This window comes from Bartonella sp. AA2SXKL (assembly GCF_042197205.1).
In the GTDB taxonomy this organism is placed as follows: Bacteria; Pseudomonadota; Alphaproteobacteria; order Rhizobiales; family Rhizobiaceae; genus Bartonella.
In genome coordinates this window covers 57,672-115,342 of sequence record NZ_JBHIRN010000003.1, presented here as the reverse complement: position 1 = coordinate 115,342, position 57,671 = coordinate 57,672, and the positions used below count along the sequence as shown (strand labels likewise).

At 37.5% G+C, this 57,671-nt stretch carries 49 protein-coding genes and 1 tRNA gene (2 of these 50 cut by a window edge); 24 read left to right on the top strand and 26 right to left on the bottom strand.

The window, feature by feature from the left end:
* A protein-coding gene (locus tag ACFINS_RS03130) for an MBL fold metallo-hydrolase (RefSeq protein WP_375617610.1) crosses the window boundary here: on the bottom strand, window positions 1-453 show its 5' portion. Its footprint begins 198 nt before the window's first position; only the first 453 of its 651 coding nucleotides appear in the window; its start codon is at window positions 451-453; the stop codon falls past the left edge of the window.
* A gap of 144 nt (window positions 454-597) precedes the next feature.
* On the opposite strand from ACFINS_RS03130, the gene ACFINS_RS03125 reads away from it, so the two are divergent.
* Both ACFINS_RS03125 and ACFINS_RS03120 read left to right on the top strand, forming a co-directional pair.
* A complete protein-coding gene (locus tag ACFINS_RS03125) occupies window positions 598-1,302 on the top strand; it encodes a response regulator (RefSeq protein ID WP_375638076.1) in 705 nt (234 codons plus the stop codon).
* A gap of 8 nt (window positions 1,303-1,310) precedes the next feature.
* Window positions 1,311-2,651, top strand: coding sequence for an ATP-binding protein (locus ACFINS_RS03120; protein WP_375611185.1), 1,341 nt, complete (start codon window positions 1,311-1,313; stop codon window positions 2,649-2,651).
* 45 nt (window positions 2,652-2,696) lie between these two features.
* On the opposite strand, the gene ACFINS_RS03115 is transcribed toward ACFINS_RS03120, so the two are convergent.
* Entirely contained in the window at window positions 2,697-3,197 is a 501-nt protein-coding gene (locus ACFINS_RS03115; protein ID WP_273724125.1) for a YbjN domain-containing protein, read from the bottom strand.
* A 404-nt stretch (window positions 3,198-3,601) separates the two neighbouring features.
* Window positions 3,602-3,847 (bottom strand): accessory factor UbiK family protein, encoded by a 246-nt coding sequence (locus ACFINS_RS03110; RefSeq protein WP_273791228.1) that lies wholly within the window; start codon window positions 3,845-3,847, stop codon window positions 3,602-3,604.
* 305 nt (window positions 3,848-4,152) lie between these two features.
* Here ACFINS_RS03110 and lgt point away from each other — a divergent pair, with 305 nt between their 5' ends.
* The 4 genes from lgt (at window position 4,153) to ACFINS_RS03090 (ending at window position 8,386) form a co-directional block, all read left to right on the top strand.
* Window positions 4,153-5,031: a prolipoprotein diacylglyceryl transferase gene (lgt, locus tag ACFINS_RS03105; protein WP_375628181.1), complete on the top strand. Its 879-nt coding sequence runs from the start codon at window positions 4,153-4,155 to the stop codon at window positions 5,029-5,031.
* Window positions 5,006-6,085 (top strand): class I SAM-dependent methyltransferase, encoded by a 1,080-nt coding sequence (locus ACFINS_RS03100; RefSeq protein ID WP_375620698.1) that lies wholly within the window; start codon window positions 5,006-5,008, stop codon window positions 6,083-6,085. The genes lgt and ACFINS_RS03100 overlap by 26 nt, the downstream gene beginning before the upstream one ends.
* A 102-nt stretch (window positions 6,086-6,187) precedes the next feature.
* A complete protein-coding gene (gene pgeF / locus ACFINS_RS03095) occupies window positions 6,188-6,979 on the top strand; it encodes a peptidoglycan editing factor PgeF (protein ID WP_375705889.1) in 792 nt (263 codons plus the stop codon).
* Between the two features lie 474 nt (window positions 6,980-7,453).
* Window positions 7,454-8,386 (top strand): ribose-phosphate pyrophosphokinase, encoded by a 933-nt coding sequence (locus ACFINS_RS03090; RefSeq protein WP_375705888.1) that lies wholly within the window; start codon window positions 7,454-7,456, stop codon window positions 8,384-8,386.
* On the opposite strand, the gene ACFINS_RS03085 is transcribed toward ACFINS_RS03090, so the two are convergent.
* Window positions 8,383-9,882 carry a helicase HerA domain-containing protein gene (locus ACFINS_RS03085; protein ID WP_375705887.1) on the bottom strand — a complete coding sequence of 500 codons (1,500 nt, stop codon included), beginning with the start codon at window positions 9,880-9,882 and terminating at the stop codon, window positions 8,383-8,385. The genes ACFINS_RS03090 and ACFINS_RS03085 overlap by 4 nt on opposite strands.
* Window positions 9,883-10,174: 292 nt before the next feature.
* Here ACFINS_RS03085 and ACFINS_RS03080 point away from each other — a divergent pair, with 292 nt between their 5' ends.
* Together ACFINS_RS03080 and pth are read left to right on the top strand one after the other, a co-directional pair.
* Window positions 10,175-10,804, top strand: coding sequence for a 50S ribosomal protein L25/general stress protein Ctc (locus ACFINS_RS03080; protein WP_375611180.1), 630 nt, complete (start codon window positions 10,175-10,177; stop codon window positions 10,802-10,804).
* Window positions 10,805-10,879: 75 nt separating this feature from the next.
* Complete coding sequence (gene pth / locus ACFINS_RS03075; RefSeq protein WP_375631640.1) at window positions 10,880-11,461, top strand: aminoacyl-tRNA hydrolase; 582 nt, start codon at window positions 10,880-10,882, stop codon at window positions 11,459-11,461.
* A 221-nt stretch (window positions 11,462-11,682) separates the two neighbouring features.
* Here the strand turns inward: pth and ACFINS_RS03070 are convergent, their stop codons facing one another.
* Window positions 11,683-12,426, bottom strand: a complete 744-nt coding sequence (locus tag ACFINS_RS03070; protein WP_375638071.1) for a L,D-transpeptidase — start codon at window positions 12,424-12,426, stop codon at window positions 11,683-11,685.
* Window positions 12,427-12,691: 265 nt separating this feature from the next.
* Between ACFINS_RS03070 and ychF the strand changes: the two genes are divergently transcribed.
* Complete coding sequence (gene ychF, locus ACFINS_RS03065) at window positions 12,692-13,795, top strand: redox-regulated ATPase YchF (RefSeq protein WP_375611177.1); 1,104 nt, start codon at window positions 12,692-12,694, stop codon at window positions 13,793-13,795.
* Window positions 13,796-13,954: 159 nt separating this feature from the next.
* On the opposite strand, the gene ACFINS_RS03060 is transcribed toward ychF, so the two are convergent.
* The 4 genes from ACFINS_RS03060 to petA form a co-directional block, all read right to left on the bottom strand.
* Complete coding sequence (locus tag ACFINS_RS03060; RefSeq protein ID WP_375611176.1) at window positions 13,955-14,395, bottom strand: PRC-barrel domain-containing protein; 441 nt, start codon at window positions 14,393-14,395, stop codon at window positions 13,955-13,957.
* Window positions 14,396-14,505: 110 nt separating this feature from the next.
* On the bottom strand, window positions 14,506-15,402 hold the full coding sequence (locus ACFINS_RS03055) for a cytochrome c1 (RefSeq protein ID WP_375705886.1): 897 nt from the start codon (window positions 15,400-15,402) through the stop codon (window positions 14,506-14,508).
* A complete protein-coding gene (locus ACFINS_RS03050) occupies window positions 15,396-16,652 on the bottom strand; it encodes a cytochrome bc complex cytochrome b subunit (RefSeq protein ID WP_375705885.1) in 1,257 nt (418 codons plus the stop codon). Before ACFINS_RS03050 ends, ACFINS_RS03055 begins: the two co-directional genes overlap by 7 nt.
* A gap of 4 nt (window positions 16,653-16,656) precedes the next feature.
* Complete coding sequence (petA, locus tag ACFINS_RS03045) at window positions 16,657-17,205, bottom strand: ubiquinol-cytochrome c reductase iron-sulfur subunit (RefSeq protein WP_375620691.1); 549 nt, start codon at window positions 17,203-17,205, stop codon at window positions 16,657-16,659.
* A 725-nt stretch (window positions 17,206-17,930) separates the two neighbouring features.
* Here petA and ACFINS_RS03040 point away from each other — a divergent pair.
* A complete protein-coding gene (locus tag ACFINS_RS03040) occupies window positions 17,931-18,407 on the top strand; it encodes a tRNA (cytidine(34)-2'-O)-methyltransferase (RefSeq protein WP_375606355.1) in 477 nt (158 codons plus the stop codon).
* A gap of 485 nt (window positions 18,408-18,892) precedes the next feature.
* Here the strand turns inward: ACFINS_RS03040 and ACFINS_RS03035 are convergent, their stop codons facing one another.
* Window positions 18,893-20,146, bottom strand: a complete 1,254-nt coding sequence (locus ACFINS_RS03035) for a CCA tRNA nucleotidyltransferase (protein WP_375705884.1) — start codon at window positions 20,144-20,146, stop codon at window positions 18,893-18,895.
* A gap of 245 nt (window positions 20,147-20,391) precedes the next feature.
* Between ACFINS_RS03035 and ACFINS_RS03030 the strand changes: the two genes are divergently transcribed.
* The 5 genes from ACFINS_RS03030 (at window position 20,392) to ACFINS_RS03010 (ending at window position 28,707) form a co-directional block, all read left to right on the top strand.
* Complete coding sequence (locus ACFINS_RS03030; RefSeq protein WP_375612988.1) at window positions 20,392-21,423, top strand: AAA family ATPase; 1,032 nt, start codon at window positions 20,392-20,394, stop codon at window positions 21,421-21,423.
* The gene (locus tag ACFINS_RS03025; protein WP_375611170.1) at window positions 21,424-22,335 is read left to right on the top strand and encodes a DUF58 domain-containing protein; all 912 of its coding nucleotides are present in this window, start codon (window positions 21,424-21,426) and stop codon (window positions 22,333-22,335) included.
* Entirely contained in the window at window positions 22,332-25,130 is a 2,799-nt protein-coding gene (locus ACFINS_RS03020; RefSeq protein WP_375611169.1) for a DUF4159 domain-containing protein, read from the top strand. The genes ACFINS_RS03025 and ACFINS_RS03020 overlap by 4 nt, the downstream gene beginning before the upstream one ends.
* Window positions 25,127-27,223, top strand: coding sequence for a glutamine amidotransferase (locus ACFINS_RS03015; protein ID WP_375611168.1), 2,097 nt, complete (start codon window positions 25,127-25,129; stop codon window positions 27,221-27,223). Before ACFINS_RS03020 ends, ACFINS_RS03015 begins: the two co-directional genes overlap by 4 nt.
* 599 nt (window positions 27,224-27,822) lie before the next feature.
* A complete protein-coding gene (locus tag ACFINS_RS03010; protein ID WP_375611167.1) occupies window positions 27,823-28,707 on the top strand; it encodes a metallophosphoesterase family protein in 885 nt (294 codons plus the stop codon).
* A 1,376-nt stretch (window positions 28,708-30,083) separates the two neighbouring features.
* Here the strand turns inward: ACFINS_RS03010 and ACFINS_RS03005 are convergent.
* From ACFINS_RS03005 to ACFINS_RS02950, 12 genes are all read right to left on the bottom strand, one after another.
* Entirely contained in the window at window positions 30,084-30,908 is an 825-nt protein-coding gene (locus ACFINS_RS03005; protein WP_375611166.1) for an outer membrane protein, read from the bottom strand.
* A gap of 451 nt (window positions 30,909-31,359) precedes the next feature.
* On the bottom strand, window positions 31,360-34,284 hold the full coding sequence (locus ACFINS_RS03000) for a bifunctional [glutamine synthetase] adenylyltransferase/[glutamine synthetase]-adenylyl-L-tyrosine phosphorylase (RefSeq protein WP_375649373.1): 2,925 nt from the start codon (window positions 34,282-34,284) through the stop codon (window positions 31,360-31,362).
* Between the two features lie 90 nt (window positions 34,285-34,374).
* Window positions 34,375-35,757, bottom strand: coding sequence for an ATP-binding protein (locus ACFINS_RS02995; RefSeq protein ID WP_375620682.1), 1,383 nt, complete (start codon window positions 35,755-35,757; stop codon window positions 34,375-34,377).
* Window positions 35,754-36,440, bottom strand: a complete 687-nt coding sequence (locus tag ACFINS_RS02990) for a response regulator transcription factor (protein WP_273791552.1) — start codon at window positions 36,438-36,440, stop codon at window positions 35,754-35,756. The genes ACFINS_RS02995 and ACFINS_RS02990 overlap by 4 nt, the downstream gene beginning before the upstream one ends.
* Window positions 36,441-36,512: 72 nt before the next feature.
* Window positions 36,513-38,024, bottom strand: coding sequence for a Do family serine endopeptidase (locus ACFINS_RS02985; RefSeq protein ID WP_375611163.1), 1,512 nt, complete (start codon window positions 38,022-38,024; stop codon window positions 36,513-36,515).
* Between the two features lie 217 nt (window positions 38,025-38,241).
* Window positions 38,242-38,652, bottom strand: a complete 411-nt coding sequence (locus tag ACFINS_RS02980; protein ID WP_375622274.1) for a cytochrome c-type biogenesis protein CcmH — start codon at window positions 38,650-38,652, stop codon at window positions 38,242-38,244.
* A 1-nt stretch (window position 38,653) separates the two neighbouring features.
* On the bottom strand, window positions 38,654-40,633 hold the full coding sequence (locus ACFINS_RS02975; RefSeq protein ID WP_375611161.1) for a heme lyase CcmF/NrfE family subunit: 1,980 nt from the start codon (window positions 40,631-40,633) through the stop codon (window positions 38,654-38,656).
* A gap of 7 nt (window positions 40,634-40,640) precedes the next feature.
* Window positions 40,641-41,120: a cytochrome c maturation protein CcmE gene (gene ccmE / locus ACFINS_RS02970; protein WP_375611160.1), complete on the bottom strand. Its 480-nt coding sequence runs from the start codon at window positions 41,118-41,120 to the stop codon at window positions 40,641-40,643.
* 77 nt (window positions 41,121-41,197) lie between these two features.
* A complete protein-coding gene (locus tag ACFINS_RS02965) occupies window positions 41,198-41,968 on the bottom strand; it encodes a tetratricopeptide repeat protein (protein ID WP_375611159.1) in 771 nt (256 codons plus the stop codon).
* A 234-nt stretch (window positions 41,969-42,202) separates the two neighbouring features.
* The gene (locus ACFINS_RS02960; RefSeq protein ID WP_375611158.1) at window positions 42,203-43,621 is read right to left on the bottom strand and encodes an ATP-binding protein; all 1,419 of its coding nucleotides are present in this window, start codon (window positions 43,619-43,621) and stop codon (window positions 42,203-42,205) included.
* Window positions 43,621-44,286, bottom strand: a complete 666-nt coding sequence (locus ACFINS_RS02955) for a response regulator transcription factor (RefSeq protein WP_375649356.1) — start codon at window positions 44,284-44,286, stop codon at window positions 43,621-43,623. Before ACFINS_RS02955 ends, ACFINS_RS02960 begins: the two co-directional genes overlap by 1 nt.
* A 21-nt stretch (window positions 44,287-44,307) precedes the next feature.
* On the bottom strand, window positions 44,308-44,544 hold the full coding sequence (locus ACFINS_RS02950) for a hypothetical protein (RefSeq protein ID WP_375622279.1): 237 nt from the start codon (window positions 44,542-44,544) through the stop codon (window positions 44,308-44,310).
* Window positions 44,545-44,889: 345 nt separating this feature from the next.
* On the opposite strand from ACFINS_RS02950, the gene ACFINS_RS02945 reads away from it, so the two are divergent.
* The 4 genes from ACFINS_RS02945 (at window position 44,890) to ACFINS_RS02930 (ending at window position 49,507) form a co-directional block, all read left to right on the top strand.
* A complete protein-coding gene (locus ACFINS_RS02945; RefSeq protein ID WP_375700750.1) occupies window positions 44,890-47,040 on the top strand; it encodes a transglycosylase domain-containing protein in 2,151 nt (716 codons plus the stop codon).
* Window positions 47,041-47,057: 17 nt separating this feature from the next.
* Window positions 47,058-47,654: a DUF1214 domain-containing protein gene (locus ACFINS_RS02940; RefSeq protein ID WP_375649343.1), complete on the top strand. Its 597-nt coding sequence runs from the start codon at window positions 47,058-47,060 to the stop codon at window positions 47,652-47,654.
* Window positions 47,647-48,186 (top strand): hypothetical protein, encoded by a 540-nt coding sequence (locus ACFINS_RS02935; protein WP_375611154.1) that lies wholly within the window; start codon window positions 47,647-47,649, stop codon window positions 48,184-48,186. The genes ACFINS_RS02940 and ACFINS_RS02935 overlap by 8 nt, the downstream gene beginning before the upstream one ends.
* Window positions 48,187-48,721: 535 nt before the next feature.
* Window positions 48,722-49,507, top strand: a complete 786-nt coding sequence (locus tag ACFINS_RS02930; RefSeq protein ID WP_375611153.1) for a DUF1499 domain-containing protein — start codon at window positions 48,722-48,724, stop codon at window positions 49,505-49,507.
* Window positions 49,508-51,426: 1,919 nt separating this feature from the next.
* Here ACFINS_RS02930 and ACFINS_RS02925 read toward each other — a convergent pair.
* Window positions 51,427-51,819 (bottom strand): hypothetical protein, encoded by a 393-nt coding sequence (locus ACFINS_RS02925; RefSeq protein WP_375649338.1) that lies wholly within the window; start codon window positions 51,817-51,819, stop codon window positions 51,427-51,429.
* A complete protein-coding gene (locus ACFINS_RS02920) occupies window positions 51,782-52,024 on the bottom strand; it encodes a hypothetical protein (protein WP_375649333.1) in 243 nt (80 codons plus the stop codon). The genes ACFINS_RS02925 and ACFINS_RS02920 overlap by 38 nt, the downstream gene beginning before the upstream one ends.
* 254 nt (window positions 52,025-52,278) lie before the next feature.
* Here ACFINS_RS02920 and ACFINS_RS02915 point away from each other — a divergent pair, with 254 nt between their 5' ends.
* The 4 genes from ACFINS_RS02915 to ACFINS_RS02900 are packed head-to-tail and all read left to right on the top strand — an operon-like array spanning window position 52,279 to window position 55,726.
* A complete protein-coding gene (locus tag ACFINS_RS02915; protein WP_375611151.1) occupies window positions 52,279-52,458 on the top strand; it encodes a hypothetical protein in 180 nt (59 codons plus the stop codon).
* Window positions 52,403-53,947, top strand: coding sequence for a peptidase domain-containing ABC transporter (locus ACFINS_RS02910; protein WP_375611292.1), 1,545 nt, complete (start codon window positions 52,403-52,405; stop codon window positions 53,945-53,947). The genes ACFINS_RS02915 and ACFINS_RS02910 overlap by 56 nt, the downstream gene beginning before the upstream one ends.
* Complete coding sequence (locus ACFINS_RS02905; RefSeq protein ID WP_375649330.1) at window positions 53,937-55,262, top strand: HlyD family type I secretion periplasmic adaptor subunit; 1,326 nt, start codon at window positions 53,937-53,939, stop codon at window positions 55,260-55,262. Before ACFINS_RS02910 ends, ACFINS_RS02905 begins: the two co-directional genes overlap by 11 nt.
* Entirely contained in the window at window positions 55,262-55,726 is a 465-nt protein-coding gene (locus tag ACFINS_RS02900) for a toxin-activating lysine-acyltransferase (RefSeq protein WP_375645519.1), read from the top strand. The genes ACFINS_RS02905 and ACFINS_RS02900 overlap by 1 nt, the downstream gene beginning before the upstream one ends.
* A gap of 229 nt (window positions 55,727-55,955) precedes the next feature.
* Here ACFINS_RS02900 and ACFINS_RS02895 read toward each other — a convergent pair.
* Window positions 55,956-56,030: transfer RNA gene (locus ACFINS_RS02895), tRNA-Gln, on the bottom strand.
* Between the two features lie 872 nt (window positions 56,031-56,902).
* Here ACFINS_RS02895 and ACFINS_RS02890 point away from each other — a divergent pair.
* A complete protein-coding gene (locus ACFINS_RS02890; protein WP_375628283.1) occupies window positions 56,903-57,505 on the top strand; it encodes a superoxide dismutase in 603 nt (200 codons plus the stop codon).
* Window positions 57,506-57,587: 82 nt separating this feature from the next.
* On the opposite strand, the gene ACFINS_RS02885 is transcribed toward ACFINS_RS02890, so the two are convergent.
* A protein-coding gene (locus ACFINS_RS02885) for a S9 family peptidase (RefSeq protein ID WP_375649323.1) crosses the window boundary here: on the bottom strand, window positions 57,588-57,671 show its end. It continues 2,010 nt past the right edge of the window; the window shows 84 of its 2,094 coding nt (coding positions 2,011-2,094); its start codon lies off the right edge, out of view — the gene reads right to left on this strand; the stop codon is at window positions 57,588-57,590.

Genomic DNA, 57,671 nt, shown 5'->3' with positions numbered 1-57,671 from the left:
GAGGGCTAAGCGCTCTTTTTCATTGAAATAAATAACATGACCAGGGGAATGTCCTGGGGTGTGAAAAACCTTAAACACATGTCCAGCAAAATGAACGCACTCACCATCTTCTAACCATTGGTCAGGAATACAGATGCAAGCATCAGTGATGCCATAATTTTTTGCGCTTTCGCTCACGGCATCCATCACAGGCTTATCATCGCGATGTGAACCGATAATTTTTACATTAAGCGCTTCTTTCACTTGCATTGCTGCTCCTACATGATCAAAATGACCATGTGTTATCCAAATAGCCTCAACGATAACACCATTCTTTTCGATTACGTCTTGAATTCGTGGCCAATCACCACCAGGATCAACGAGAACCCCCGTTTTACATTCACTATCAAAAAGCAAAGTGCAATTTTGTTGGAATGTCGTAACTGGAATAATATGTATATTAAGACTACCCATAATATCCTTTTCAAAAATAACTTTTTTAAATTTATAAATAAAACTTTCTTTCCTTTAAGGTAAAGGTGCTGCTCGACAGCTTTATACAACTTATGTAAACTTGCATTTTGTGTAAACTAAATTTTTATCAAGGTTTTTTTAAGAATGAGCAATCACGTTCAAGTTTTGTGTGACGATGCCCCTCACCTTCTTGTGATTGATGACGATACACGTATTCGCAATCTTTTATTTCAGTTTCTCATTAAAAATGGATTTCGTGTTTCAGTTTCAGCTAATGCGAATGAAGCAAGACGACTGTTAGTAAGTTTAGATTTTGATCTTCTTATTGTTGATGTCATGATGCCTGGCGAAAACGGTATTGATCTCACTCATTCACTCCGCCAAACAAAAGATGTCCCTATCTTTATGTTAACAGCTTTATCAGAAATAGACAATCGTATCCGTGGATTAGAAGCAGGGGCAGATGATTATCTGGCTAAGCCGTTTGACCCTCGTGAACTTCTCCTTCGCATCAACGCCATTTTACGACGTGGTTTTCCCCCTCACCAACCTAAAATTGAGCAAATAGTTTTTGGTCCTTATATATTTTCAATTTCACGACGCGAACTCAAAAAAGGAGGAGAAATTATTAAATTAACAGATAAAGAACAAGAAATGATGGTCATGTTTGCCGAAAATGCAGGCGATACAATTCCGCGCCATAAATTCGCGACCGATGACAGCAATATAAGTGAACGTGCCATTGATGTGCAGATCAACCGCCTTCGTCGTAAGATCGAAAAAAACCCAGCACTGCCTATATGGCTCCAAACCGTGCGAGGAATAGGGTATAAACTCTCTATTGAATAGGCACAAGAATGATCAAACCTTTAAGATTTTTTCTTCGATGGTTAACGAAAAAAATGCCTAAACGGCTTTATGCTCGCTCTTTGATCATTATCATTGCTCCCATGGTGCTTCTGCAAACGGTGATTGCTTATGTCTTTATGGAACGCCATTGGCAAATGGTAACGGAGCGTCTTTCAACGGCTGTCGTGCATGATATTTCAGCCATTATTGATATTCTTGAAACATATCCCCAACAAGATAACTATGAAGATATCAAGCGTATTGCACAACAACGTATGGGATTAAATATTTCTATTCTATCTCCTACCTCCTTACCCCCTCCAGGACCTAAGCCATTTTTTGCAATTCTTGACTATTTTTTAAGTGAAGAAATCACCCGCCAAATTAACCGTCCCTTCTGGATCGATACCGTAGGAGATTCTGATCTTGTTGAAATCCGTATCCACCTTGGTCACAACATTTTACGCGTCTTTGCTCCACGCAGCCAAGCCTATGCTTCCAATACTGCTATTTTTTTAAGCTGGATGGTAGGAACAGCTCTTGTTTTATTGCTGATAGCAATTTACTTTTTACGCAATCAAATCAAACCGATTCAACAATTGGCTGAAGCAGCAGAAAGCTTTGGACGCGGTCGTCCTTTACCAAAAGGATTTCAACCACAAGGAGCTGATGAAGTCCGACGTGCAGGCATCGCTTTTTTACGCATGCGTGAACGTATTGAACGCCAAATTGAACAACGTACCATGATGCTCTCAGGAGTAAGTCATGATTTAAGAACCATTCTTACACGCTTTAAACTTCAGCTGGCATTAGTAAATACTGACTTTGATATTAAACCGCTTGAGCAAGATGTAAGTGACATGCAAAATATGTTAGAAGATTATCTTGCTTTTGCTCGTGGTGAAGGAAGTGAAAGTGTCAAGACTTTTGATTTAAATGCTCTTATGCAAAAATTCTCCACCGATGCTCGTCTTCACAAACGTCAATTTTCTTACACTATTGAAGGTCCTACAGAAATACAAGTACGTCCCCGTGCTTTTACACGCTTGGTCAGCAATCTTGTATCAAATGCATTTTGTTACGGCACGACCGTTAAACTAACCGCTAACTCTCAACAAGAATCTTTTATATTAATAATCGATGATAATGGACCTGGAATTCATAAAAATATGCGCACAGAAGTTTTTAAGCCATTCTTTCGACTTGATAAAGCGCGAAATCAAGATGCAAGTGGAACAGGACTTGGTCTTTCTATTGCTCAAGACATAGCACGCAGCCATGGTGGCAATATACAATTAGATGAGAGCCCACTCGGGGGAGTGCGCGCTATTCTTGATGTCCCCCTATGAGCAATATTTCCGCAAACCGTCTGTAAAAATAACAGACTGTATATTTTAGGCATTCCCTACAGTTTCAAACAAAGTGTACTGTAGTGCCTTGTAAGCACTTTCTCCCGACAAAGCAACCATCTGAAATGCAACATAATGGCTTTCACAGGCTTTAAGTGCATGTATCAACAATGTTTCAACCTGTATATGAGATGGATGCATCCCACCAGCCAAAAGAAGACCTTGTCGATAAATAACTGAATTATTCCTTTGCCAGTAATCAAAATGTCCCAACAACAACTTTTCATTAATTGCTAGCAATAAGCGCTGTATTTCAGCTGTTCGAGCATTTTTAATAGAGAGATCAAACGAACAAGCTAAATGAAGTGCTTCATGCTCTTCCATCCATGAAAAAGCAAGACGATAGTTTGCGCGTTTTCCTTCCACACAAACGCTAATTTCATCTTGTGCATCCCGCTCAAACGACCAATCATATTCACAGGCAATCTGTTCGATAAAGTCAACAGGGTGCTCTTTTCTTTCTGTGGCGCAAAATGCAAGCCTCATCACAATCCTCAATCATCTTAAAACATTGTCAACAGAATATAAACCGTCTCAACTGTAACAATATTTTGCTACAATCAGAACCTTTACACCAAACAAATACACATAAAAACATCGACAGTACACAAACACCCAGAACACAATCGCGCTGTTTAGGGCAACCTGATAGTCATAAAACGAATCATCAAGTCTTTTCAGTGTATTGATACAATTTCATAGCGCCAGCCCCCCTGATTCAAAAAAATGTACTTTACCCAAAAAAAAATCAAAAATAAACAAATGCTCCGCTCTAACAGACTCAAGATTAAGCATTTTTTAGTTTCACGCATCATATTGAAAAATTGGGGATATTTTTTTGAAGATTCTTTTTTTTAAACTATTTTACTTTTTTGTGTCTGCGTTTTTTTTTAATCATCTTTTTTTAAATCATCAAGGCGTCTTTTCAAATCAGCGTTATCAGCATGGATTTTCAGCACCATCTCCTTAAAAGTCTCAAACTCTTCGCGAGAAACAAGATCAAGTTTGTTTGCTATCTTTTCAGCCTGCACACGAAAAGCTGTTCCAGCTTCACGTCGTATGCCTTGCGCAACGTCAGCAGCATCCGTTGCTAATTTTGCTAATTCATCAAGAATACGATTTGATCCATTACGCATAACCTTTTTCCTTAAATTTTAATTATTGACGCACGCATTATAGCGTATTCTCATAACATTTAGATACTGTAATTTGTTCCTTTTACTCTATATTTTACATACTGTGCAGATTTTTCATAATGATTTTGTTTAAGATTTTTTAATATTCCTTTTATCACCATATTTTTTACCGCGATAAATCAGTGGAAATCTATCTCCCTTTCTGACTAGCCTCCCTACTGACTTGACCATTGTGTATTCATCTGTCATTTCTGACCATCAGAGTCACTTCATATTCATCTCGTATAATGTAAGATGCTTAACTCATGAACAATTTGTCTTGTCCAACCATTGCTTTTCCGTCTTTTCTTGATCCTGTTATTATCCAGCTAGGTCCCATAACACTTCATTGGTATGGACTTGGTTACGTGCTGGGTATTCTTTTTGCTTGGTGGTATGCGCAAAAATTATTAAAAAAAACATCTCTATGGTATAGAAACTATCCTCCTATGGATAAAGAAAAAATCGGAGATTTTGTTGTCTGGTCTGCCATAAGTGTTGTTGTCGGAGGGCGTTTAGGACAAGTTCTTGTATGGGATCCCATTTACTATTTTAACCATCCAAGTGCTATTATTGCCGTATGGGATGGGGGAATGTCCTTTCATGGCGGACTTATTGGTATTATCATTGCTATGATCTGGTTTGCCCGTAAAAATCGTATTAACATACGAGCCATGTTTGATATCATTGCTGCAGGTGCTCCTATTGGTATCGGCATTGTACGAATCTGCAACTTCATTAACCAAGAATTATGGGGTAATATTACTACACGTCCTTGGGCTGTTTGTTTTCCTCTCGATCCTTACTATTTACCGCGCCATCCAAGCCAGCTTTACGAAGCATTTATGGAAGGATTTCTTCTCTTCATCATCCTGTGTCTTCTTATTTTTGGGTTCAAAGCATTAAAACGTCCCGGTACTGTATCAGGAACATTTATTATAGGCTACGCAGTAACACGCAGCATTTCTGAAATTTACCGTGCGCCTCAAGAAGATCCAGAATGGTTTTCGACTCTTTTCCATTCTACTGGTTTTACCTATGGCATGGCTTTATCTCTTCCCATGCTTCTTGTAGGGTTTTATCTTCTTCTCCACGCCTTTAAATATAAACCGACAGAAAATGGCCAATCTCAAAGAAAAAATTAAAGAAATTATTGTCCTTAATGGACCAATCACTGTTAGCCAATATATGACGTTGGCACTCACCGATCCCCAATTTGGTTATTATCACACACAAACCCCTTTTGGACATGCTGGTGATTTCATTACAGCACCTGAAATAAGCCAATTATTTGGAGAGATGATTGGCATTTGGACTCTTGCAAGCTGGAAAGCTCAAGGGTGCCCTCACCCTTTTATTCTCGCTGAAATAGGTCCAGGACGAGGAACTTTGATGGATGACATTTTGCGAACTATCCAAAAGCTCTCTCAAACGGCATTTAATGCTGCTGAAATTTTTCTGATCGAAATAAGCAAAAAACTTGCAAAAGAACAAAAAAAGCGCCTTTTCTCTTATCAAAAACAAATCCATAGCATTGAAAATTTTAATCAAATTCCTTCAAATCCTCTCTTCCTCATTGCTAATGAATTTCTCGATACACTCCCTATCAACCAATATATTAAAGTCAATGGAGAATGGAAAGAGCGCCGCATTACAGTCAATCAAAATGGAGATTTCATCTTTATTGCTGCCCCGCATAAACTTCCCTCTTCTTGTCTACAAACCTATTGTTCTAAAGTGCCTGACGGAACAATTTTTGAACATGCCCCCTTACGGCATCAATTCATGCAACAAATCAGCCACCATTTAGTGCAAGTGACAGGTTCTGCTTTACTTATCGACTATGGTGCTTGTGAGCTTGCCTTTGGCGATACCTTGCAAGCACTCTCAAAACATAGATTTCGTGATGTTTTTGATGCCCCTGGTGAACATGATTTAACATCCCATGTTGATTTTTCTTTTTTAAAAAACATAGCTCTTGAACAGGGCTGTTTTGCTGAAATCTTAGAGCAAGGAGAATTTCTTTTTAAAATGGGGCTACTGGAGCGCGCAAACCAGCTTGGAGTTGGCAAAAGTGCTCCTTTGCAAGACAAAATCCGCCAAGACATCGAACGGCTCGCTAGTCCAGATCAGATGGGAAAATTATTTAAAGTTTTACATTTCAGTGATAAAAATATCTCCATACCTCCCCAATTTTAATGATCGGCGCTTTTGTCAATAAGCACATCATTATCTGAAATATTCATTGACAAATATGAACATCTCCATCCTCACTTTAAATAATCTCCATAAGGAACTTTTATGAAATCTATCCCTCATCCCATTCTTGCAAAAAATCTTTCTACTTTACACCCCCATGGAATAAAACATGGATTTTTTACACGTCAAGGTGGTGTTTCAAAAAATCTTTATCATAGTCTTAATGTTGGGAAAGGTTCAAATGATCAACTTGAATATATTGTACAGAATCGTCTTTTGATTGCCAATTATTTTTCTATTGAAGCGCAAAATTTAGTCACAGTTAATCAAATACACTCCTGTAACGTTGTCGTAGCTCATCAAGCAACTATCGGTGCACCTCCTCAAGCTGATGCTCTGGTTACAACCACCCCAGAACTCGTTATTGGGGTTCTTACAGCAGATTGCGGACCCATTCTGTTTGCTGATCCACAAGCTAGAGTCATCGCTGCAACTCATGCTGGCTGGCGTGGAAGCTTAAATGGAATTATCGAGAAAACAATTGCTGTTATGGAAAAACAAGGAGCCAAAAGACAATCAATAACAGCAGTCCTTGGACCTTGTATTGGCCCTTATCACTATGAAGTAACAAATGAATTTTACGACCAATTTATTGATTACCACAGCAAATACCAAAAATATTTTTTAAAAACAGACAAAATAAATCGCTTTTATTTTAATCTATGGGCATTTATTATAAACCAACTCAAAGAAGCAGGTGTTAATGCTTCTTGTGTAGAGCTTTGTACCTATCAAGATGAACAGCGTTTTTTCTCCTGTCGCCGTGCAATACACCGCAACGAACCCGATTACGGACGGCAAATTTCTGCTATTATGCTGAAAAACAAAAGATGAGCCCCTTTTATGCTTGAGAACAATACCAAAACTGCAAAACTAAACTTTTTACCCAAATGGAAAAATAAACCCCATTGTACTTTGCTTTTTTCACGAAATTATCTACCAGCCCATAAAATATGATAGCCTTCGCTATGATCATTTTCAATGTTTGGTTATAATGATTGAAGGCAAGATGATACTTCTTTTTATTACTCCCCTTCATTCATCTTAAATATGAAGCATTCCCCATATTGAAAGTATTTTTATAAAGTAATAACCAAAAAGCTTAATCAATATGTATTTCTTTGCCGCATGGAGAAAAAACTTTGCTCTAAAAGTAATAAACTTTTGGAAAAAGAGAAAACATACTGCATAGCTCTTTAATAATAATCGATAAAATTGTAAGGCTTTTGTAATTGTTCTCTTGCAATTTAATAAAAAGAAATTAAAAACCGTGTCGCATTCCCACCATGATGATTCAGAGGTTCTACTATGAAACTTTTCTGCGGAAATTCTAATCCACGCCTAGCTGAAGATGTTGCAAATTATTTGAACATCCCCTTAGGCAAAGCAACTGTAAAGCGCTTTGCTGATCAAGAAATTTTCGTAGAACTGCATGAAAATGTACGTGGACAAGATGTTTTTGTTTTGCAATCTACATCCTATCCTGCAAATGATCATTTGATGGAATTACTCATCATGATTGATGCCCTTCGTCGTTCTTCTGCGCGTCGTATTACAGCTGTTATCCCCTATTTTGGCTATGCCCGCCAAGATAGAAAACCAGGACCGCGGACTCCTATTTCTGCAAAACTTGTTGCCAACCTAATTACGGAAGCAGGGGCCCATCGTGTTTTAACATTGGACCTTCATGCAGGACAAATTCAAGGTTTTTTTGATATCCCTACAGATAATCTCTATGCTGTTCCTGTCATTTCTCGCGATGTCAAAGTGCATTATTCTCTTGAAAATGTTATCGTTGTTTCACCTGATGTGGGTGGTGTGGTTCGCGCTCGCGCGCTCGCCAAGCGCTTGAACAGTTTGCTCGCTATTGTGGATAAACGTCGCGAAAGCCCTGGTGAATCAGAAGTTATGAATATCATTGGAGATGTATCGGGAAAAGATTGCCTTCTGCTTGATGATATTGTTGATTCAGGTGGAACTTTATGCAATGCAGCAAGTGCTCTGCTTAAACATGGTGCCAATAGTGTCACGGCTTATATCACGCACGGTGTTCTTTCTGGTAATGCAATCGAACGAATTGCCAATTCAGAGATGAAAGAATTGGTTATTACAGATTCAATTATGCCAACACAAGCTATTAAGAAAACCCATAATATTCGTGTTTTGCCCATTGCCGACCTTATTGGAGAAGCAATAGCAAGGACAGCAGCAGAACAATCGGTTTCCAGCTTATTTGGTTAAAGTGGTTCCTTGGGGTCTCCCGGTGCTGTTTCAACACCAAGATCAGGAAATGCAACAATACGTTGACCACTAAAATGCGTATGAATAACAATAAGTCCACGCTCTTCAAAGTAGGTTAAAAGTCGGCGTGCACGGCTTAAAGAATGAGTTCCATAAAGACGTGCTAAAAATGCATCAGATGGACATGGCTTTCCCCCTAATGCGGCCTGTGCCACATTCAAGAAGACTCCTTGAACATCTTCTTCCAAACTTTCTGATATCTGCAAAATATGTTTCCAATGTTCACTGACAGCCGTTTGTTCATCAACAAAAGCCTGAGCAATAGCCAATTTACGCCGAAATTGTGAAAGATTAAAAGGAACCTTTGACATACCATGGATACGGCAACGAACTGAAAAATCTTGATAAAGCACCGCTGTTGAACGATAAAAAGCCTCAGAATCCTCAAGAATTTCCCGAATAATATGTTCTGCTTGGCCGTCACGCTCAACATCAGAAAGTTCAGGAAATAAACTCAGGTTTTCTTCCAACAGCTCTTGTTTTTTATGCACTACCTCCTCTAACATCTCGTGCATTGATTTTTCCCTCATCGGCTCTCGTGTTTGTTTAAATGGCGTTAAAATTTCCTCTGGTGAAGCAGTAAAAACGAGCTCTTGCACATCATCCCGCTCTGTTGGAAGTGGCATTAATTTAGGACTAGAAGAGCGTGCCAAAGTTTCAACAGAACCGATAATAATTGGTAAGGGACGTCGTGATAAAGCAGGGCCTAAAGCTATAAAATTTCCCCGTTCAAGATCTCTAAACATTTCCGCTTGGCGACGCTCCATTCCCAAAAGATCAGCAGCGCGCACCATATCAATATCTAAAAAAGTCCGCCCTATTAAAAAGTTTGAAGCTTCAGCAGCGACATTTTTGGCAAGCTTAGCCAAACGTTGTGTCGCAATAACACCAGCAAGACCACGTTTACGTCCTCGACACATAAGATTGGTCATAGCGCTCAAAGAAATTTTACGCGCTTCATCAGAAACTTCTCCTGCTGCAGTTGGAGCAAACAATTGCGCTTCATCGACAACGACAAGCATAGGATACCAATAATCACGTTCCACATCAAACAGTGCCCCAAGGAAAGCCCCTACAGCACGCATCTGTTGTTCAGTATCCAAACCTTCAAGATTAAATACCACTGAAACCCGATGTTGTCGAATGCGATGGGCAATACGAGTCAACTCTAATTCACTACGTTGAGCCTCTACAATAACATGACCAAATTTATCTGCCAAAGTTACAAAATCGCCTTCTGGATCAATTACACAATGCTGCACCCACTTAGCACTTTGCTCCAAAAGACGGCGTAAAAGATGTGATTTCCCTGAACCGGAATTACCTTGTACAAGAAGACGTGTCGCCAATAATTCTTCCAAATCAAGAAGTGCTGGCATCGATTTATGCAAAGCACGACTTTCTGACATCTCACCCAAGGCAATCTCAACCTTCATAACATCTCCAGTGTTTGATTTTGAACATATCAGTGCCAGCACATATTGGTTGATTCTCCATCCACACCGCAATTTGTAACATTTCCTCCTTTTTAACGGTAGAAATCATCGATTTTTCCCACAACTCTTGCATCTATGAATAGTTTGAACTATAGAACAAACTTCTGCGTAGACACCCTTGGAGGCAACGTAGAATGGAGTGATCGCTGTTGGTTAGCGCATATCTTCATATCCATGCAAAAACTATTACTGTTTTTGAAGGATCTCCAATCATGTAAAAAGGACTTAAATTATGAGTAAAAGCTACACTCTTAAGGCCGAAAAACGCGAGCGGGTTGGTAAGGGGTCCTCCCGTGAACTTCGCCGCAACGGTCTTATTCCTGCTGTCATTTATGGTGAAAAACAACCACCTTTGGCAATAACAGTTCCCTATAAAGAAATTTTCTACAAAATTCATGCTGGTGGCTTTCGCACCACCATTGCAACGATTATTCTTGACAAGCAAAAAATTATGGTTTTGCCAAAAGATTATCAATTAGATCCCGTGCGTGACTTTCCCCTCCATGTAGACTTTTTGCGCATTTCAGCAAAATCCGTTGTAGAAGTGAATATTCCTGTCCACTTCCTCAATGAAGATACGGCACCTGGACTTAAAAAGGGTGGTGTCCTCAATATTGTTCGGCACGAAATTGAATGTACAGCTCCAGCAAGTGCTATTCCTGAAGCTATTGAAATTGATCTCTCCAGCTACTCTATTGGTGATTCTATTCACATTTCAGCAGTGCAACTGCCAAAAGATGTGACTCCCATCATCCAAGATCGAGACTTTACCATTGCAACCATTGCAGCTCCTGCTGGCATGGATGTCAGCGATGAAACTTCTGAACAAGAAAATGATGAAGAAGACACACAAACTTCATAAAACTCAAAAGGCGGGAATTTTTCCGCCTTAATTTATGAGACATTACCCTTACTCATACTTTGACTGAAGATACACATGTGGCTTATTGCTGGTCTTGGCAATCCTGGTTTACAATATCAAAATAACCGCCATAATATCGGTTTTATGGCTGTTGATGCCATTTATCAGTCCTTCTCTTTTTCTCCATGGTCAAAGAAGTTTCAAGCAGAAATCTCCAATGGTTTCATAAATAATGAGAAAATTTTTCTTATAAAACCACAAACTTTCATGAATCTTTCTGGTCAAGCTATCGGTGAAGCTTTGCGATTTTATAAATTAGATTTAAAGAATTTGATCATCATTTATGATGAACTAGACCTGTCACCGGGGAAAGTTCGTATAAAAATTGGTGGAGGACATAATGGGCATAATGGCATTAAGTCTATTGATGCCCATTGTGGTACTGACTATTGTCGTATACGCATAGGAATTGGTCATCCTGGAAGCAAAGAACTTGTTCATCAACATGTCTTGGGGAATTTTACCAAATCTGATCAAGAATGGTTATCCCCTCTCTTAGAGACAATTGCAAAAAATATCGCTCTCCTTATAAAAGATGATAAATCCCTCTTTATGAATGAAGTTTCACAAACGATAAAACACAATCAGAACCATTAGCTTGCGTGCCCCTGTCGCGTGAAGAATATGAATAAGAACTCTTAAAAAAATCCTCTTATAAACTTTCTCAAAGGCAAAATCTGTTGGCAACGTGAGAAGCTAGAAAATAGAACAGAATACAAGCTTGTATACACCTTTGAAGAAGAAAGGCTTATATTCTCTTTTGAGAGAAAGAGAAGATTGAACAGCAAACACAGCTCTCTCCAATCTTCTCCCCTAAATTAAAAAAAATCATTTGGCTGAATGGTCGACTGTAGCGGATCGTAACCATTTGATTGTTGACTATAAACTGCAGGAATACTCCTATTGTTTTGCAATACCACAACACGCGAACCAATGGGAACACGATCATAAAGATCGATAATATCTTGATTAAGCAAACGGATACACCCACTTGAAATAGCACGCCCAATTGACCACGATTCGTGTGAGCCATGAATACGGAAAAGTGTATCTTTCCCATTTTTGAACAAATAAAGTGCCCGCGCACCTAATGGATTATCGGGCCCTGGTGGCATTCCTTTCCCAAGATGACCATAACGTTCTGGTTCTCGAGCCATCATAGCTGCAGTAGGAGCCCAATTTGGCCACCGACGCTTGCGCTGTATAACCCCCTCACCTTCAAATGCTAGGCCTTCTTTACCGACACCAATCCCATAACGCAAAGCTTTTCCATTTTCACCAATAAGGTAAAGAAAACACTCTTGCGTATCTATAACCAATGTTCCAGGCGCATAAGATGTATAATAAATCACCTCTTGTCGCCAATATTTTGGATCAATTGTCGCAAGATCAACAGCAGGTAACGAATAGGTCTCATTCGTTACAGGACCATACAAAGCCTGTATTTCTGGTGGAATGTATCGAACTTGTTGAAAAGGTACCGATGACATATCTGACTGACGTGTAGCACATCCAGCCAAAGCCAAAAGTGCTGCAATTAAAAAGGCACAACGAGATAACACTCTTCTATTTTCTCCGATTAATTATTTATGCAGATTTGCATACCATGAAAAACTTAGCACAATATTAACATTAATTCGAAGTTTTCTTATCCTTTTAACTAAGGAGAACAATAAGGTAAGAAGAACTAAGGTAAAAAAGTAGATACCTATTACTTTAGACTTTTTTCTCACTTATCGCAAGACCAGGACTATAACTCTTCTGAAAATATGCTATAAAAAGGAAGCTTTATCTTGACCATAAAATTAATAGAAAAGAAAGACTCTCATGGGCTTTAAATGCGGTATTGTCGGATTACCTAATGTCGGGAAATCAACTCTTTTTAATGCATTAACAAAAACAGCCACTGCACAGGCTGCCAATTATCCTTTTTGTACCATTGAACCCAATACCGGAGAAGTTGCTGTTCCAGATTTACGAATGGAAAAAATTGCATCAATCGCTGGTTCAAAAGAAATGATTCCTACACGCATTAACTTCGTCGATATTGCGGGGCTTGTGCGAGGAGCTTCAAAAGGCGAAGGTTTAGGAAACAAGTTTTTAGCCAATATTCGCGAAGTCGATGCGATTGTCCACGTTTTACGCTGTTTTCAAAATGAAGATATTACCCATGTAGAGGGACGTATTGATCCTGTTTGTGATGCGACAACGGTTGAAACCGAACTCATGCTTGCGGATCTTGAAAGTCTTGAGAGACGAATCATACAAATCCGTAAACGAGCAACCGGAAAAGACAAAGAAGCTCTCACAATTTTACCTATTATGGAAAAAGCATTAAACATACTGCAACAGGGAAACCCTGTCCGGTTATTACTCAAAGATATTTCTTCCGATGAACACCACATTCTTAAGAGTTTGAATCTTTTAACCTCCAAGCCTGTACTTTATGTTTGTAATGTAAGCGAAAATGACGCCGCTCGTGGAAATAGCTTTACCCAAACAGTTGAAAAAATGGCAACAGAGCAAAATGCGCAAAGCATTATCATTTCTGCTTCTATCGAAGCGGAAATTACACAACTGAGTGATGCTGAAGCATCAGAATATCTCAATGCGCTAGAACTCTTTGAACCGAGTCTCAATCGCCTCATTCGCGCTGGTTACCATTTACTTGATCTCATTACTTACTTCACCTGTGGGCCTAAGGAAACACGAGCATGGACAATTACGCGTGGTACAAAAGCTCCCCAAGCAGCTGGTGTTATTCATTCAGATTTTGAGCGCGGTTTCATTCGTGCCCAAACCATCAGCTATAATGACTATATTGCTCTGGGTGGAGAAAGCGGTGCAAAGGAAGCAGGAAAAGCCCGCGATGAAGGAAAGGAATACATTGTGCAAGATGGCGATATCATGTTATTTAAACATAATACTTAAATCTTCACTCTGTCTTAATAGTTTATCTTGAAAACTTTGATAATAGCTCCTTGGAATCTTGTCGCAAAAATTCTCAAGAGTTTTTAGAACAAAAAAACTGTTGCTAGCATATGATTGTGATAGCAACAGCTTGATCCATTAAAGAATAGAAATATAAAATTAGCGTGTCCAACGCCCTTCGTATTTAAATGTTGGAGCGTTCTTTAAAGAATCTTTTGTTGCATTTGTAATGAGTTTCCATTTACCATAATCATTTGTCATCTGGATTGTTTCTGGAGAAACGACCACATAACTCTCGCCTATGCCAAGAAAACCACCAACAGCAATAACAAATCCTGCAATATTATTTTCACGCAAAATAATATCTTTTACTTCACCAATATTTTCATCTTCTATATTATATACATTGGCGCCTATAAGACTGGAAGCAACAAAATCCGTTGCTAAAGGTGTCACATAACGCACAGACTTATCTATCCCCACCTGTACAATACCCGTCGAAGAGATCATTTCAGGTTTTGAAGGCACTTCAAAAGACTGAGCATAAGTACTAGAAACCATCAAAATTGACATAAGAGTAGTACATGCAATTTTTTTCATTTTAACATCTCCATTTTTACTTTGCTTTTACTTTATAAAACCTCAATGCATCATAAAAAGATTTGTTCCTTATGCTCTTTATACTCTATACTCTTTTGAGCCTTATCACTTTACCCTTTTCTCTTTATTTCGTCTTTTATTTCTTTCTCTAATTCTTCTTCTAAACGACACCAAATACGATTTTTTAAAATATAAACAAACCCTGCAAAAATGATTAAAAATAAAATAACACGAAAACCGGTTTTTTTACGAATTTCCATATGAGGATCGGCAGCCCACATCAAAAAAGCAGAAACATCGCGCGCATAATGTTCAATGATTTCTGGGGTTCCATCTTCATAAGTAACCATACCATCACTCAAAGGAGGAGCCATAGTTAAAGAATTACCGGCAATAAAATAAGGATTATACCAATAACCATCAGAAACTTTTACCTTCTTCGGCGCTTCCTGATATCCTGTTAAAAGAGCTGTAATATAATCTGGACCAGCCGTATCATAATGAGTCAAAACATCCGTAATTAAAGCAGGAAAAGGCAAAGATACCCCACGTGCACGTGCTATCAATGTCAAATCTGGAGGATAAGCACTATTCAAAATAAATCTTGCTTCTTCTTCATGTGAAAAGGGAGAAGGAAAATAATCCGTTGCAACCCCAGCACGTTTAAAAAATTTTCCTTCTCGATTAGGACCATTGCGCACTTCATATTGCCCCGCCAAAGCTTTGATCTGTTCTTGATCATACCCAAGATCTTTTAAATTGCGAAAAGCCACATATTTTAGCCCATGGCAGCTGGAACAAACTTGTCTATAAACCTTTAATCCGCGCCTCAATTGCGCCTTATCATAAAGCCCAAATGGACCTGAAAAACTCCATTCTTGTTTTTTAGGAACCTGTAAAGGAAAAGAAATAAATCCTTCTTCCTGATCAGAGGCACCACCCGCTAAACTCTGAGCAGAAAAACTCATAGCAACAATAACAACCAGCCCGACAAAAACATTTACCATAGTCTCTTTTTTTTCTGTTTTAAATCTTGCATAATTGAAGAAGGAAGAGAACAATTTTTTTCAAACGCTGGCAAAATCGGCAAAATAACCAAAAAAAATATAAAATAATAAACCGTAGCCAATTGTGTCCATAAAAGAATTTTGTCACTTATTTCTCTTGACCCCAACCAACCAAGAAAAACGACATCAATAACCAACGCCCAAAAGAAAATTTTATAAACAGGTCGATATCTTGCTGAACATATTTTAGAGCGGTCTAACCATGGCACAAAAATTAAAATGCAAATCGAACTGACGAATAAAACAAAGCCAACAAAGTTTGAAGAGAAAATACCAATATCAAAAGTTATAGCACGAAGCATCGCATAAAAAGGCAAAAAATACCATTCTGGAACTACACGAAGAGGTGCCTTTAAAGGATCTGCCACACTATAATTTTCAACCTGCCCCATATAATCGGGCATATAAAACAAAAACCAGGCAAAGAAGATGAGAAAAACAGTAATAGCAAAAATATCTTTGATCAGTGCATAAGGCGAAAATGGAACCGTTTCCTTATCTGACTGTATAGCAAGACCCGTTGGATTTCCTTGCCCAACACAATGGATTGCCCAAATATGAAGCCCCACAAAAAGAAGCAAAACAAATGATAAAACATAATGGAAAACATAAAAACGATTCAACGTTGGTTGTCCTACGACATAACCACCCAGAAGTGTCTCATGCAACCATGACCCCACTAAAGGAATCGTTTTGAAAAGCCCTGCAATCACTGAAGCGGCAGAAATAGACATCATCCCCCAAACAAGCACATAACCAAAAAATGCTATTGCCATCATGATGATATAAATAAAAATACCTGTAACCCATACCATTTCTCGCATATTTTTATAAGAACCATAATAAAGTCCGCGCGCCAAATGGATATAAACAGCAATAAAAAAAAATGAAGAGCCTACACTGTGCCATGGACGAAAAAGCCAACCAAACTGCCCTTCACGCCGAAATCGTTCACTGGTTTCAAAAGCCAAATGAATATCCGGAACATAATGCATAGCCAAGACAATACCAGTCAAGAGCTGTGATAAAAGCATAATGGTTAAAATACCGCCAAATGTGTAAAAGTAATTAAGATTACGCGGAACAGGAAAAATCACAAATGCATTATAAAAAAAACGAGGAAGAGGAAAACGCTTATCAAACCAACGGGCAAGAGCACTTTTAGGACAATAAGGAGGAAACCTTATCATGATTTTATCCTATTTTGAGCAAAGTATCAGAAAGAAATTGGTAAGGTGGAATAGTCAAATTATAGTTAGCTGGACCTGACCGCACTCTTCCAGCAGTATCATAAACAGACCCATGACAGGGGCACAACCATCCTCCAAATTTACCCGATTGCCCAAGTGTTACACAGCCTAGATGCGTACAAAGATTAATAACAATAAGCCAATTTTCACGTCCTTTACCTGCTGAACGCGCAAAATCTGTTGCTTCCTTTTCACCTTCAAGATTAGGATTGCGCGCTTGACGATCTTTTAGAAGTCTCAATTCAGTAGCGCGCGCATCAGCAATTTCTTTTGCCGTACGATTTCGAATAACAACAGGCTGTCCTCGCCACTTTACCGTTACTGACATCCCCTCTTCAATACCAGAAAGATCAACCTCAACAGAGGAAGATGCCAAAACAGCTTCATCTGGACGCAACTGACGGATAAAAGGCCACACAACCGCTCCCATTCCAACTGCTCCTGCAACAGCTGTTACCAAAAACAGAAAATCCCGCCTCGTTTGCTCACCCATGGCCTTAACTTAAAGAGACACTTTGCTAAAACATTCTTTTACCATACCCTCTCCCATTGTACAATGCTTGATCACTCCGTTACCTCAACCATAAAAACATCCCCGTAAAAAACTCCTGCCATTTGTATGGTTTATACAAAAAACTGTTTTATAATGATAATTCATCGTTTTACAGAGTGAATGAAATCCCTAAACACCGTAAGGTTTTTTCATTTCAAACCTATTCATATTAATCAATCAAAATTACTCCCCCGCCCGTGAAAATCAGACATAGCATGTAAATAAACACTTCTAAAGAAAGAAACATAGTCTTGTTATGACCATATCTCAGCAAACAAGTTGAGCTTATCGGTTATTTCTTTAACACATTTACAGCATCTCTCCCTCCCTCAATTCCAACTGGTTGCATGAGTATTTTTTTCGCTTCTGTTTTTGCATAAAAAGCATATTTTGTTGATTTTAATTAAAATGGATGATCCAACCTCATTAAATATCCCACTTTTCAACATAATGAGCCAATCCATTCATGGATCGCTCAATAAAATGAAGTCCCGAATAGGGAGCTTCTCTCTTATCCCAAACAGATCTGTATACATAACTTTTTCCCTGAAATTTAAAGGGTATAAAAATTAACCGTAAAAAACATGTATTTCTCAAAGCATATTTTTCGAATAAATTGTGGTATTTCTTTACAAAGTCGAAAGAAAAATCATATTACAGAGAACATGACACTTCATATAGCTCTTTTCCAACCTGATATTGCTGGTAATACTGGAACGATTTTACGTCTTAGCGCTTGCTTTGGTTTACATGTGCACATTATTGAACCTGCAGGCTTTAATCTGTCGGATCGTAATCTCAAACGCGCAGGATTGGATTATCTCGAATATGCGTCCTTAGAACGACACATTGATTGGCAACATTTTATAAGCTCCATGAAACACTTTAACCGCCGCCTGTTGCTTTTAAGTACAAAAGCAAAAACATGCTATACGCAGATATGCTATCAAAGAAATGATGTTTTACTTTTTGGTCGGGAATCAGCTGGAGTTCCCGATTATGTTCATGAAACGGCCGATTACACACTGAAAATTCCCATGCAACCACAGGCACGCTCTCTCAATCTCGCCATGAGCGTGGCTATAACAACAGGAGAAGCATTGCGCCAAATTGGTTATTATGAAAGAAAATGTATTTTATAAAAATATAAATTATCACGAAAAACAATAATACAACATATAAAGAACAGTTAGAGCGTATAATGCCTATCATTTTCAAACAATTAAGTGCTTGTAAAATAAACATTTCTTAGTACCCATCACATCCATTTCATATCACCTCATATCACCACCTATGAATGATTAAATACTCCTCATAGTAAAAATCCAGTGAACATCCCCCTCTTTATGGTCATACAAGGTGCAAACCGCTACCACTATTCTCTTTATTCGTTCTCATTTTCGAGAATCCTTATCTTTGAGATGATTCATAAGAGACATTTTTCCTCTCTGTAATCATTTTTCCTCACTTGTGACGTGTAAGGCAATAACTTTGATTGATGTAATATGAACAGGTTTGAAATAACCTTACAATATTGTGGACTCTTCTTTCACATGAATAATGATTATTATAAATTAATATGTTGACTTAAAAAATATAAAAAACAATGGGTTTATAAACAGAAATATTATAAATCAATTTTTTCTAATAGTGCATGACGATCCATTAAAAATCCGCTTTCAATCCATATCATTTCTAGCTCTTTAAGCTTTTTTCCTAAAAGTATACCTTTCGTAAAACCTTTTTTTATTAAATCGTTACCATTAATAGGAAAAGTTGGAATTTGCCATTTTTTGGCAAATTGATAAAGCTTGACATAACCCTCTGCTTTTTGCAAAGCATCACTTTTTTCCAGATGATCAAGATGTGATGCAGCGACAGACAACGATAATTGATCTAAAACTGGCTGTCGTCCATGAAAATAAATCAGTTTTTGCACAAAATGATCAGAACAGTTTTGGTTTATTATTTCTAACTCTGCCCATTCTTTTAATCGCGTTGTTTCCTTAAGAGAAAAACGCAAGCGCTGTGCCATTTCATGAAGACGCATGGGATCAGGAGGAAGAAGGCTTTCTAGCCGTAACAATGGATCAACTTTCCAACCAAGATCCTGTTCTGTCTTCACCAATGCGTGAATTGCATCAATACCCCATCGTTCTGTTTCAGGAAAAATGAGTGCCAAAATTCTGCTTTGTCGCATCCATAAAAGAGCACGCGTTGGATCAAACGCCGCAAGAAGCTTTTTCATTTCTGCCCAAATACGTTCAGAAGAAAGTTTTTTTAAACCGTGTTTTAAACGAACACATGCCTTCAATCCTTGCACATCAGGTCGCCCTGCTCCATACCACGCAAAAAAGCGAAAAAACCGTAAAATACGCAAATAATCTTCGCCAATACGATCTTCTGCAACCCCAATAAAACGAACTGTTCGGCTAGCAATATCACTCAAACCTCCCACATCATCATAAAGGTTGCCAGCAGCATCACAATAAAGCGCATTTATCGTAAAATCTCGCCGTTCAGCATCTTTTTTCCAATCACGACCAAATGCCACTTTTGCATGACGACCATCTGTTTCAATATCGCAGCGAAGCGTTGTAACCTCATAAGAACATGAATGAGCAACTACTGTTATTGTACCAAAAGCAATCCCTGTAGGAATAGCTTTAAATCCTGCTTCTTCTACACGTGCAATAACCTGTTGCGGCAAACAGGTTGTTGCAATATCAATATCACTAATAGGCTGCCCTAGCAGTTGATTGCGCACTGCTCCCCCTACAATACGCGCCTCTTCCCCCTCCACAGACAAAACACGAAGAAGTGTTTGGATATCACTTTGTTGTAACCACGCAACCTGTTTGAAGTTCTGTCTTATATTCACCCTTTAACCTTTCAAAAAAGTTGTCTTCATTGCTTTAAAAAACTCTCTTCATAAAACAAATTTTTTAAGACATCCCTTATAAAGCACGTCTATTCTTCCAAAGAAACTTTTCTCTTCTATACGAATATGAAAAAAAACGGCATATGATACTTCATTTCTTCTCATTTTCTGTTACAAACAATAAGATATCCATTATCATGCAGAGAAAATTACCATTTTTGCGACAAACGCCTTAAGGAAGAAATATGAGTCAACATGATCCATCATCCAATTCTATAAAAAAGGTCAATATCAATCATGAAGCTCAAGTCATTATTGATGATATTGATACGGCACACAAAGAATTGGATATTTTACAAAAAGAAATTGACAAAGTTATTTTTGGGCAAAATCAGGTAATCGAATATGCTTTAATCGCTATTTTTGCTGGTGGTCACGCCCTTCTTGTCGGTGCTCCAGGACTTGCAAAAACACGTCTTGTTGAAACATTGGGAACAGTCTTAGGGCTTGATGAAAAACGCATCCAATTCACTCCTGACTTAATGCCATCGGATATTATTGGTTCTGAAATTATGGATTCCGATAAAGACGGTAAACGTTCTTTTCGATACATTCAAGGTCCTATTTTTACGCAACTTCTCATGGCCGATGAAATCAATCGTGCTTCCCCACGGACACAGTCAGCCCTTTTACAAGCTATGCAAGAATATCATGTTACTGTTGCAGGTAACCGTTATGATTTGCCACAACCTTTTCATGTTCTTGCAACGCAAAATCCTCTCGAACAAGAAGGGACCTATCCACTTCCTGAAGCACAACTGGATCGCTTTTTGATGCAAATCGATATTGACTATCCTGACCTCACAACAGAGCGACGGATTATTTTAGAAACAACAAAAGAAAAAAAATCAAATGCAAAACCAATTTTATCCGGCAAAAAATTGCAAAAAATTCAAAATATCGTTCGCAAAATGCCTCTTTCAGAAAGTGTGATCGAAGCTATTTTAAAAATTGTCCGCTCATCTCGCCCTCATAAAGACAATAGCCTTGCTAATACTTATGTTTCTTGGGGACCTGGTCCACGGGCATCACAAGCCCTTTCACTTTGTGTTCGCGCCCGTGCTCTTTATTATGGACGCTTAGCCCCTTCACTTGATGATGTTGAAGCATTGGCCTATCCTGTATTACAACACCGCATGGCTCTTAATTTTTCTGCCCGTGCTGAAGATATAACCGTAAAAGATATTATTAATAACCTTGTGAAAGATGCTCTTTGAATGGCTCTTGGCAAAAAAGTTTTACAAAAGCCTCCATTGTCGCTGGCAAATGAACTGCATAAGGATACTGGCAAAATGCCATATTTCCTTTTACAAGCGCGTCATATCGCTAATACATTGATAACCGGATGGCATAGACAACGTAAAAGCGGTAATGGGGAAAACTTTTGGCAATTTCGTCCCTATATGGAAGGAGAATCCATTAGCCGCATTGACTGGCGTCGCTCAGCGCGTGATGAAAATACATATCTCCGTGAACATGAATGGCAAATGACACAAACCGTTTGGCTTTGTCCTGATCAGAGCGCATCAATGCATTACTGTTCGCGCTTTTCTAAAATCTCTAAAGGTAATCATGCCATTATTCTTACCCTTACCTTGGCATCCCTTCTTGCACGCAGTGGCGAACATATTGCTATTCCTAACTTAATGTCCCCCACAATGACATCCAATGTCGTAGAACGAATAGCCTTTGCTTTAGAAAATCATTCCGATGAAAATTTATTTCCGGATTTTTCAACGATTACACGCTTTTCACATGTCGTTATAATGAGTGATTTTCTCGATTATCCTGAAAAAATCATCCAACATTTAACCGTTTTAACTACAAAACAGGTGACAGCTCATTTAATTGAAATCTCTGATCCCGCAGAAGAAAGCTTTCCCTACACAGGTCACACAGAATTTTTGGATCCCGAAACGAAAGAGAAACATGTTTCCACTAAAGCAGAAGATCTTCGTAAGAGCTATTGTAAACTATATCACGCAAGGCGACAAGAATTGGTAAATTTTTGCGCACGCCAAGGATGGTCTTATCACGTTAGTACAACAGATCAACCTTTAACAGAGACCATTTTTCATCTTGCAAATACAATGAGCGACTCTCCATTGCAAAAAAGGAGGGCACTTTGAGTTTTGCTGCTCCCTTTCTGTTACTAGGGCTTTTGTTCCTACCGGTCATTTGGTGGCTGTTGCGGATAACTCCTCCATCTCCGCGTAAAGAGCTTTTTCCCCCTTTTCGCTTCTTACCCAAACCAACTCATCAACAAGAAACAGCAAAACATACACCTTGGTGGTTGCTCTTGTTGCGTTTAACCATAGCGGCACTTGTTATCATAGCTCTAGCACGCCCCACTTGGAATCAAAAACCAATAAGCTTTTCCGGATCTCAACCCCTTGCACTCATTATTGATAATGGTTGGGTTTCTGTAAAAGAATGGAAACAGCGCATCTCTATCGCTGAAATGCTCCTTGCACAGGCAGAAAAACAGCAAAAAAATATTTATCTTGTTGCAACGGCTGAAAATAATATCTCCAATATAGAGCCCCAACCAGCCAAGATTATAAAACAGCATTTAATGCATTTGCAACCGCGTCCTTGGCCTGTCAACCGTGTGCATGCCTTCAAAAAACTCAGCGAAAGAACCAAAGGAAAACCTCTTGATATTGCTTATTTAAGTGATGGATTACAAACAAATGAAGATGAGCAAGCTTTTGCTCTTCTTGAAGAATTAAAACCTAGAAACTTCTTGTGGTATTTGACTGATATTTCCGATTTAACCGGCATAACATCCATAGAAAATAATAATGGAAACATGGGCGCGCGTATTATCCGCTCAACAACACACAGTAATACTCCCGCTATACTCAGCCTTTACGATTCAAATAATCAACTTCTCGGTCAATTTACGAACAAGTTCTCTGAAGGAGAAACAACAGCACTTGTTCCTTTTAATGTACCACTTGAACTACGCAATGATATCGCTTGGATAAAAATAAACAATCAAAACCATGCTGCTGCAACCTTCTTGGTAGATAGCCATAACAGGATAAGCCGTGTTGCTCTTCTCTCACCCGATACCAATGAAATGGCACAGCCTTTACTTGCTCCATTTTATTACATTATCAAAGCCTTACAAGGTCATACACAGCTTATAACAGCCGGTGGAAGAGAACTTTCAACGGATATTGATCATTTGCTTAAACAAAATCCATCTGTTTTGATTATGGGTGACATTGTTAACATACCCCCAAAAGCAGAAAAAAAACTTTCTGATTTTGTGAATAAAGGGGGAACACTCATCCGCTTTGCAGGAGAAAAACTCAGTAGCGCAGAACATTACGATAACCTTCTTCCGATACCACTGCGCCCAGGTCAACGTTCCCTTGGAAGTATTATGTCTTGGACAAAACCACAAAAGCTTGCCCCTTTTGCAAAAAATAGCTTTTTCTTTGGTCTTCCCTTTCCAGGAGATGTTACTGTCTCGCGCCAAATCCTCGCAGAACCAACCCCAGATCTTTTTGAAAAAACGTGGCTTAGCCTTTCGGATGGAACTCCTCTTGTTACCGCAGCAAAACGTGGTAAAGGAACCCTCATTCTCATTCATGTTGCTCCTGACCCAACATGGTCTAACCTTCCTCTTTCTGGCTTTTTTGCACAAATGCTGCAAAAATTAATCACATTAGGTTCTAACGAAAACACAAACCTAACACACAGAGAAAAAAGAACAGTGATACAAAACCCTTGGCGAACTATAGCCATTGACGGACAATTACAAGTACCACCCTCTGATGTTGTTCCTTTGATCTTTGACTCTCAAAATCCACCCCATCCTTCCTACCATACTCCCCCAGGACTTTATGGTGCCAAAAACAATTTTTATGCACTCAATCTCTTAACTCATTCGTCGCACTTGATGAAACAATCATCATTGCCAACTTCTCTTAATAAAAGCCCTTTATCTTACGATACAAAAGAAAAAAATCTTATCGGTCCACTTTTAGGATTAGCCATCTTATTATTCGCCTTTGACAATTTTCTCATTTTATGGATGGGAGATATTTTTTCTTTCATGAAACGGCGTAATATGTTTCTCGTCCCCTTTATAAGTCTTATTGCCTTGTTTTCATATGATCCAACTCTTCATGCACAAACGAAAGAAAATCATCATGATAGTGTACAAGCTGCTGGCGCAACACATCTTGCCTATGTTATAACCAATAATCATGAAATTGATACAACGAGTAAAAGTGGTCTAGAAGCGTTAAGTCAATTTATCGCAGAGCGCACAATGCTTACCCTTGGCTCTGTTACAGCACTTGATCTCGATAAAGATGAACTCTCTTTTTATCCTCTTATTTACTGGCCAATTGATGTTAAGAGTCCTATACCAACCCCCAAAAGCCTTGAAAAAATAAATAACTTTATGAAACATGGGGGAACAATTTTATTTGACACGCGCGATCAGATAAAGAGCAATCTTAATCTTGAAGGAGACGCTACTCCAGAAACGCAAAGATTACGAGATATCTTAAAAGAGTTAAATATTCCATCCATTGAGCCAGCATCAACAGATCATGTTGTTGCACGTTCTTTTTATATTATGCCAGATTTTCCTGGTCTCTACCGTGGTTCACCTTTATGGGTTGAATCCTCATCAACAAACAAAAAAAATAAAAACTCTCTTGCCAACGGCGATAACGTAAGCTCCCTTCTCATCACCGCAAATAACTTTGCTGGGGCTTGGGCACTCGATGAAAAAGGGGCATGGAAATATCCCCTTGTTCCCAATGATCCAATGCAACGTCTATGGGCATTTCGTGCAGGTTTAAATATTGTCCTTTATGTGCTTACAGGAAACTATAAAGCGGATCAAGTGCATGTTCCAGCACTCTTGGAACGCTTTAAAAGAGAAAGAAGGCAATGATATCATTTTTCACTTTTCAGCCTTTTTTACCACTCTTTTGGATTCTGCTCTTAAGCGGAATATCGATTCTTTTTGTCGTTGTTGGTCTTGTTACGCAACGGCAAGGTTCTTTATTTCGTCTGATGGCATTAAGCGCCCTTATCCTTGCTTTGCTCAATCCAATGATCATAAAAGAACAGCGCGAACCACTGAAAAGCACAGTAGGCATTGTCATTGACCGCAGCAAAAGCCAATCATTTGGAACACGTACAAATGATAGTGATGAAGCGCGCAGGCAATTAGTCGAAACACTGGCGCATTATCCACAATTTGAACCACGCTTTATTGAAGCTGGGAAACTTGCTGATAATCAATATGCACCCTCAACGAATTTGTTTGAAGCTTTAACACAAGCATTATCTGATGTACCGTTCTCTCGTTATGCAGGAACCATTTTTATCACCGATGGACAAGTGCATGACATCCCTGACCTATCAGATCTTCATCATGAAGCACCTCTCAATGCCCTGATTACAGGATACTCAGATGAATTTGATCGCCAAATCAAGTTTATTTCTCCTCCACGCTTTGCCCTTGTCAACAAACCACAAACGCTCTCCATTTTGGTAGAAGATAAAGGCCCCGCCAAAAAAACAATATCAGAGAAAGCAAATATTACACTAAGCGTCAATGGACAAGACATTGGCCATTATTCTGTAACTCCTGGCGTGATTTTTCAAACTGAAATTACCCTTCCTCATGCTGAAAAAAATATTATCCAAGTTATAACTGATCCACACAAAGGTGAACTAAGCTTGGAAAACAACCGCGCCATAACAATTATTGAAGGAATCAGAGAAAATTTACGCGTTCTTCTTATTTCAGGTGCTCCTTATAATGGAGAACGGACATGGCGAGACCTTTTGAAAGGTGACTCCAATATTGATCTTGTTCACTTTACTATTTTGCGTCCCCCCACCAAAGCAGATAATACGCCCTCAAGCCAATTATCCTTAGTGGTCTTTCCCACAAGAAAACTCTTTGTTGAAGAAATTAATAACTTTGATCTCATCATCCTTGATGGCTACCAGCACTCTACTGTTCTCCCCTTAATCTATTATGATTATATCGCCCAATATGTACAAAAGGGGGGTGCATTGTTGATGGTAACAGGACCTGAATTTACCCAAAAAAACTCACTTGCGAAAACACCTTTAATAAGCATTCTACCGGCATTGCCCAATGGAACTATTATTGAAAAACCTTTTCGCCCCACATTAACCAAAGAAGGTGAGCGCCATCCTGTCACAAGGGGTCTTGCAACACTTAACCTTCCCGCTTCTCAATGGGGGCAATGGTTGCGACAAATTGCTATTCAAAACATAAATAACGGAATCGCCCTCATGAAAGGAGCGGATGAACAACCACTTTTACTTCTCTCCCATGTTGATAAAGGACGTGTGGGCATGTTGCTTTCTGATGAAAGTTGGCTTTGGGCACGAGGTTTCGAAGGCGGTGGTCCTTATGCTGCTCTTTATCGTCGTATTGCCCATTGGCTCATGAAAGAACCAGAACTTGAGGAAGAAAAATTAAGTGCGACCAGCAGCCATCATCATTTAACAATTCGCCGCCAAACTCTAAAAGACCATCCAGAACCCGCTGAAATAATCTTTCCCTCTGGAAAAAAAGAAAATATTACTCTGACCAAAGAGAAAGAAGGCCTTTTTACTGCAACTGTGACCACTGATGAGACAGGAATTTTTAACATTAAAAATGGCGGTTTAACAATACTTTCTTCTGTAGGGATGCTCGATAATCTTGAGTTGTTTGACTTGATTTCAACACAAGAAAAACTAGCCCCCATTATTAAGCACACTGGTGGCTACATCGGACGTTTACACCCTGAAGGAAAAGAAAACATTCATCTTCCTCCATTTAAGCTGATTCAATCAAAAACAAGTCCGTCCTCTTCCCCAGCACATTCAATTGTTCTGAAAGAAGCAACAGAAACCCGTTTAATCAATACCTTTTATTTTTCGATATTTTCTGGTTTTTTTGCACTGCTTGCTTGCCTTTTACTGTTGAGCAGCATGTGGTATTATGAAGGCCGTTAAAAAGTCTGAGATTTCGTATAATAGTTTTAAAATTCAGCTTATCTTTTTACGTATTTACTTGTCTTTTGTAATTAGATAACGTATTGATTTATAACTCAAAATACAGTGGAATTCTCCTTATTTCCAATATCCTCATATTAAAACAATAAAAAACATTCTCTTGCGTATTATTAGAAGGGATGCTGTATGGATAGAAACCATTGAAGAAAAGAGTGAAATACCTCTTATGAATCCTCTTAAAGCAAAGCAAGGATTTTCATAAAATTGGGGGAAAATAGTATGATGTTTTTTATTTGCACCTTGTATTAAGTGTAGAGATGGTAGTGTACAGTAAGCCCTATATAGTTCACAGAAGCTTTCCATTATAATATCGAGTACCATCGTGAAATTAGCTCAAACGCATTGAGAAATGTTTTTTTTTTACAAATATGTGAATCTACAACACAATGATATTTTATTAGGGATATTCTATTTGGAACATTCCGCTTGAGACATTCTTTTTTGCAAGCTAATTTTCATTTTACAATCTTTCTTGCCTTTAAGCACTAACTTATCTTATGTTTATTCTTTAAATCGTTTTTAATACTTTACGAGCTTTTATGTTTTATCTTGCCCATATATCGGATGTACATCTTTCCCCTCTCCCGCAACCTTCCCTTTTTGAACTTTCTGGGAAACGTCTTACCGGTTATCTGAACTGGCAAAAAAAACGTAAGAGTCAGATGGCAACAGATGTCCTAGAAACTTTAATAGATGCCTTGAACAAAACAAAACCTGATCACCTTGTGATCTCTGGTGATCTTGTAAATCTTGCTCTCGATAAAGAATTTGTACAAGCTCATCGTTGGCTACTTAACCTAGGAAAACCTCAAGATATTTCTTTGACATTTGGAAATCACGATGCCTATGTCCGGGGCGCTTTACAAAAAGCATGCACTCTCTTTAAACCTTGGATTACAGGTGACATCCCTCAAAAAAGTGCCTTTCCTTATATGCGCATTCGCAAAGATGTTGCCATCATAGCAGCTTCTTCAGCCATTGCGACATTGCCTTTTCAAGCTTCTGGCTATTTTGGTAAAATGCAAGCGCAAACTTTACCGCTCTTTTTAAAGGAAGCAGCACAGCGCAACCTTTTTCGTGTCGTCATGATTCACCACCCCCCCTTTCCAAAGGCAACGTCTTGGCATAAAAAACTACGGGATATAAAACGTTTTCTAGACATTATCAAATACCACGGTTGTGAGCTTATTCTTCACGGACATACTCATTTACCCACATTGAATTACATTGAAGGACCAATTAAAAAAATTCCTATTGTTGGTGTTCCTTCCGCATCACAAGCTTTTGGTGATAAAAAACCGCCCGCAGGCTTTAATTTATTTTCCATTGAACGCTTACAAAATCAATGGCATTGCCAATTACAACGTTATAGCATTATCAACCCCAAAAACGAGATTGCATGTACTGAAACAATTAATCTTTAAACACCTTCATAGTTGCCCAAACAACAAAAAATAAAAACATTTTTATTTCACATCCCTTTGGAAATCATAATTCTTATTTCCCTTTTTCTCCTTAAAAGATAAAGTTTCACCTTCTCTGTCAATAGATCAATTTTTCTCAGACAGTTCCATCTGCTGCCCCACTTATGTGACTAGCTTTTTACAAACTTATCGGTTTTCTTCCTTCCCGCTCTAAAGGACGAAAATTCTACCACATCTGATTTATAAATAATTCGGATTCTTGTCTCACGGGTTCCAGCTGCTAATTGCGCATGTGATTTACTTCACAAAGCTCTACACATAAACCCTGCTTTGAATTTCATCATCCACTCCTCCAAAAGCATCTAATGCCTAAAATCCTTATATTATTACAATGATGATATTTTATAGAATAATAGAGACGCTCATTCAGCTTCTATACCTGAAAATCAATGGCTAAAAAAGCCAAATAATAACTAAAGTATATAATTTAAATAACCCAACCTACTTGTGATTCATAAACAAATGATGTTGATTGATTTATCGTAAATAGATTTGAAATGATCCATTACTATTTCACTCGAAATTTATTATCGTACATTAAAAAATTAGGAAAATAATAGATTATATTTCGATAACAGACATAGGTAATAATGTTTTTTATGTCTCAATAAATTCCTAATTTTCTCTCTATTTTTTCCTATAAATCACTTTATAATACTCTTTATAATTATTTTATTATTGAATTATATTGCGGATGTAATTTTACGTTCTTTAGAATTTTTTTGCGAGCTTTTTGTTATTAAATAAAATATTTTACGATACCGCAAAACAGAAAAGTTGATTGTATGAAAAATCTTTCAAATAAAATAAAATGCCATTAGCTTGCCAATTCACATGTTGGTTTAAAAAAGCATCTTTTAAAGCACCCAAACCCATTTCCCGACGGTACCTATGAATGATGTAATGTTAAGTCCATTTAGCAACACCATCTTCACGTTTATGGAAAAGCAAGCTAGTATCAAAATCTCACACTTTGCCACCCCCTAATGTAGCGACAGCCTTTAGCACTTAAAATGGTTCATAAGAAGCATTTTTATTCTTTCTTTAATGTTTTTATCTCACGACGCCCCCTCTTTTTGACGTGCAAAAGACATGGTTTTGATCGGTTCAATATGGTATAGGTTTAAAATGAGAAAATCTTATGACACTTGGGTCTCTCACTCAACATGACAAAAAGTAATTTATGTTTACAAATCAAAGTATTGTTCGAATAAAATAGTAGCTCTTTTGAGTAAAGGATATTTACTAGAACATATCTGAAAAATAAAAGCCTCATTCGAAAATGAGACTTTTGAAGTGTTTAATTCTGCAAAAAATTAAAATTTATAAGCTACACCCACACGAAAATCATTTGTCTTGTAGCCCATTTCAAATTTATCCTGTATGAACTTCTTTTTGCCAAAATCTGAATAACGATATTCTGCACGTACAATAATATTATCAGTCATTGCAAAATCAATACCACCTCCAAGGGTATAACCAATCATGGTCTTTTTTTCATCATGCAACCAATCAGAAAAATCAACTTCTCCATTTTTGCTATCAGCTACTGCCGCAAAAATATTCTGAAGCTGCGTATAAGCAATCCCTCCAGAAATATAAGGCATCATACGCTCAATCGCAAAACCAACTCTCACCCGTGTAGCACCAGCCCATTTTTGTTTTAAAGTATGACGTACAGCTTTAATAGGTGTTGTCGAATCCTCCTCATGCAAATCTCTTGTTAGACTTGTTTTTTCTACAAGTTTTGGTGTTTCTTCAGTTGAACTTTTTTTCGGTAGATTGACATCTTTAGAATTCTTTTTACCAAACCACATAATATCTGTATCAATACCTATAATAAAACTATTATCGATATCAATATTGGAACCTGCATAAACTCCCCCGATAAAACCAGAAAGTTTAGGTAAATTCTCCTTTCCAATTGGATTCCATATCCCTGTCTCATGTTTTAAATAACTTGCAGTTGTTTTACCTGAAAAGTTACCAATCTGTCCTCCAAGATAAAATCCTGTCCAAGACAAAGCAGGTGCTGGAATAACAGGAACAGGTTGTTCAGGAATAACGATATCCGACGCCTGTACTACAGAAATTGAAATTAAAGAAAATATAGATGTTGAGGCTAAATACTTTGTAATCATAATTGCTCCCCTAAAAGCTAATGTGATACATAAATAATGATAAATCGTTTCACAATTTTTTGAAAAAATCTATAGCAAAAATGACACAGTTAAAAAATTAAAATTAGTTTTAAATAAAGCTTAAATATTATTTATAATTTCCAGAAGCTATTAATCTATAGTAGCTTTTATAGCTTCATATTGATCATTATTACCTAGAATTATATAAATAATTATAATGTCAATTTTTTGAAAAAATGAGATACCGCTCATAAAAAATATGATTCACTAAATTAATCACTCACCGCTTTTTGTATAAAGAATGATACCTAGAATGGAGAATTTTTTCATCACACTTGAAAAAACAGTAGAGAACTTCACTCTAACCCTCTCAAGCGTCTATGAAATGAAAGACAAAAATTAATATATAAAAATGGAATTAATAATTTTTATTTATTCTTATAGAATTATTTTAATATTTCATGATTTTTGTAAAAACTGAACAGACCAATTGCCCAGTTTCTGCAATTAATTTTTCCACACGAAGCAAATCAGGTTCCCCAACACTATTCAACAAAAGGTCACTTAATCCAGGTGGCATGTCATTGGGATCAAGAGAATCATTTAAGCAAAGCCGTATAATTTGACTCAAATTTGTATAAAGACGATAGGCATAATGTAAATCAGCAATACATGACTGATTAAGAAAACTGTTTGGTAAGTGATCTAAAATATCCGCTGTCGTCGCTCCAATTTGAAACTCAATGACATGCGTAATAAGAGAAAATTGAGCAATAAACTCCAAATCCATAATGCCACCAGACATCGTTTTTAAATCCCATTGATTTTTTGGCGGCTTTTCTTTTGCAATCAAGGCACGCATTTCACATACTTCTTTTGCAACTTCCTTCTTATCACGAGAAATAGCAATAATTGCACACACTTCATTTTCTAGCTTTTGTAAAAAATCAGGGTCTCCTGCAATGCCTCGAGCCCTTGTTAAAGCAAGATATTCCCATATCCATGCTTCTTGGCGATAATACTTTTTAAAAAATGGAAAAGAAACAGCAATAGGTCCTTTATTGCCTAATGGCCGTAACCTTAAATCAACGACATAAAGAATACCTTGGCTTGTAAGAGTGGATAAAGCAGAAACGAGGCGTTGTGCTAAACGCGTATAATATTGAGAGATATAAAGAGGCTTTTCTCCATCAGATATTTCTGCATCATCATCGTGTTCATAAAGCAAAACGAGGTCAACATCGGAATCTGCTGTTAATTCGCGACTTCCAAGCTTCCCCATACCCAATATGCCAACACGCCCCCCTTTAATACGACCATGAAGACGAGAAAATTCCTCTTGAACAGTAGCAAATGTTTTTGTAATCATAAGATCAGCAAGCGCAGTAAAAGCAAAACCCGCTCTTTCTCCTGTAATTGTACCGTTTAAAATTCGAATACCAATCAAAAAACGTTGTTCATCTGCAAAAATCCTTAAATGGTCAAGAATTTCCTCATAAGAAAGAACATTTTCAAGAAAATATTCAAGCCGTTTTTCTAAGTACGTTTTGGTCGGTAATTCTGAAAGAATATTCGGATCTAACATTCCATCAAAAACATGGGACCTGCGTGCAATAATTTCTGCAAGACGTGGAGCAGCCCCCATAATAAGGACAAGCATATCCAAAAGAGAAGGATTAGACTGCAAAAGACTAAAAAGCTGAATTCCTGAAGGTAAGCCCTGTAAAAAACCATCAAAACGTAACATCGCCTCATCAGCTCGTTTTGTCCCACCAAAAGCTTTCAAAAGAGCTGGTGTTAATTCCGTTAATCTCTCGCGTGCTTCGGCTGATTGCGTTGCTTTATAACGACCAAAATGGAGCGTGCGCATAATACGACAAATATCACTTGCTCTTTCGAAGCCTAAACGGCTTAACGTTATTAATGTCTCCGGATCATCTTCTTCACCGGTAAAAACTAAATTACCAATTTCTAAACCAAGTTCTTGCTCATTCTCAAACAGTGCAGCATAATGTTTTTCAACAATCTGAAGTGTTTTTAATAAATCACGGATAAAACTGCTCCTGTCTTGATAACCCATTAAATAGGCAACACTCGTGAATTGAGCAGTATCATTTGGAAGAAGATGTGTTTGTTCATCGAAAAGCATTTGAATACGATGTTCCACATTTCGAAGAAAAGCATAACTTTTTATAAGGCTATTTCTCGTTTTCTCACTGATCCAACCAAGCGTGTGAAGTTCTGCTAACATTGCAACTGTCTGACGTCCACGTAATTGAGGAAAACGTCCACCAGCAATGAGCTGCTGTGTCTGAACAAAAAACTCAATCTCACGAATACCACCACGACCTAACTTTATATTATGCCCATAAGCTGCAATTTGACCGTAATTTTTATGCGCATGAATTTGACGTTTGATCGAATGAATATCAGCAATAGCAGCATAATCTAAATATTTCCGCCACACATAGGGAAAAAGCTCTTTGAGAAAGTTAAAACCTGCCCTCTTATCACCAGCAACTGGACGTGCTTTAATCATGGCTGCTCGTTCCCAATTTTGCCCACGCCCTTCGTAATAACGCAATGCAGTCCTTACTGGTAAGGCCAAAGGGGTTGAACCTGGATCTGGACGAAGACGAAAATCAAGACGAAAAACATATCCTTCCGCAGTGCGTTCTTGAATGATACGGATTAATCGGCGTACCATTTTAGAAAATACGTCAACACTTTCAGAAAGATTACCAATATGAGGTGATGTTTCATCAATGAAAACAATAAGATCAATATCAGAAGAATAATTAAGTTCCCCTGCTCCTAACTTTCCCATCCCTAAAATAATTAAACCACAGTCTTTTTCTGGATTCTCACGGCTTAATAAATTGATCTTACCATGATCATGCGCTTCTCTTAATAGAAAACGTAGTGCTACACTTAATGCTGCTTCGCCCAAACGTGTCAACCAAGCACATGAAACTTCGTAAGTAAAAACACCACCCAAATCAGCTAAAGCAATAAGAACATGCGCTTCTCGTTTTTTGCGCCTTAAAGCAGCCATCAATGAAGTTTCATTTATAGCTTCATCTTTATCAATAGCTGTAATATCATCTATAATTTCGCTCAGCCTTGTTTCTATATCAACATTTAATAAAGCACTAAGATATGATGGGTTGGCAATTAAAACCTCACGCAAAAAAGGAGATAAGGTCATAACCGAACTGATAAAATCAATCTGCGTTCCACTCTCTGAAATGATGGAAACAAGCGATTCTAAACCTTCTTTCCTTGCTTGTTCTTCCATGTCTTTTAACCATTGGGAACCACTTTTATCGAGAGGACATAAAGGGAGAAGCTGTGTTTTTAAAAAAGCTTGTTTCATCTCTGCTCCCTTGAAAAGCATTTTGCTTTCCTTTCTATTGCTTTATACTTTTAAAATAGTTGTTACGTATGAAAGTGAAGAAAAATATCTTTAAGGAAATAACAAAACAGCCCTAAGCCCTGGATTTGCATTTTCAAGTAACAATTCACCCCCGTGAAGCTTCATAACCGCTTTTGCTATACTTAAACCAATCCCAAACCCAGGTTGTGTGCGGCTTTCTTCAAGACGAACAAATCGCTCTGTCACTTTTTCACGTTTATCCTCTGCTATTCCTGGTCCATTATCGCTCACAACAACTAATAAATGTTCATCACGATATTCCATTGATAAGCAAACCTTCGCTTGCCTTCCACCTTTAGGCGCATATTTAATTGCATTATCTATAAGATTAAAAATTGATTGCGCAACAAGCTCACGATTCAATTTTAGCTCTTTATCAAATATATCTCCCAACTGAAGTAAAACACCTGACTCTTCAGCAAAAGGTTCGTAAAGCTCAACAGCATCCTCAAGGATTAGTTTCATATTAATCATTTCAAGATGTTCAATTGCACTGCTGGCCTCAATACGTGAAATCATTAAAATCGCATTGAACGTACAAATAAGTTGATCTGATTCTGCAATAACCCTATCAAGGACCTGACGATATTCAAGCTTTGTCTTATTTCCTGAAAGCGCTTCTTCAGCGCGATTTCTAAGACGCGTTAACGGCGTTTTCAGATCATGAGCAATATTATCTGATACTTGACGTAAACCAATATTTAATTCTTCAATGCGGTCTAACATAACATTAAGATTGGTTGACAATCGATCAAACTCATCCCCTACTCCAGAAACAGGTAAACGCCCACTGAAATCACCATCCATCAAGCGCTGTGATGCAGCCGTTACATGATCAATCCTTTGTAAAGCTCTCCTGCCAACAAAAAACCATATGAGTAAAGCGCCTCCAACCATTGCAGCAAGTGCAATGATCACAGCTTTGCGAATAACAACAGCAAAACGTTCTGGCTCATCCAAATCACGTCCTATAAGAATCTTCATAGCATTAGGTAAATCAACAATAACCGCCAAAGCGCGATGTTCACTTGTTTTGCCATGTTCTCCAAAACGGGAATACAAAAAAGAGGTAGAAATAAAACCACTCTGATTCAAAAGACCTAATTCAATACGTGCTACATTTCCTGCTAAAATACGCCCCATAGAATCTGTAACAAGATAAAGAAATGCTCCTGGTTGTCTTGAACGATAATCAATAGTGCGCATTAATAAGGATAATCCCCCATAATTATAAGCATTTTCAATATACTTTAATTCTTCATGTAAAGCCTGTTCAGTTTGCTCTGTTAACAATGAAGCAGAAAATGCCGTCATATAAATAGAAAGTCCTGTTGCCACCAATCCAAACAATAAAATGTAAAGTGCTGAAAGCCTTAGCGCCGTCGTGCGCATTATATTAATCAAACGATTCATGCTTTGTTATCTGGTACTTTCAGCATATATCCAGCTCCACGCACTGTATGGAGAAGGGGAACATCAAAATCTTTTTCAATTTTGGCTCTCAAACGAGAGATATGGACATCAATGACATTCGTTTGTGGATCAAAATGGTAATTCCAAACGTTTTCCAAAAGCATAGTGCGTGTAACAACCTGCCCCGCATAACGCATCAAATATTCAAGTAAACGAAACTCTCGTGGTTGCAATAGAATGTTTCTATCACCTCGTTTTACCGTATGTGCTAACCGATCAAGCTCAAGATTACCTACACAGTAAACAGTTTCTGCTTCTTTAGGATTTTTCCGCCGTTGTAAAACTTCAACACGCGCAAGAAGTTCAGAAAAAGCATAAGGCTTTGTCAAATAATCATCTCCCCCTGCACGCAGCCCCGTTACACGATCATTAACTTGCCCTAAAGCAGACAGAATAAGAACCGGTGTTTCATTGCCTTTAGCGCGCAATTCAGCAATAATAGAAAGACCATCACGATGCAAAAGCATTCGGTCAACAACCATAACGTCATAATTTTCCGTGGTTGCTAAAGCGTATCCCGTATCTCCATCATAAGCAACATCAACAGAATGCCCTACTTCCAAAAATGCTTTTTCGAGATAATGCCCCGTCTCATGATCATCTTCAATAACGAGTATCTTCATAAAACGTATCTCCATTATTTTATTATGTTGTAGGACAAATGTTTAATAAACATTTGTCCTACAACTAAAGCCTTATTTTTTGAAAATTGGAAGAGCAACAAAACGATTTTGATCATTTGTTCGCACTTGTAAGAGTATAGCCTTTCGTCCTAACTGCTGAGCATTTTTGATTGTGTTAATAATATCAGAGACTCGTTTAACTGGTTTATTATTTACTGTCACAATGATATCACCAGGGCGTATCCCTTTATCTGCAGCATCTGAATCGGTATCGACATCCGTTACGACAACCCCTACACCATCATCAGAAGGCATAACAATCAAACCATAATCTTCCAATGTTTCATCTAAATCACTCTGTCCATTTGAATATTTTGAAGTCTCTTTCTTACTTTCATCTTCAGACATTGAAGCGAGTTTAACCTTTATACTCTCCTCCTTACCTGATCTCCAAATCCCTATGGTTACCATTTCTCCTGGTTTAATATTTGCAATACGTTTCGCCAGCTCACGCGCATCAGCAACTTTTTCATTATTCACTGAAATAATTACATCACCCGCTTTAATACCAGCCTTTTCTGCCGGTCCTTTTAACGGATCAGTAACCAAAGCACCTTTGGCTTCTTTCAATCCTATTGAATCGGAAATCTCCTTTGTTACCGGCTGAATCTGAACACCTAACCAACCACGTTGAACTGAACCTTTTTCAATAAGTTGTTGTACAACCTGTTTTACAGTCGCTGCTGGAATAGCAAAAGCAATCCCAACATTTCCTCCAGAAGGAGAAAAAATTGCTGTATTAACCCCAACAACCTTTCCATTAAGATCAAACGTTGGACCACCAGAGTTCCCTCTATTAACAGCAGCATCAATCTGAATAAAATCATCGTACACACCAGTGCCAATATCACGTCCACGTGCAGAAACAATACCTGCTGTCACAGTTCCACCAAGACCAAATGGATTCCCAATGGCAACAACCCAATCCCCAACACGAAGCTTTGAATCATCACCAAAATCAACATAAGAAAATTTTCTTTTATCATTCACTTTTAATACGGCAAGGTCGGTTTTTGGGTCTTTCCCAATGAGCTTTGCGTTCAATTCTGTACCATCATCAAGAACAACAGTATAACTTGTTCCGTCAGAAATCACATGATCATTGGTCACAATGTAACCATCAGATGAAATAAAAAAACCCGATCCAAAAGCAACAGGACGGAGTCTCTGCGATTGGTGCGGAAATTTATTTTTAGGTTTATCAAAATCATAAAACTCTTTAAAAAATCTTTTTAAAGGATGCTGATCTGGTAATTGATCAAGTCCTGGACCACTAAAAAAGTTGCTAAAGAACCTATCTTCTTTCTTTTTATTGCTCTTTACTTGTACTGCCACAACGGCTGGTTTCACTTGAGCAACAATATCGGCAAATCCCTGTTGTTGCATTAACGAAGTAAATACAGAACTTGCATGAGCCTTTGTCATCCACAAGCTTGATGTACATCCACTAAAAAACAGTGCACTTTCCAATATCGCAGAAAAACTCACTGCGACAAATGTTTTAAAGAAAGCCTTTTTAACCATTTATTCTATGCTCCTATTCAATCATACCTTTATTTCAATTCCGATCACTTATAAAATACCAGACCTTACCATTTTCTGTCTAAATTATTAAAGTTTTGTAAGGTTTCAGTATTCCCTAATATAATTACAATAAGATTGTCTGCTCATTGCAGATGATCTGATTTTTTCTTTTATGTAACATTTTTTTTAATGCAATGACATTTTTGACTGTTCTTTTTCATTCACATAACGCATGATTATTCCGTTTGAAGTGGAAAAATATGATACTTATGCCAATGATAATAATGATCAAAGGCGAGAACCATAAAAACCAAGTTATCTTATTCAATGGTGGTTTCAAGAGAATAAATTCACCATATCGCTCAACAAGAAAGTCAGTGACTTGCTGATTACTATAGCCCATTTTTAGCCTTTCCCGAATTAAAAGCCGTAAATCACGTGCTAAAGCAGCATCTGAATCATCAATTGATTGATTTTGACAAACCGGACAACGTAAATGCGATGAAATATGGCGTGCTCGCGCTTCAAGAATCTTATCCTTTAAAATCTCATCCGGCTCTACTGCTATTGCTAATCGAAAAGGAAACGTTGCAATTAAAAAAAATACAATCCAAAGAATTTTTTTCATCTCAATGTCTTTTCCAAAAATTTAAAGCAAGCACTACCCTATTGTACATGCCAATGCGAAACCAATACCCCAGAAGAGAAAGACATCCCCCCATAGCCATCATGAATGCCCCTAACCAAATACATATTACATAAGGCTTCCACCATACGTGCACAACGAGACCCCGATTATCGATATGTCCCGGTATAATATATAGCTGCGATAAGCCACGATTTTTAAGACCAACTTCTGTTGTTGATGTATTTTGGCTTGAATAAAATCGCTTTGAGGCTGTTACATGACCCACAATGTTTTTATTTTCATATATTTTAAAATAAAATTCCATTGTCGAATAATTCGAACCAACACCATCATGCACTGCATCAAAATGAAGCGTTTTATCCGCTATCGTCACCCTATCCCCTACGTTCATGATTAAAATACGTTCTTGCCCAAAACTTGCCACGCAAACAATACCAAATAATGTAACGCCTAATCCCATATGTGCTATTGCTGCACCAAAAGTAGACCATGGCAATCCAAGAAATCTCTTAACGCGTACTGAAAAAGCTCTCTTGCCATATCCACTCTTTCCCCATAGATCCGCTAAACTGCCTAAAAAAACAAACGCTGAAAGCCCAATCCCTAAAACTGCAAAAATATCACGCACAGATGTCGCATAGAATATTATAAAACAGACGATACCAACCAATACAAAAACAAACCACAAGCGTTCAAAAACTGCAAGAAAATCACCGCGTTTCCATGCCATCATTGTCCCAAATGGAACAAACAACAACAGCAAAACCATTAGCGGTCCACAGGTAAGATTAAAAAAAGCAGCCCCTACAGAAATTTTTTGCCCTGTTAATATCTCAATAAAATAAGGATAAAGCGTACCAATCAATACTGTTGCTGTTATTGTTGTCAGTAACAAGTTATTTAAAACAATAAACCCTTCACGTGAAATTGGTTGAAAAAATCTTTCTGTTTTTAAAATAGGGGTACGCAAAGCAAAAAGAAGAAAAGCAGCTCCCGTAAAAAAAAATAAAAGAGCAAGAATTGCTTGCCCGCGTGCTGGATCAACAGCAAAACTATGAACAGAAACTAAAAGCCCAGAACGCACAAGAAAAGTTCCCATCAGAGAAAGGGAAAAAGTAAGCAGCGCTAAAAACAGAGTCCAACTTTTCAATATTTCTCGTTTTTCGAGAACAAGAGCAGAATGTAAAAGAGCCGTTCCTGAAAGCCACGGCATAAACGAAACATTTTCAACAGGATCCCAAAACCAATACCCCCCCCATCCTAGCTCATAATAAGCCCAATAAGAGCCAACCATAATACCCAATGTCAAAAAACACCAAGCAAGTAAAAGCCACGGACGAATCCCACGCGCCCAAATTCTATCAACATGTCCCATAATCAATGCCGCAACGGCAAAAGAAAAACAAAGTGAAAAACCGACATAACCTAAATAAAGTAGCGGTGGATGAATTGCTAATGCGATATCTTGTAAAAGAGGATTGAGACCATTTCCCTGCAATGCTGGTGGATTTACGCGTAAAAATGGATTGGATACAAAAAGAATAAATAAAAGAAAAGCAGTTGTAATCCAACTTTGGCAAATTAAAACAAGCGTCTTAAAATCTTCTGGCAAATGTTGGCTAAAAAAAGCCATCAATGCGCTAAAAAAAGCAAGACTTAAAACCCATAACAACATAGAGCCTTCGTGGTTGCCCCAAACACCTGTAATTTTATAGAGCATCGGTTTTTCTGAATGAGAATTCTCAACAACGTTCAAAACAGAAAAATCAGATACGACATAAGCATAAATTATCACTAAAAAAGATAAAAGCAGTAATGTAAAAGTAATATATGTTAGAGGAACAACTGTTTGCATTAACAAACGCTCTCTCCACCAAAAACCTAAAGCAGGTAAAAATGCCCCTAATAAGCTTACTGAAAATGCTGCAGCTAAAAAAATATGACCCAGTTCGACAAGCACAATCGAATTATTTCTCCATAATGTAATGTTTTTTCAAACGATCAGCTGTTTCTTTAGGCATATAAGTTTCATCATGTTTTGCTAAAATACGCATCCCTATAAAAAAGCCCTGTTTATCGAAATGCCCTTCTACGATCACCCCCTGACCTTCACGAAAAAGATCCGGTAAGGCACCATTGAAAACTACTTTTTCATGTTTTTTGTTATCCGTTACAAAAAAAACAACGCCTCTCTCTCCAACATATTGAACAGTTCCCTTTTCAACAAAGCCACCCAAACGCAAAGGGCGCTCCGTTAAAATATCTTCTCTTGTAATTTCAGAGGGCATTCTAAAAAAACTGACCGCATGACGCATTGCATACACTATGAGACTTGCTGCAATTGTCATAACCAAACAACATAATAATATGATCAGTAAGCGCTTTTTTTTTCGCTGCTCTAAAATAACCTTCCATGAGGCAGAATTCTTTAAAGATTGACTGTTCATAGACACTCTGCGAAAAAATTTTAAATACGTTATAATTAAGTATCAATATTTTATTTTTTAAGAGCTTTGCACATCTTCTACATAGGTGCAAGATTTCTTTTCTTTGTATGCTCACTCGATAAATCACGTAACTGAATCATCATTTTTTTAACACGTGATTGTCCTGAAAAATTTTCAGGCATTGTATCAAGAAAGCTTTGTAAAAATTGTACTGCCTGCGCAGTTTTTCCTGCTTGATGCAATGCATCGGCCAACAATAAACGTGGATAAAAATCTGTTGGCGCTAAATCTGCTGCTTTTTGAAAAGCATTTTGCGCTTCTTGCGTTATCACTCCCCCTTCATAACCAACCAATGCTAAACCGTATCCTACAAGCCTTGGAGCTGTTTCTCCATTCAAACGAAGTGCATCTAAATAAGTATTCACTGCTTCTTGAAAAAGGCTTTCTTCGAGATACCCTACCGCTAACGCATCTGCTAGCTTGCCATCATGAGGTGCACGGAAAAAAAGCACTTGTAAACGAATAAGCTTTTCTTGCTTACTAAGAGTTTGAGGATCCTTATCCATTAATTCGCTAAAAAAATAACTTTTCACTTCTGGATTGCCTGTCAGCCCATAAATATTCCATGTCATAAGGAGAACAAATAAGATACTTAAAGCCTTAAGAATATTTCTTTTTTTATAATGCATATAAAGCTTGTTAAACTCAATCATACGCTTATGGCTTCTGTAACCATCCACGGTTTGAACTTTCCATTCTTTTTTTATCTCATCGTCAAAACGGAGTGAAAGAAAAAGAACACTTGCCAGAAAAATCAGAAAAAATGCTGCAAAAATTAATAAGAGCATATCGTTTTTTTCCAATACGAACAGAGAATAACTCGCTTACATTTTATCCTCTTCATGAGAAAAGTGATGTGAATTAATAAAAATTCATTTTTTTATGGAGAATATTATAAAATCTATTATATACATCAATTAAACAAAGAAACTAAAAACAATGTTTCCCTACTCTTTGATGTATTATCTGAAAATACTGCTTTACAAACTTTATAGACATTTCTTGCTTAAGGAGAAAATATGTTATTCTCCCATCTTAGGTAATAAAACTTTTGCATACAACCCACCCAAATCAGAACGTGATAAAAAGAGATTGCCACCATATTCACTGACCATATCTGAAACAATTGCTAACCCTAAGCCTGACCCTAGTTTACTTTCATTAAACCGCCGCCCTCTTTTTAATGCTTCATCAATTTTGTCTTCTGTTAAACCAGGACCATCATCTTCTACAAAGATACTAAAATATTCTGTTTCTTCAGCATTTTCTTCTAAACAACAAGAGATCAAAACCTTTGCGCGAGACCACTGAGTAGCATTTTCAATCAAATTCCCTATAATTTCTTCTAAATCTTCCTTCTCTCCAGAAAAAACAATATCATCAACATCCATAATAAATTGAATTTGTTTTTCAGGATTAAGCTTTTTCATAACCCGTACCAAGCGTTCAAGCACACTGCGAACAGACGTATGATAGACAACACTATCGCATTGTGCTGCAATCCGCGCACGCTGAAGATAATGATTGATTTGAGCTTGCATTATTTGCGTTTGCTCTCTCAACAAACTAGCCTTTTCTCCGCGCATCTTATCTGTCTCATTCATAATCACGGATAGAGGCGTCTTCAATGAATGCGCGAGATTACCAACCTGTGTGCGAAATCGCTCGATAATACGCTGATTATTATTAATGAGAGCATTCATCTCTTGTACAAGCGGCATCACTTCGCTTACTAAATCCGTATTCACATAATGAACTCTTCCTTCGCGAATATCATTCAATGCACGTCGAATAAGCTTCAACGGTTGAAAACTAAAGAAAATAATAGCAATATTAATAAGAACACTCCCGATACCGAAACTCCAAAGAAAAATTTGCAAAGTTCGCTTAAATTCCTTTACCTGGGCATGAGCTTCATCGATATTCCCAACAAGCCGAAAACGTGCAATATGATTTTTATTATCAAGAACAACATCACTCTCAATCACTTGTAGCTTTTGACCATTGTTCCCCGTTATCCGATAAGAGCGAAAGAATTTATTGTCAAAAGGTATATCAACATCACTTGGTGTAAATATCTCGCCTGTTCCCAATGAGGGAGATGTCAATCTTCCTTTTAAATTATGGGATATCGCAACAACTTCCCAATACCATCCTGTTGTTGGATCAGAATAACGAATATCATCAATCCCAGCCCCTCCTATCAAAGTACCTTCCGATGACACCGTCACTGTTGCAATAAGACTGTAGAGTTGAGCAGAAAGGATACGCTCTAGGCTTTGTTCAGTCGAACGCTTATAAAATAAAATACTTACTGCAGAAATCGATAAAAGAGAAATAACAACCCATAATGTTGATAAGATCATAACACGTAAACTGAGAGATCGAGTAATTACAAAAAAGAACCTCCTATACCAATTATTCTCTTCAAAAACATTCATTAATCACCTCGCGTTCTCACGCGATATCCCATTCCTCGAATAGTTTCAATCAAATTCACTCCAAGCTTTTTCCGTAACCGACCTACAAAGACTTCCACCGTATTCGAATCCTTATCAAAATCCTGATCATAAAGATGTTCAGTAAGCTCTGTTCTTGAAATGACCCTGTCACAATGATGCATGAGATACGAAAGCAGTCTGAATTCATAAGATGTTAGTTTAATCAATTGACCATCCACAAAAACACGAGACGTCTTTGTATCCAACAAAACATTTCCGCAACATAATGCACTTGTCGCATGTCCCGTAGTGCGACGAATTAATGCTCGCAAGCGCGCCATCACCTCCTCCAAATGAAATGGCTTCACAACATAATCGTCAGCTCCAGCATCAATACCGCGCACCTTATCAGACCAACGGTCTCGCGCCGTTAGCATTAAAACAGGCATGGAGAGCCCTTCTTGACGCCACTTTTCAACAACACTAATACCATCAATCTGCGGTAAACCTATATCAAGTATCACCGCGTCGTAAGACTCTGTGCTCCCTAAAAAATAAGCCTCTTCACCATCGAAAGCACTATCGGAAACATATCCTGCACGTCTTACAGCTTCTGCTAATTGATGGTGAAGATTCCGATCATCTTCAACGATTAAGATACGCATCACAACACCATCTGCTAAAGACTAATCAGCAGGAACAAAAAACTCAACACGACGTAACTTTTCACCATTACGGGCTGGTACAACAACTACAATTGCACACATGTCCTTTCCATCCTGAACAACCGGTTTTGAACGGACGAGAACCCCGCTCTCTTGCGCGGCAGCCTTCTTACCTACTTCAGCACACCCAGAAGCTAGAACAGAATCTGCTTCTAAAAAAGCTGCTATTATTACGAATAAGAATTTTTTCTTCATCATAAATATTTCAATAACCCATCTCTTCTCTTCCTTGATAAAGGATAAAAGAAATAATGGTTTTTTTGGTCGATTAAAAAATCACAAATGGAAATAATTTATCCTCTATCTTACAGAATAACATATTAACATTACTCCAAATTTTTAAAAAATCAAAAAAATATTTTTAATAATGAGAATAAAATTTATTCAATAAAATAATAAAATATTAATATACTATCTTACAAAAAATGAATAATTCTAAAACAAATTCTTTCTCTGTTAGAACTATAGAAAAAAAATACTTCTACTCCATATAATTATTGTAGATTTGTTTGGTTGTATTGCTTTGCCATAGGCTCTCTTTAAATGTTTGATTTTTTTAAAAAAAAGAAAGGGCAACACCGTAAGCCATTCCATAGTCCTGCTCTCATTGAATTAGACGCACGATTAGACACAGCGCTTTATCACATTCATTCTGCTAACAGTTTTTTCTGGAAAAAGGCAAAAATCGTCTCACAAAATTTTCATCTTCAAGGATGGAAACGTTTTATCGTTGAAGTTCTCGATGAAATACTGACATTAGGGTTGATGGGATTTACTCTTTTCACTATTTTGGGTATTTCTGTTTTTGAACTGACCAAAACAGATTGGTCTTCTCCTAAAAACTTTTCCATTCTTTTTCTAGATCGCTATGGAAATTCCATTGGGCACCGTGGTGCACTGCCGGCAATCTCTGTCCCCGTTGAAGAAATGCCTGACACTGTCATTAAAGCGGTTCTCGCTACAGAAGACCGTCGTTTTTTTGATCATTGGGGCATTGATTTTCAAGGACTTACACGGGCAATTTCACAAAATATGCAAGCTAAAGGTGTGGTGCAAGGTGGTTCAACTCTCACACAACAATTGGCTAAAAATTTATTTTTAACAAACGAAAGAACCATAACACGTAAAATCAAAGAAGCTTATCTTGCTCTTTGGCTAGAAGCAAATTTTAGCAAAAAGCAGATTTTACAACTTTACCTTGACCGAGCCTATATGGGAGGAAACAATTTTGGTATTGCCGCAGCGGCAAAATTTTATTTTGGAAAAAACATACGTCATGTCTCTTTAAGTGAATCTGCTATGTTAGCAGGACTCTTTAAAGCTCCAACAAAATATGCTCCTCATAGTCATCTCTTTGCAGCTCAAACACGTGCCAATATCGTCCTTTCTAATCTTGTTAATAGTGGCTTTATGACGAAGAGCCAAATTATCAATGCGCATCGCCACCCTGCTAAAGCACTTCCCCAAAGAGAAAATAATCAGCCAGATTATTTTCTTGATTGGGCATTCGAGGAAGTCAAAAAAATGCGTAATCAACTTCCAAGCCATAGTTTAATTATTCAAACGACCCTTGATCCGAATATTCAAAAAGCAGCAGAAGAATCAATTGCATATCATTTACATCAGTATGGTCAACAATATCGCGTAACCCAAGCTGCCACCGTTATACTCGATAATAACGGTGCCGTATGCGCAATTGTTGGAGGACAAGATTATAAAAAGAGTCAATTTAACAGAGCAACACAAGGCGGACGGCAAACTGGTTCTTCATTCAAACCTTATGTTTACGCAACCGCACTAGAACACGGACTGTCTCCCTCGACAATCGTTTTAGATGCTCCTATCAATTGGGGAGGTTGGACACCAAAAAATAATTCTGGCCGTTATTTGGGGAAAATTGATTTAGCAACAGCTTTAGCTTTTTCTATTAATACAGTCCCTGTGTATCTCACCTATCAATATCTTCACCGCGATACCCAACCTATCATAGATCTCATCAAGAATATGGGGATTAACGCGCATATTTTATCACACAAAACGATGGTTCTGGGCACTTCCAACATGACCCCCATGGATCAAGCAACTGGCTTTAATGTCTTTGCGAATGGCGGGATAGCTGGTAATCGTCATGGGTTTACGCAAATCAAAACAATTGATGGTCGTGTCGTGTGGGATTTCGAACATAACGGAAAAAAACTACACCGAGTTCTGAGTGAACAATCAACAGCTTATATGAACCAAATGATGGTGGGTGTCACGACACGAGGATCTGGTAAGCGTGCTGCTCTACCCATGACTCTCGTCGCTGGGAAAACTGGAACATCACAATCTTATCGTGATGCTTGGTTTGTTGGCTTTACAGGCAATTATACAGGAGCGGTATGGATGGGAAATGATAACTTTTCACCGATGAATCGTGCTTTTGGGGGTGGCGTTCCTGCCATGATATGGCATCGCATCATGCTTGCTGCACATCAAAATATCATGCTCAAACAGCTCTATGGTGTTAAAGATTCTCTCCTTCCTTATCAGCCTCCAGTACTTTCTTCCCATGCAGATTCTGAAGTTCCTCCTCCAATACCCTCTACGCTTTCTCCTGAAACATTAAATATCGTGCGATTGATTAACAAAGATCTGAAAAAAACATCTGCAATTTCTTTGAAAATGAAAACAACTGGAGATTCAACATTTTGAATTCAAGATATTCACTGATGTTTTTTAATATCACCATTTTCTTCTTTATCTTCGCTTTTTCCATTTTATGTGGAACACTGAGTGTCGATTATGTGCTCAATTCCTTTCCTCATTTTGGACTCTTTAGAATTGGAAAATGGAGTGCTTATCCCCAAATGGGAACCGCCAATATGGATCCTTATACCCGCGCCCGCACCGCTAAACAAGGCATTGTTTCACTCGGACGAACTGAAGGTATTCAATTCCAGATTTGGCAAGATAATCAAGGGCGTCCACTCCACCCCCACTGTCATTATTTACTCAAAGGCACCATCCCTGAAACCCGTCTTTTTACCCTTTATACAGCTGACAAATCCCTAAAACCCTATACTTCATCCAAAGAAATACCTTTTGAACTCCACACGAACGCTATTATTTATGAGCATAATGGCTCATTGCGCATTAATATTTCACCCACACCGCAAACCGGCAATTGGCTTGCAACAGTTAGTCAAAAAGAATTCGGGCTTATTCTTACCTTATACGATACCTCAATCATCTCTGCAACGGCATTACAAAAGCTTACAATGCCATCAATAGAACAAATCCCATCAGGACAAATAAATTGTGACTAGATTTATTTATATCGCACTTCTTGCAATCATTGGCGCTATTATTGTTCATATTTGCGTTCTCTTTCTGATCCCCTATTGGGCACAAGATAATATATGGACAACACTTAAAAAATCCGGAGCCCCTTATCAATTTGTCGATTTTACGCTCGATAACCCTATTCAGCAATCTGCTGATCCACTCTTTCTTCTTAAAGTCTGTAGATTTAACCTTGAAAATGGACCTGTTCATTTAAAAGCTTTGAAAACACGACAATTTTGGTCACTAGCAGCCTACACACACGACGGAATTATTTTCTATAGCCTTAATGACCGAACAGCCCCTGATAATACACTCGATCTTATCATTGGAAAACCAATACAAATCATAGAACTCAAAAAATCAAAACCTAAAAAAAATACCAATTCAGTTTTGGTTGCTAAAAATTTGAATGAAGGGTTTGTTATTTTACGTACTTTTGTCCCTTCTTCCCTTGCGAAAAAAGAAAGTGAAGCTTTCCTTTCATCTGCGACCTGCCGTATATTTTATGAATAAAAACGGACTAAGCTCTCATTTGTACAATACCTTACTTTCTATACAAAATACATGAAGCCTATCAAAATGGTTATCTTTTTTCTCTATTAATCAAATATTCGAATTCAAATTTATCTGATTATAAATCCCTCAATTTTTTATTGAGATATAATGAAATCTCTATTGCACATCATCATATCCTATTTGATACGCATTATCTGACAGAAAAAACTCCCCGCAATCAGAAGAGAAAAATCAAGAGTAAAGCTCTAAAAAAATATGCTGCTAACAATTGTAAAACTTGTTATTTGAGTTTATTTCTTTTTATTTACAAACATTCCCATAAAACTCGCATCAATGACATGATAAACTATAGAAGAAATACTGTTTACCTTCAATAAAGTGCGAAAATAATCGCTGGAAACTTATAAGACATTACGCGTCCTTGACCTCAAAAATAAGTGCTTTATTTTTCTCTTATAAGCAGAAGCTTTTTGTACGATAGGCACTCTGAAAAAACTTGGCTTATAGTTTACAATTGAGGGGAAAAAACTTCATGAAGAAGAGATATGTTCGGTTCGTTTCAAGAGCAGCAGTATGGTCCCCTCGATTTGGCGGATTGTCGTTCTTTATTTTATTATTTTCAGTCATTTTACAACGTTTTTCGGTCATTAACGTAACCGATTTCATAATTTTGATAGGTATCTCTACTGGCTGTGTAATTATTTCTCTTTTTCTGGCTATTAAAGCACTTCATAGTTTGTGGGTCTATGGTGCTCTAGGCGGAATGAAAGCTTTAAAAGGGATCATTTATTCGTTGATAACGGCTACACCACTGATGCTCTTTTTGGGACTTTGGTTTACCTTACCGGCTCTTTACGACGTTTCTACCGATACACAAAAACCGCCGGCTTTTTTTCGCACAATACGTCCTAGCGATGCTTTACCGCTCAAAAGTGTTTTGACTGAACAAGAAACATTACAGATGTCACAATGGCCAGAAATATCGGGGCGCCGTTATGATGGCTCACCTGATCGTATTCGCGAATCTGTTCTCAATGTTTTAGCAGCCTATGATTGGCCTGTTGTGGCTCAACGAGAGTTTAAAGGTGAAGAAAATGCGCTTTATATTGAAACGAGAGCTAAAACTTTTTACCTTGGTTTTATTTCGGATATCGTGATACGCTTAACTGATGAAGGGGATACAACTTTTGTTGATATGCGTTCTGCTTCTCGTTATTTGCCAAGAGATTTGGGGACAAATGCTGCTTTTATTATCGATTTTATGGATGCCCTTGATACAGAAATCGCCTCACTTCCTCTCTCACAAGACGATGAATAACAATCTAAGAGAAATAAGGCATTTTATTTCATAAAAGTTGCCTATTTTTCAATAAATCATGATACATAAGCAAACAATCACTTTTCAAAAACTATAAATTGATAATCCTTATACAAAAGATAATAATCTCAAAACAACCCATGCTTGAAATAATGAAAAAGATTAAAAAAATAGGAAATAAAAAACAGAAATATTGATAATAATATTAAAGTCTCTGTCTAACTGTAATCAGTAAATATTTTTTAAAGTTTAATATTATATAAAAATAATAACTTATTTTTTATAAATAACTCTACAAATAACACCTTATAATTATATTTTTAAAATAATATAACAACTTGATTTTATATTATTTTAAAATTCCCATATATTCAATTAATAAATTTGCAGCATAATATAATATAAAAAACCTAATTGTTGTTAATATTGTCCTTTTTATACTCCATTTCTTACCTTTAAATCTATTGTAAAAAAACATGCAAAGTCCAAATCCAATTGCTGTCATTAAGGAGCTAGTAAAAGTATGCATAACAAAAAATCCAGACTGAAATTTCATCTACTTTATGAATGATTTAAGAGAGAGAGCAATAGAGTATAATTCAAATAATAAACTTAACTTAATTAAATATAATTTTATATATAAACAATCTTTATAAAATTCCCATATATTTAACTAATAAAATTCCAAAATAATATAATATAAAAAACATAATTGTTGATAATATTTTCCTTTTTATACTCCAGTTCTTACCTTTAGATCTATTGTAAAAAAAATTGAAAATCCATATATAAACGTTACCAATAAGGCGCCAGTAAAATTATTCATAACAAAAAAATCCAAAATAAAATATCTATTGTCTTAAACAAAAATATCCCTGAAATCAGTTTAGCCATAGCTTTAAAGTATGTTTACGATATCACTGATCTCAGAAATATCTTTATCGTTATTTTCTAAATAAATTAGAAACAGTGTTCTTCCACTTTACGGATGGCATTGATTGTACTTATCTATCAAACCGATAGCAGCTCCTAATAATCCGCCTCCTACTACTCTAGGTAGACCAGCTACTGCACCCAGCCCCTCCTCCTAATAAAGGGGGCTCCCACGAGACCGCCTGTGCCTACTGTTTGAGCATAAGAGCCTGCGCTACAACCATCTTATTCTGGAAAAAGCCAACTTTTGGGATGTGAGTTACTACTTTAATCATCTGATGATGCATGCTATTTAGCAAAAAAATCAAATATAATTTGTAAAATGTATAAATTATGATAAATAATAAAATGCTGATAATAACGTAATTCTATATTATTTTAAAATTCCCGTATATTCAATTAATAAATTTGCAGCATAATATAGTATAAAAAACCTAATTGTTGATAATATTTCCATTTTTATACTCCATTTCTTACCTTTAAATCTATTGTAAGAAAACATTAAAAATCCATATATAAACGTTGCCAATAAGGAGCCAGTAAAAGTATGCATAACAAAAAATCCAGACTGAAATTTCATCTACTTTATGAATGATTTAAGAGAGAGCAATAAATTATAATTCAAATAATTATAATTTTATATATAAGCAATCTTTATAAAATTCCCATATATTTAACTAATAAATTTCCAGCATAATATAATATAAAAAACATAATTGTTGATAATATTGTCCTTTTTATACTCCAGTTCTTACCTTTAAATCTATTGTAAAAAAACATGCAAAATCCAAATCCAATTGCTGTTACTAAGGAGCCAGTAAAAGTATTCATAACAAAAAATCCAAAATAAAATATCTATTATCACACACAAAAATATCCCTGAAATCAGTTTAGCCGTAGCTTTAAAGTATGTTTACAATATCACTGATCTCAGAAATATCTTACTAGCTATTTTCTAAATAAATTAGAAACAGTGTCCCTCCACTTTACGGATGACATTGATTGTACTTATCTATAAAACCACTAATAGCTCCTCCTAATCCGCCTGCTACTGCTGTTTCCGGACCACCTAATAAACCAATTAATGCTCCTGCGCCTCCCTTTATGGCCGCTGTTTCGACATAATCGCTTACTTCACAACTTGGATTCGGATGGCATTCATTGTACTTATCTATAAAACCGTCAGCCGCTCCTCCTAATCCGCCTATTGCTGCTCCTTCCGGACCAAATAATGCACCAGATGCTAGTCCTATGCCTCCGTGTATGGCAGCTGCTTCAACATAATCGCTTGTTTCACAACTTGGTGCCGTATAGCATGCATTGTATTTATCTACCACAGCGTCACCAGCTCCTGCTAGTCCACCTCCTATTGGCTCCATTGACAAAGCCAGAACCGACACCTCCCGGTCCAGAAAAAAAACCTCCAACTGCACCAGCAATACCTCCTATTACGTCTCCTATGATGCCGCCTGCACCTGCTGCTTGGGCATGAGCGCCTGCGCTACAATCATCTTCTTCTGGAAAAAGCCAACTTTTTGGATGTGAGTTACTACTTGAATCATTTGATGAGCTTGAACTACCCATTTAAATCCTCCTTTTATTATTAAAAATAACTGTATCACAACGATACAGTTGAAAATTCATTATTGTTCATTTTAGAAAATTTCAAATATAATTTGTATAAATAACAATAAAAATACTGTATAAACAATAAATACATTATGTTTATATTATATTCACACAAAATGTATATTTTGTATAAATATAATACTATTTACAATACTGTTTAAATATGCGACATCAATCGCTCTTTCTCTTAAATAAAATCATAAATTCAAATGAGTCATTCACAAGAAAAACCTGTATCATTCTCTTGGTTTACAAGAACAACAAAGAAATATATCTATTATGTCATCGAACTCAGTTGCGTTGCTGTTGTTTTGCGTTTGCTGGGCTTGGTGAATCCTTTTATTTTTCAAGCGATTATCGACCGTATTCTCTCCTTTTCAGCGTATTGAAAGTCTCTATGCTATCGTTGTCTTGATGGTTGCTATCATGCTGTTTAGCACAGCTCTTAGCACTCTATCAGGCTACTTAGGTGCTTATTTAGCCAATCGGCTTACGCTAGAATTTGGACGGCGCATTTACACCCATCTTTTAAGTCTCTCCTTGCCCACTTTACGCCGTTGGCAAGTAGGAGAACTATTCACGCGAATCGGAGAGGTTGATACAATTCGCGGGTTTCTAACAGGAACCATTACAACAACTGTCCTGAATGTTCTTTTTGCCATCATTTATCTCGCAGCACTTTTTTCTATCAGCCCGCAACTTACTTTTATCGTTCTTATTGTTTTACCATTACAAATGGGTTCTTTAGCATTGGTTGGTCCCTTTTTACGTCGCCAACTACGCCGTGCTTTCACCCTGCAAGCAGCCCATCAATCACGCCTCATTGAAAGTTTTACTAATCTTGAAGCCATCAAAGCGCATGTAAAGGAGCCAATCCATACCATACGCATGCAAGAAACTTTAGCTCGTAGTCTTGATCAAAGCCTCACAACCAGCAAATTACATCTCCTGAATGGAGCTATGGGGCACATTTTTGGTGATCTTTTCACTATTTTTATTATCTTTTTTGGTGCTCAGGCAGTTCTTCAAAATCAAATCACATTAGGGCAACTTATTGCTTTTCATCTCCTCGCCGGTAATGTTTCCGGTCCTATCTTAAGTCTTGCGTCTCTATGGGAAGAATGGCAACATTTAAAAATCTCTCGCCTGCGTTTGGGCGATATTCTTAACTCCCCATCAGAATGGGAAGAGGAAAAGCCTCCCTTTCAGCTTATCACAACGCCTTATCTTGAAGCTAAAGATACCTGTTTTTCTTATGGAGAAAAGCCAATTATCAACCATCTTGATATCTGTTTACAACCTGGAAAACCCATTATGCTGCTCGGTCCTTCAGGGTGTGGAAAATCAACTTTAGCAAAGCTCCTTTGCGGACTCTATCCCCCGACAAGCGGGCAGATATTGATTAATGACCAACCTTTACAGAATTTTGATGTCCGTAGCGTGCGTGAAACAATCGCGTACTTTCCTCAAAATCCTTGCCTTTTTTCCGGAACCATTCTTGAGAATATGCTTCTTGCTAAACCAGATGCCACTAAAGATGAAATTGACGCTGCACTATATGTTAGTGCTTGCCATGATTTGATTGCTCAGTTGCCTCTAGGACTCCATACTCAAGTAGGAGAGCAAGGTGGTTTTTTATCGGGTGGTCAGCGCCAACGCTTGGCTTTGGCTTGTTTCTTTCTGATAAACCCAAGCCTGCTTATTTTAGATGAACCTACTTCCGCATTGGATGACACTGTCAGTGCACAAATTGTTGAGCATTTATATAAACTTTCACAAGATCGTATTGTTCTTGTTATTACCCACAAAAGTGACCTCTTTCCTCAGCATGCAAACGTCTTAAACTTTACTGATTTGGAGGCAAAAAATGGCAGATAAAGCTCCCTATTTGCGCCCTTTGTCACCAACGCTTCATATGGTTGTTGCTGTTTTGGTCACCTTATTTCTCTTTATTGTGATCGGCAGCTTTATCGCAAAAACAGAGATTGTTGCACGGGGGCAAGGAAGTGTTATTCCCACCGCTTACGTTCAGCTGGTCCAAGCGCAAAATACAGGACGCATTGAGAAAATCCTTGTAAAAAAAGGGCAATTTGTTCATCAAGGGGATCTCCTTATTCAATTAGATCCCCGTGAAGCCCTCAATGAGTGCGCACGTGTTCAAGCAGATATCGCGCAACAAACCCTTCAAGCACAAATCGCAACAGCTATTTTAACAGCTTTGCATGAAAGTGATCCTTTGGATAAAGATTTTGTGACCAAAGGACTTGCCTATCTGCCAGTTCCTCCTTCTGGCAACACGACTGCAAGAATAGAAGGGGAAAAACTCATTAGCGCTGCCCTTCAATCTCTCCAAGATAAATTAAGAGCGCTAAAAGCACAAGCGGACCGCGTCGAGCGCAGCGGTGCAACACAACATGCGCAATTAGATAGGTTGGAAGATGATCGTCAATTAAGCCAAGGAAAATTAAAAGCTGCAAAAAGCCTGATGGAAACAAAAGTCATTAGCCAAGCCGTTTATTTAGAGCGTTTACATGATTTTAAAAATGTCGAGCATGAAATTTTAACCAATCAAAGACGTTTGGAAGAAAATGCCGCCGAAATAAACACCCTCCGCCAACAACGGAAAAGTCTCATTTCCGATGAAATCGCCCGCTATCGGCAACTTTCGCGTGAAACAGAACTGAATCTTCAAGGATTAAAAGCAAAGCTTGATAGCACTCAATACCATCTTGACCACTTATCACTCTATGCGCCTGTTGATGGACGTATCGATGATTTAAGTATCCATACTTTGGGCGGCTTTGTAGAGGCTGGTAAAACTCTCATGCGCATTGTCCCTGGTGCGGGTGGTCTCATTATTGAAGCATTTTTTGATAATCGAGATATTGGTTTTTTAGAAAAGGGCCAACGTGCTTACATCAAGTTTTCTGCCTTTCCTCCTGAACGTTTCGGTGTTATCCACGGTACAGTCGTTAATGTAGGCGCTACAGCGCGCTATAATAAAGAAATTAATGGTGTCTATGCTGTTTTAATCAAAATTGACCAAGATCACATCACTTTGAATAACAAACATCTTAAATTTATCCCTGGCATGACTGTGGCAACGGATGTCATTACCTCAAAACGGCGTCTCATTTCCTATTTCTTTGAACCTATTACCAAAGTTTTAGAACAATCTCTAAAGGAAAGATAATGTCTGTAAATGAAAATTCATCACCATCATTCATAGACCCTCTTACGGCTTTGGGTGCCATGGTTGTTTTAATGCTCACATCTCCCTTATACCGCCGCTGGCGAATCTGGGATATCGAACGAAATTTAGGACCAGCTTTACAGACTGGGCAATACAAGCTCTATAAAAATGAACGTGGAGAATTTTGTGCCTTTATCACTTGGGCTTTTTTAGATGAGAAAAATCATCAATCTATGCTTGATAAGGGAGAATTTTTACCTGATGCCAATTGGCAGAATGGAAAATACGTATGGTTTATTGATTGTGTAGCACCCTATGGCCATACTGCTCATATTGTACGCGATATGCAACGAAATATATTTCCTGATCAGCGTTATTGTTATGCTGTACGACGTAATGAAGATGGTGGAATACGAAAAATTGCACGCTGGTGTTGCTATAGAGCGCAAAATCCAGCCAAATAGTTTTTCTAAAGCAAGTGCGCATAAATCATTTACCCCTCGTCTTATAGAAAAGAATCTTTTAAAAGAGCTCTTTAAGCGATAGCTATAGCAAGAGAACCTTACCATATTTAGAGCTAACCCGCTACAAATAGGTGGTTTTCAGCTTACCAGACTTTCTATGAATAGCAATAGATAGTTAAGGGGATTGATCCACTCTCAAGCCGAACTTTTATTAACATTTTACCGGAACTGGCTGGGGTACCTGGATTCGAACCAGGGAATGCCGGTACCAAAAACCGGTGCCTTACCGCTTGGCTATACCCCAAAAAAACACGCTTTATAGCGACTCCTGCACCTTATAGCGATTCCTGTGATTGGACGCAATATCTGAAAATCAAAGACTTTACTTTTTTATCATAAAATTTCTGAGTCTTGTATGGCATTGCCATCGATACAAATTCGTAGCAGAAACTGATATACAGTTGTGATTTTAACATAAGTAGGAACCATTTATCCATCAATTATTTTGCTCTTTGTATTGATTTTCTAGGAACAGAAAATGAAAATCTTGCAGTTTACTCATGTATCTAATAAATTTGCATATGATTTACTTTTCTTGATATATTAAAATCCCATCTTGCTCAATTAAAAAAAACTGTCTCCACATTGGCAACCGGTAAGTGTATGATAGTGCTGCTGTGCTCTTGCATTAAGCATAAAGATGGTAATGTCCACTAATTTTTACATTATATTATTCATGGGTAGCACCATAAAATAAAATCAAGCACATTGAAAAATATTTCCTAAAAAATAACACTTATTATTCTGTTGAAAACATTATGATACACCCATAAACTGGAAGAGTTTTGCAAAAATTAAAAACATTTTATATGGTATTTGAAAAAATAGAGATACAAAAACAAGGAATAATAGCTATTTCCATTTACTTTTTATTCAAAAGATAATGATATTTATTACCCACTCATAGATGTAAAAAATCTTCAGAAGCAATCTTTATGTAGACCAATATCCTTTTTGATTGATGAATATACATTTCCTAAAAGCTTCTTTTACAAAAAGAGAGACATTAAAACTATTTCATACAAACTAGGTATTCAACATTTGCTTTTAAATGCGGTAAATGGCAAATTAGGCTTATGAAATAAGCTTAACAATTAGAATCGAGGAGATTTTTAAATGGCTTTTGAATTGCCCCCGTTGCCTTATGATTACGATGCCCTTTCGCCTTATATGTCACGCGAAACGCTTGAATATCATCATGATAAGCATCACCTCGCTTATCTTACCAACACCAATAATTTTGTGAAAGAGTTAGGCTTAGAAAATGAAAGCCTTGAAGATATTGTTAAAAAAAGTTTTGGAAAAAATATTGGTTTGTTTAATAATGCAGCGCAGTATTACAATCATAACCACTTTTGGCTTTGGATGAAAAAAAATGGTGGTGGCCAAAAACTTCCTGAAAAGTTAGCAAAAGCTATTGACGCTGATCTAGGTGGTTACGACAAATTCCGCGCTGATTTTATTGCTGCTGCTAGTGCCCAATTTGGTTCTGGATGGGCGTGGGTTGCTGTTAAAGATGGCAAGCTTGAAATTATGAAAACGCCTAATGGCGAAAATCCCTTAATTCACAATGCTCACCCTATTTTGGGTGTCGATGTGTGGGAACATTCCTATTACATTGATTATCGCAATACTCGACCGAAGTACCTCGAAGCCTTTGTAGACCATTTAATTAATTGGGACTATGTTTTGAAACTTTATGAAGAATGTGAATTTTAAACTGTCTCAATAATTTTTTAGTGTATGAAAGTCCCTATAATCCAATAAATTATCGGAGACTTTCATACCAAAATATTATGGATTAGCAAAAGTCTTTTCCTGCTATCTTTAGAATATATGCATAGATATAGGCAACTTCTTCTAGCTTTGAAAAACGTCCAGCTGC

What these genes read in the sequence shown, in the direction of transcription:
- ACFINS_RS03125 (WP_375638076.1), top strand. Translation starts at nt 598, where the DNA reads ATGAGCAATCACGTTCAAGTTTTGTGTGACGATGCCCCTCACCTTCTT.
- ACFINS_RS03120 (WP_375611185.1), top strand. Translation starts at nt 1,311, where the DNA reads ATGATCAAACCTTTAAGATTTTTTCTTCGATGGTTAACGAAAAAAATG.
- ACFINS_RS03115 (WP_273724125.1), bottom strand. Translation starts at nt 3,197, where the DNA reads ATGAGGCTTGCATTTTGCGCCACAGAAAGAAAAGAGCACCCTGTTGAC.
- ACFINS_RS03110 (WP_273791228.1), bottom strand. Translation starts at nt 3,847, where the DNA reads ATGCGTAATGGATCAAATCGTATTCTTGATGAATTAGCAAAATTAGCA.
- lgt (WP_375628181.1), top strand. Translation starts at nt 4,153, where the DNA reads ATGAACAATTTGTCTTGTCCAACCATTGCTTTTCCGTCTTTTCTTGAT.
- ACFINS_RS03100 (WP_375620698.1), top strand. Translation starts at nt 5,006, where the DNA reads ATGGCCAATCTCAAAGAAAAAATTAAAGAAATTATTGTCCTTAATGGA.
- pgeF (WP_375705889.1), top strand. Translation starts at nt 6,188, where the DNA reads ATGAAATCTATCCCTCATCCCATTCTTGCAAAAAATCTTTCTACTTTA.
- ACFINS_RS03090 (WP_375705888.1), top strand. Translation starts at nt 7,454, where the DNA reads ATGAAACTTTTCTGCGGAAATTCTAATCCACGCCTAGCTGAAGATGTT.
- ACFINS_RS03085 (WP_375705887.1), bottom strand. Translation starts at nt 9,882, where the DNA reads ATGAAGGTTGAGATTGCCTTGGGTGAGATGTCAGAAAGTCGTGCTTTG.
- ACFINS_RS03080 (WP_375611180.1), top strand. Translation starts at nt 10,175, where the DNA reads ATGAGTAAAAGCTACACTCTTAAGGCCGAAAAACGCGAGCGGGTTGGT.
- pth (WP_375631640.1), top strand. Translation starts at nt 10,880, where the DNA reads ATGTGGCTTATTGCTGGTCTTGGCAATCCTGGTTTACAATATCAAAAT.
- ychF (WP_375611177.1), top strand. Translation starts at nt 12,692, where the DNA reads ATGGGCTTTAAATGCGGTATTGTCGGATTACCTAATGTCGGGAAATCA.
- ACFINS_RS03060 (WP_375611176.1), bottom strand. Translation starts at nt 14,395, where the DNA reads ATGAAAAAAATTGCATGTACTACTCTTATGTCAATTTTGATGGTTTCT.
- ACFINS_RS03055 (WP_375705886.1), bottom strand. Translation starts at nt 15,402, where the DNA reads ATGGTAAATGTTTTTGTCGGGCTGGTTGTTATTGTTGCTATGAGTTTT.
- ACFINS_RS03050 (WP_375705885.1), bottom strand. Translation starts at nt 16,652, where the DNA reads ATGATAAGGTTTCCTCCTTATTGTCCTAAAAGTGCTCTTGCCCGTTGG.
- petA (WP_375620691.1), bottom strand. Translation starts at nt 17,205, where the DNA reads ATGGGTGAGCAAACGAGGCGGGATTTTCTGTTTTTGGTAACAGCTGTT.
- ACFINS_RS03040 (WP_375606355.1), top strand. Translation starts at nt 17,931, where the DNA reads ATGACACTTCATATAGCTCTTTTCCAACCTGATATTGCTGGTAATACT.
- ACFINS_RS03030 (WP_375612988.1), top strand. Translation starts at nt 20,392, where the DNA reads ATGAGTCAACATGATCCATCATCCAATTCTATAAAAAAGGTCAATATC.
- ACFINS_RS03025 (WP_375611170.1), top strand. Translation starts at nt 21,424, where the DNA reads ATGGCTCTTGGCAAAAAAGTTTTACAAAAGCCTCCATTGTCGCTGGCA.
- ACFINS_RS03015 (WP_375611168.1), top strand. Translation starts at nt 25,127, where the DNA reads ATGATATCATTTTTCACTTTTCAGCCTTTTTTACCACTCTTTTGGATT.
- ACFINS_RS03010 (WP_375611167.1), top strand. Translation starts at nt 27,823, where the DNA reads ATGTTTTATCTTGCCCATATATCGGATGTACATCTTTCCCCTCTCCCG.
- ACFINS_RS03005 (WP_375611166.1), bottom strand. Translation starts at nt 30,908, where the DNA reads ATGATTACAAAGTATTTAGCCTCAACATCTATATTTTCTTTAATTTCA.
- ACFINS_RS03000 (WP_375649373.1), bottom strand. Translation starts at nt 34,284, where the DNA reads ATGAAACAAGCTTTTTTAAAAACACAGCTTCTCCCTTTATGTCCTCTC.
- ACFINS_RS02995 (WP_375620682.1), bottom strand. Translation starts at nt 35,757, where the DNA reads ATGAATCGTTTGATTAATATAATGCGCACGACGGCGCTAAGGCTTTCA.
- ACFINS_RS02990 (WP_273791552.1), bottom strand. Translation starts at nt 36,440, where the DNA reads ATGAAGATACTCGTTATTGAAGATGATCATGAGACGGGGCATTATCTC.
- ACFINS_RS02985 (WP_375611163.1), bottom strand. Translation starts at nt 38,024, where the DNA reads ATGGTTAAAAAGGCTTTCTTTAAAACATTTGTCGCAGTGAGTTTTTCT.
- ACFINS_RS02980 (WP_375622274.1), bottom strand. Translation starts at nt 38,652, where the DNA reads ATGAAAAAAATTCTTTGGATTGTATTTTTTTTAATTGCAACGTTTCCT.
- ccmE (WP_375611160.1), bottom strand. Translation starts at nt 41,120, where the DNA reads ATGAACAGTCAATCTTTAAAGAATTCTGCCTCATGGAAGGTTATTTTA.
- ACFINS_RS02965 (WP_375611159.1), bottom strand. Translation starts at nt 41,968, where the DNA reads ATGCTCTTATTAATTTTTGCAGCATTTTTTCTGATTTTTCTGGCAAGT.
- ACFINS_RS02960 (WP_375611158.1), bottom strand. Translation starts at nt 43,621, where the DNA reads ATGAATGTTTTTGAAGAGAATAATTGGTATAGGAGGTTCTTTTTTGTA.
- ACFINS_RS02955 (WP_375649356.1), bottom strand. Translation starts at nt 44,286, where the DNA reads ATGCGTATCTTAATCGTTGAAGATGATCGGAATCTTCACCATCAATTA.
- ACFINS_RS02950 (WP_375622279.1), bottom strand. Translation starts at nt 44,544, where the DNA reads ATGATGAAGAAAAAATTCTTATTCGTAATAATAGCAGCTTTTTTAGAA.
- ACFINS_RS02945 (WP_375700750.1), top strand. Translation starts at nt 44,890, where the DNA reads ATGTTTGATTTTTTTAAAAAAAAGAAAGGGCAACACCGTAAGCCATTC.
- ACFINS_RS02940 (WP_375649343.1), top strand. Translation starts at nt 47,058, where the DNA reads ATGTTTTTTAATATCACCATTTTCTTCTTTATCTTCGCTTTTTCCATT.
- ACFINS_RS02930 (WP_375611153.1), top strand. Translation starts at nt 48,722, where the DNA reads ATGAAGAAGAGATATGTTCGGTTCGTTTCAAGAGCAGCAGTATGGTCC.
- ACFINS_RS02925 (WP_375649338.1), bottom strand. Translation starts at nt 51,819, where the DNA reads ATGGAGCCAATAGGAGGTGGACTAGCAGGAGCTGGTGACGCTGTGGTA.
- ACFINS_RS02920 (WP_375649333.1), bottom strand. Translation starts at nt 52,024, where the DNA reads ATGGGTAGTTCAAGCTCATCAAATGATTCAAGTAGTAACTCACATCCA.
- ACFINS_RS02915 (WP_375611151.1), top strand. Translation starts at nt 52,279, where the DNA reads ATGAGTCATTCACAAGAAAAACCTGTATCATTCTCTTGGTTTACAAGA.
- ACFINS_RS02905 (WP_375649330.1), top strand. Translation starts at nt 53,937, where the DNA reads ATGGCAGATAAAGCTCCCTATTTGCGCCCTTTGTCACCAACGCTTCAT.
- ACFINS_RS02900 (WP_375645519.1), top strand. Translation starts at nt 55,262, where the DNA reads ATGTCTGTAAATGAAAATTCATCACCATCATTCATAGACCCTCTTACG.
- ACFINS_RS02890 (WP_375628283.1), top strand. Translation starts at nt 56,903, where the DNA reads ATGGCTTTTGAATTGCCCCCGTTGCCTTATGATTACGATGCCCTTTCG.